The following is a 57,671-nucleotide window of genomic DNA, read 5'->3' as shown; positions in this document are numbered from 1 at the left end:
ATTGTTATAAATATAATAAGTATGTTCTTTGCCGTCTTTGAGCCCTTTAATGCGGCAACCGATCGAAGTCTCGCCATGATAGTTGTGGCCTAAGGATTTCGGATCGGGCAATACGGCTTTCAGGAATTGCAAAGGTACGATCTTCACTCCGTTGAATTCCACCTCGTCGATACGAGCCATACCGATATTCTGAATCACCCGCAAATGGGTCAGGTATTCCTGTCCGAAGGTCATCCAGAAACGAGCCCGTTTGATGGTCGGAAAATTCTTGACCAGAGATTCCAGTTCCTCATGGTACAACAGATAAGACTCTCTTTCCCCGATATTCGGATAAGTCAAGGTCTTATGAATTTCGAGCGGTCCTGTCTTGACCCATTGTCCGTTTTCATAAAAACGTCCGTTTTGGGTGATCTCCCGAATATTGATTTCCGGATTGAAGTTGGTAGCAAAAGCCATTCCGTGATTTCCGGCATTACAATCTACGATATCCAGATATTGAATTTCATCGAAGTGATGTTTGGCAGCATAAGCGGTAAAGATCGCCGATACGCCCGGATCGAATCCACATCCCAAAATAGCGGTCAATCCTTTTTCTTTAAAGCGTTCATGGTATGCCCATTGCCAGCTATATTCGAAATGTGCTTCATCTTTAGGCTCGTAATTAGCCGTATCCAAATAGTTCACTCCGGCTTCCAGACAAGCTTCCATAATCGTCAGGTCCTGATAAGGAAGAGCAACATTAATCACAATATCCGGCTTGAATGAACGCATAAGTCCGGTCAATTCCTCAACATGATCTGCATCCACCTGAGCGGTCTGAATACGATTACCCCCTACGGCTGCAGCAATCTCGTCGCATTTCGATTTGGTGCGGCTGGCCAGCATAATATCGGTAAAAACCTTATTCTTTGCAACTTTATGCGCAACAACGGTACCAACGCCTCCGGCACCGATAATTAAAACTCGACACATGGACAATTTTTTTTTAAGTTATTACTAGTTGAGCAAAGATACAATATTTTTTGATCCAAAAAACATTTTTCATTCCAAGTCATTCAAGTAAAACAGCAATAAAATAGGATGATCTCCCTATATAGGACTGTATACCCTTTATTTTTTTTAATTCGACCCCCTCCTCACTGATAACATCAGGATGAGAAGAATAACCAAACAACCGGACAAATAGGCCAAACTAACACTCCTCATACCAACATTCTTTTTCCGGGCCCTGGACCCGACAACATTTTATCTTGACTATCTCCGAACTCGACTCCTCCGTGTATGAACTAGGCTGTCCTTTAGAGACTTTCCCATGAAACAACCCAACCTGAAGTCCAACATCCCAGGTCCATCCCGGTTCTGTCGTAGAATATTTCCGGCCAGTGGCAATTTGTTTTTCTCCTATTTGAAAATTGTGTATACCATCTGTCTCTATAGTAGCTAATGCTTCAATATTTTTAAAAATCAGACCATTCGACTTTTTAGTTGAAAAGTCGATATGTAAACACCTACCTATCCCCAATACAGGAATAATTTGTTTTTCATTTTTTTAATTATTGATTGATTTGAGCACAAATAAAAAATGAAAACAAATTTATATTCTATACCATGACGGAATCACTTCAATATTTTTCCGCTAATGAGCAATAAGGTCAGTTCGGAGATTTTTGCCTGATAGAGGGCAGAAACTTTACGGTCGACGGCATCGATATAACTGCGCTGAAATTCCCTGAATTCGATTCCCGGCAAGGTTCCCAATTTATACTTTTCGAGTGCCGCATCGAGGTTATCGAAAGCAACCCGTTCGCTTTCTTCCTCAAAGCTTACGATCTGCAGGTTATTCTCGTAGGTATTGTAGAGCTGTGCCAAATCGGCTTTTACCTGCTGTTCCGCTTCCTGATAAGAAAGGGCGGCATTTTCCATATCCAATTTCGCATTTCTGATCTTCCTCCGGTTTTCCAATCGGTTAAAAATATCCACACTCAAGGAAAAACCCCAATACGGACCGTTCGAACGGTTGAGGGAAGTGACCGAGGCCGGAGATTTGGTGCGGTTGTAGTTATATCCGGCATCGAAATCCAATTTAGGGAACAAAGCGGCCCGGGCGATCTTCATGTCCAATTCAGAGACTTTCCGGTCCCGGCGTCCGATTTGCAGGGTCGTATTGTATTGCAACAGATCGGTCAACAAATCCTGATATTGCAAAGGCATATGCAGCCGGATAGAATCATCTACGTACATATGTTTTTGCAGATCGGTATTCATGATAGTATTCAGTGAAATATAAGCACTTTTCAACAATTCTTTTTCTTTCATATAATTCGAACTGTCGGCATTTAAATCGAGCTTTGCCTGTTGGGCCTCCAAACCCGACAATACTCCGATCACATATTTATCACGGGCCTCGGCGTAACGGGCACTCGACAACTCCAAAGAATGCCGTGCAGCTTCGAGCTTACTGTGCTGACGTACAACATCGTAATAATAAGAACTTACTTCGACGATCAGGTTCTCGACAGCTGCCTTGGTATTCAGTTCGCCGATCGCCAGCATTTCGGCATAACGATTGTGAGTCATAAACATTTCCATACCGTCGAACAAACGCCAGTTGAGAGAAACTCCGGCACTCAAAGCATCCGAACGGGAATTATCGGCCCTTCTGTCTTCTCCGTCGGAGACCACTTTACTATCGGTAATCGATTGTTTCTGGGCAGCATCGATACCGATAGTCGGAAGAAAAGGCCCGTAATTCAGGTTATTTTCAGCCTGCCGTTGTTGATTGCGGATAATTTTGATCGAATAATTCGATTCCAACGCCCGGGCGATACAACTATCCAATGTAATTTTAACCTGGGCAGAAGAAAACCCTGGAATAAAAAATAAAAAACAAACGATGAAGAATAGTAAACTATATTTTCCCATAATCATAATCAAAAAATTCTTTACTCTTTATGCTCTTCCCCGATCACGTTCACCTTTTCTGTCGACAGATAAGAATAAATCGCCGGAATCACGAACAAGGACAAGAAAGTAGCACATACCATCCCACCGACAACGGCGATCCCCATAGCCACCCGGCTTTCAGCACCGGCACCGGTAGCAATAGCCATCGGGAGAATACCCAAAACCGTCGACAAACTCGTCATCAGAATCGGCCGGAAACGAGCGACTGCAGCATTTTTCACAGCTATCAGCATCGGTTCACCCATCGCTTTCCGCTGGTTGGCAAACTCTACAATCAGAATACCGTTCTTCGACACCAGCCCGATCAACATGATTACACCGATCTGGCTGAAAATATTCATAGTCTGATCGAAATACCACAAGGACACCATCGCCCCGATCAACGCCAAAGGCACAGTAAACATGATGATCAGGGGATCCCGGAAACTCTCGAACTGAGCCGATAAAACCAGGTAAATGAATATCAATGCCAATACAAAAGCAAACATCAGACTGGACGAACTTTCCACAAAATCCTTCGAACTACCGGAAAGTGTCGTCTTAAAATTATCGTCTAACACATCGGCAGCAATCCGGTCCATTTCAGCCAATCCCTCTGATATCGTTTTTCGTTTAGCCAATCCAGCCGAAACCGTAGCGGCCACAAAACGGTCGTAGCGATACAATTGCGGAGGCATAGAACTCTCGGAAGTCGTCACCAGATTGTCCAATGCAATCAATTCACCATTATTATTCCGTACATAGATATTCTGTAAATCAGAGGGTTTATTCCGGTTTTCGCGGTCGATCTGACTCAATATCTGATATTGCTTCCCGTTCAGGATGAAATAACCGACCCGCTGTTCACTCATGGTCAGCTGCAAAGTCTGTGCGATATTCTGCATAGAAACGCCCAATACGGCAGCTTTATCCCGGTCGATATTGATGGTCAATTCGGGTTTGGTAAATTTAAGGTTCAAATCGGCCACCGAGAATACCGGACTTTTATTCACTTCGTCCATAAAGCGGGGCAATACCCGTTTCAGGTCGTCGAGGTTCTTGGCCTGAATAACGTATTCTACCGGCAAGCCTCCGCGACGTCCGCCAAAAGTCTGCTGTTGTGAAACCATCGTCCGGGCTCCGGTGAAATTACGTACCTGTACTCCCAATTCATCGGCAATCTCCTGTTGGGTACGTCCCCGTTCTTCGGGATCTACCAACCAAAGGTTCAAGTTGGAACGATTGGTATTTCCCCCACCGATCATTTCGATTATCTTTTCCTGTTCAGGGACCTCTTGTTCGATATAACTACTCAACTCATCGGCATATCGGCTCATATACTCGAACGTAGCGCCTTCCGGAGCCGTAGAGGTGATCCGGATATTCGAACGGTCTTCGAGGGGAGCCATTTCCGAAGGAATAGCCTGCCACAACAACCAGATCACCACGCCCGAACCGATCAGTATCAAAGGAGCGATCCACCGGTATTTCATAAAACCTTCCAATGCCCGGCGATAGTAGTTGACCATACCGTCGAAGAAAGGTTCTGTCGTACGGTAAAACCAGTTATCGGTGACATTGCGGGTAAGCAACTTGGTGGAAATCATCGGGGTAAAAGTCAGTGCGACAAATGAAGAAATAATGACCGCCCCGGTAATCACGATACTGAATTCCCGGAACAACCGCCCGGTCGTCCCCTGCAAAAAGACAATCGGGAAAAACACAGCCACCAAGGCTATAGTGGTAGCGATAACTGCAAAGAAGATCTCATTCGACCCCTTGAAACCGGCTTCGAGCGGAGACATTCCCTGTTCGATCTTCGTATAGATATTCTCCATCACCACAATCGCATCGTCGACAACCAGACCGATCGCCAGCACAATCGCCAGCAAGGTCAGAATATTTATGGTAAATCCGGCCAGATACATCACAAAAAAAGCACCGACCAAAGAGATGGGGATAGCCAATACGGGAATCAATGTCGTCCGCCAATTCCGTAAAAACAGGAAGATAATCAACACGACCAGAATAAAAGCCTCCACGATCGTGTCTTTCACTTCATTGATCGAATTGCGGATAAAGACCGTATTATCGAAAGCAATTCCGGCTTCGACGTCATCAGGCAAGTCTTTTTGCAAATCGGCCATCACTTCATACGCCCGGTCGACAATATCAATATAATTGGCTCCCGGCTGAGGAATGATGGCACAAGCCACCATCGGCACCCCATTCCGCTTCATAATCGAACGGGTATCTTCTGCATCTACTTCTGCAATACCGATATCCCGGAAACGAATGACTTTATCGCCCTCCTCTTTAATGACCAGATTATTAAAATCCTCAATCGTCATCAGTCGTCCCAGGGTACGGATAGTCAGTTCGGTATTTTCTCCCTCGATCCGTCCGGAAGGTAATTCCACATTTTCCTGAGTCACAGCGTCCCTCACATCCATAGGAGTGATTCCATAAGCAGCCAGCAAAGACGGATCCATCCGCATCCGTACGGAATATCTTTTTTCTCCCCAGATGGAGACACTACTCACTCCTGAGATCGTCTGCAAGCGTTCCTTATAGTACTGATCGGCATACATACTCAGGTCGATCAATGACCGCTGGTCACTCCGCAACGAAACCGCAAAGATCGGCTGAGCATCGGCATCCGCCTTACTCACGGTCGGAGGATCCACGTCTTTCGGCAAACGGCGCATCGCTCCGGAAACTTTATCCCGGACATCGTTAGCAGCCGTCTCCAAGTCGACCTCCAACTCGAACTCTACCGTTATATTACTCCGTCCGTCCCTACTCTGGCTGGTCAACGAACGAATCCCCGGGATTCCGTTGATAGCCGACTCCAAAGGCTCGGTAATCTGCGTCTCGATTACATCGGCATTAGCACCTGGAAAACTGGTCGATACCGAAATAATAGGCGGATCGACACTGGGATAGTCACGTACCCCCAAAAATACCAGACCGATACAACCAACCAACATCATAATGATGTTCATCACCGTTGCAAATACCGGTCGCTTTATACATGTTGACGATAAGCTCATTTGTTATAGAGTTGCTGAGTTACTGAGTTTATAGAGTTACTGAGTTGCTGAGTTTATAGAGTTACTAAGTTACTAAGTTAATAGAGTTACTAAGTTGCTGAGTTTGTGAGTTTATTAAGTTATTCATTATTACATCATCGAATCACTAAATTGTCAAATCTCAGCATCCCTCCTCCTTTTTAACTTTAAACCTTCTCCCCTACCTCTAACCTTTTACCTTTTTATCTTCACCTCCACCGCCATCCCATCTCTGAGTTGCATCAACCCACCGGTGAGTACGGTATCTCCGACGCTGATACCGGAAGTCACCTCTACATTTTTCTCATCGCGGCTTTCTGTTTCGACAGGTACACTTAAGGCTTTTCCATTTTTCACGATCCACATTCTTTTTCCGTCCATTTCGGGCACGACGGCTTCTGTCGGTACGGCAATGAATTCAGATTTTCCACCCACCACCAGGTTTCCTTTTGCAAACATACCGGGCATCAACTCCCCGTTTGTATTCCGGAAACGAGCCCGTAGAAGAATCATACGGGTTTTCACGTCGATAAAAGGATCTACAGCATAAACCTTGGCCGAATAGAGTTTATCATTTCCGGTCACTTTAAAAAATACTTCCTGCCCTTTCAAATTATTATCGGCATATTTCTCCGGAATATTGAACTCATATTTCAGGGTAGAGTTGTCTACGATCCGGGCAATTTGTGAGCTGGGCTGCACATAACTACCTTCACTGACATACCGGAACCCCATTACCCCGTCGAACGGAGCCCGGATTTCAGTACGGCTGATTTTCACTTTCAGCAGTTCGATATCCGCTTCGAGCATATTATAATCGGTTTGTAACTGATCGAAGGCTTCACGGCTGATCGATTCGCGCTTCAAAAGAATCCGTTGCCGTTCGAGCTTCTCGGCCAGTAATTTTTTCTGAAACTCCGCCCGGGTCAACTGAGCCTGCAAATCGGCATCGTCTACTTTTAATAGCAGCTGTCCCTTTTTAACGGCCACCCCTTCCTGAAAGTAAATCTTTCTGACTTTTCCCACGATCTCTGCTACCAAATCGACCTCTTCGTTTGCCAACAAAGAACCATTCACCGGAAATCCGGCAGCCACAACGGAATTCTTAGCAATAATCCCCGTTACCGGAAGTCTACCTTTCCCCTTGTTACCTGGTGCATTTTGTTGTGATTGCACCCCATTTCCACCGATCCGGGGGATTATAATCCAAGCTGCCAAAGCCAGCGGAATCCCGATCTGTAATGATCTTTTTACGTATTTATTCATATTTCATCCAATAAACCAACCCTTTTTAGTTTATAAAGTTCATAAAGTTGCTCCTTCATCGCTAAAAGTCCATAAAGTCTATGTGCACCTTTTTAACGAAACCGGAGATTCCGGTCGACCTCACACAGCCGTAAAAAAATACCCGCAGGATTCAGAACTTTTACAAACCTGACAGACTTTACGAACTTGCTAAACGATCTAAAAATTGTAAGCCACCTTTTTCAGTTCTTTTTTCAATAAAAATAACTGTTTTGAGGTTTAGACAAACAAAACCTCCGGGAGTTTATCCCTAAAAATGTTAACACTTTGTTAAAGCCAACTCTTTCTCCTGAACATCCAATAACTCAATATAGAAAAAGCAACCGATATAATAGCGATGACAAACAATCCATAATGGCTGTCTTCCAATCCATTGTGTACATTCATACCATATAAGCTGGCAATCAATGTCGGGATCATCAAAAGCAGGGAAATAGCGGTCATACGCTTCATGATTACGTTCAGATTGTTGGAAATAACCGAAGCAAAGGCATCCATCGTACCGCTCAGGATATCACTATAGATTCGGGCGGTGTCCTGAGCCTGCCGCAGTTCGATCTCCACATCTTCTACCAGATCGGGATCGAAAAACTCCCGTTGGCTTTTTAAATTCTTTAATTTCACCAGCAGGTTGTCATTTCCTCTCAAAGAGGTAATAAAAAACACCAATGATTTTTCGATTTTCAGCAACCGTTGCAATTCGGCATTCTGAATCGATCTTTCCAGTTCTTTTTCAACGGCCCGGCTTTGGTTATTGATCTGTTTCAAATATTTGAGATACCACACGGAGGAAGACAAAAACAATCTGAACAACAGATCCCAACTCCCATCGATCGGCAATTTCTTACGCTGCATATACCGGATAAAATCGGGCAGCATATCCGTTGCGTGGTGACAGATCGTCACGAAATAATCGGCTTTCATGATAATTCCCAAAGGAACGGTGATATAGGGTATATCGTTTCCCTCATCCCGGTAGGGAATGCGCAGAATCATCAAGGTCCAGCCATCTTCCGTTTCGATACGGGGACGTTCGTCGACATCCCGGATATCGGATAAAAATGCAGAAGGAATCTTCAAATCACGAGTAAGGTAGAGCGTATCTTCCTCGGTCGGCATTTCGATATTCACCCAACAGTATTTTTGCCAGGCCTGCTTTTCGGCAAAATTATCCCTGCAACATAAAAATTTTCTCATATAAAACCCTCCATTCGTTACGAACAAAGGCCTGAGAAAACCTTTGTTCAGATTAATACTTTTGATGATAATCGTCCATATCTATTGTTATGAATTTTGCGCGGCAAAAATAGAAAAAGAAATCATTTTTTCAAATCGATATATATCGGTAAATGATCGCTATATCCACCGACATAACGCGGTCCCCGGTAAGTAGGACAAGGTTTGTATCCGAAATAAGTTTTATCTTCTTCCAGTAGAAAAGAAGCTGAAAAAACAGTAAGCCGCCGATCGGCTTTCCAGACAGAGTGCCCATCCAGTAAAGCTCCCGAAAGAATCAGGTGGTCGATGGTCTGCCAGTTGCCTTTGTAACGGTAGCTACCGTAATTCTTTTTCAATAAATAATAGCCTGTATTATATAAATCTTTGCACCTCGGTTTTTTATCGGAACTTTTGGTACCCAACACCTTTTGTGCGGGGGTATTTGCTTTCCCGTTCAGATCGCCCATGATTACAATACCGGCGCGGGACTGAACAGCCAATAATGAATCGACTTTATGCCGTACCGTCGAAGCTGCCCTTTCTCGGCGCCACTCGCTTTGCTTCTCTCCACCGATCATCGAAGGGAAATGACAGACAAAAAAATGAAGGGTATCCGAATCCAACACCCCGGAAGCATACAAAATATCCCGGGTACGGATGGTGGTATCCTCGGGAAATGACAAGCGCAAGAAATCGGTTTCTAAAAGTTCGAAACAGTCTTTCCGGTAAAGCAAAGCGACATCGATACCCCGGCAGTCGGGAGAATCCTGATGAACAATTCCATAATTCCCGTCGGCCAAAGCCGTTTTCTGCGTTAAATCTTCCAATACCCAGCGATTTTCCACTTCCGCCAAACCGATGATACAAGGCAGTTCTTTATCTCCCACGCTATCGATCACTTCTGCGATTTTCAATAATTTATCCGTATATTTAGCCTTCGTCCAATGTTTCTTTCCCCGGGGAGTGAACTCGTCGTCGGCAGTCGAGGGATCATCGGCGGTATCGAATAAATTCTCTACATTATAAAACATAATCCGGCAATGATCCTGTGCCAAAACAGGCATCGTCAGCACACAAAGCAAGAATAATATACCCAATAATTTCATCTTTGTCTGAATTTTGAAATGAGCTTTATCAACCACCCCGATCACAGGCATTCTTTCGACCTCATCCTGACATAATCACTCCACACCATATCTTTATACAAATCCGAACCGATATAATCCAGAATCATACTTCCCCGCCGGCAGTCCAGATAATAATACAGACGTTCTATCAGCTTTCCGTTCTCATCGAAAAGGAAGAACCGTTATACCTCATGCTTTATTTTTCGTTTTCGACCTCCGGGCCGGTTTGAGCCTGCAACAGCTCCCAATATTCGACAGCTCTTCTCAAATGAGGGATAACGATAGTCCCCCCCACCACGTCGGCCACAGCAAAAACTTCGAACAATTCGGGAGTAGTCACCCCTTGTTCATAACATTTTTCCAAATGATACTTGATGCAATCGTCACATCTCAAAACCATGGAAGTGGCCAGTCCCAACATCTCCTTTACCTTGGAGGAGAGTGCCCCTTCCATATAAGTATTGGTATCGATATTGTAGATTCTTTTGATCACTTTATTATCGGCTGCCAGAATCCTCTCGTTCATTTTAGCCCGGTAAGCTCTGAATTCTTCAATCTGATCTTTCATTACCCGAAAAATTTAATTATATCATTTACATTAGCCAGAATAAATAAGCCGAAGATAAAAATCATGCCTGTAATCTGAGCATACTCCATAAATTTCTCTCCCGGTTTACGACGGGTAACCACTTCATACAACAGGAACAAGACATGTCCTCCGTCCAAAGCCGGTATAGGCAGAATATTCACGACGGCCAGCATGATCGAGATCAAAGCAGTCAGTTCCCAGAAAGAATGCCAATTCCAATACCCCGGGAAAATGTTGGCGATCGAAGCCATCCCACCGACCGACTTATAAGCGGTATCTCCCTGAGAAAAGAGTAATTTCAGCTGTTTCACATAAGAGCCGAGTTGTCCGATCCCCATCTCGATTCCGGCAGGAATCGCTTCTGCCAGTGTATATTTCTGAGTCGCCAATTCATAGGCATTGGCAGTCAGCAAAGGATAAAAACCGAATTTTCCGTCTTCCCCCAAAGCAAAAGCATAAGATAATGTATCCGCTCCCCGCAATACGGTCGTTTCCACCCGCTTTCCTTTATTGGCGGCGAGCAAATCCGAAAATTCATCGTAGAAACGAAAAGTATGTCCGTTGACAGACAGAATCTTATCCCCTTTTCGCATACCTGCATCATAAGCCACAGAATAATCCCCGAAGTCCTGTATCTCGATTCCATCGACCGGGATACGGGGAGTAAGCAGCGGATTCAGCTTGAAACTCTTGGACGATAATTCCAACAGCGTAGCAATAAAGTCATCCGGAATATCCAAAGAAACTTGCTCTCCATTGCGCAATACCTGAATGGTCTTGGAACGATTGAACAATATTTCGGGAAGCACATCGTCAAAACGGACCACTTCTTTATTGTCGAGAGCAACGATAATATCACCGTTTCGCATTCCGATATTTTTGAAGACGCTGTCGCATACCACTCCGTAAGTGACGTTTTTTGCAGGAAGATAGGTCTCCCCCCAGGTGAATAGAATACCGATATAAATGACAAAAGCCAGTAAGACGTTCACCAATACCCCGCCCAACATAATCAGCAAGCGTTGCCAGGCCGGTTTAGCCCGGAATTCCCAAGGCTGAGCCGGTTGTTTCATCTGCTCGGTATCCATCGATTCATCGATCATTCCGGCGATCTTCACATATCCACCCAACGGCAACCAACCGACTCCATACTCGGTCTCTCCCTTTTTAAATTTAAATAAAGAGAACCAGGGATTAAAAAACATATAAAACTTTTCTACCCGGGTCTTAAACAACTTCGCAAACAAAAAGTGTCCGAATTCGTGGAACAAAACCAGGATAGAAAGACTCAAGACAAATTGTACTATTTTTATAAAAATATCCATGATATGAGGTAAAAAGTAAAAGATTAAAGTTAAAAGACTATAAGCTAGAAAGCTATAGAGGAGGTATTTTGGGGGATACATTTTTCCTGGCGATTTCACGGGTCAGGCGATCGGTTTCCATATAATCCTCCAAAGTCGGTTTCTTCAGGAAATCTACTTGTTGCATTGTTTTTTCGATCAGATCGGACATACCGGTGAAAGACAGGCGCCCTTGCAGGAAGGCAGACACAGCGACTTCATTGGCCGCATTCAGGATACAGGGCATGTTTCCGCCTTGCCGCATAGCCTCGTAAGCCAATCCAAGGTTACGAAAGGTTTTCTCGTCAGGCTGTTCGAAAGTCAGGGAATGACATACCTTGAAATCCAAACGTCCGAAATCAGCTGTAGTCCGTTCGGGGAAAGTCAGGGCATACTGAATCGGCAGCCGCATATCCGGCACTCCGAGCTGGGCTTTCACGCAGCCATCCGTAAACTGCACCATCGAATGAACGATAGATTGGGGATGCACCACCACTTCGATTTGTTCGGGTTTCATGCCGAACAACCATTTGGCTTCGATCACTTCAAACCCTTTGTTCATCATAGAAGCCGAATCGATCGTCACCTTAGCACCCATATGCCAGTTAGGGTGTTTCAAAGCATCGGCAGGAGTCACCTTTTCCAAAAAAGCCCGGTCTTTTCCCCGGAAAGGACCTCCGGAAGCGGTCAAAATCAGTTTTTCGGCTTTACTCCGGCTCTCTCCGGCCAAACACTGGAAGATGGCAGAATGTTCCGAATCGACAGGCAGAATAGCTACCCGATGTTCTGCGACCGATTCGTTGACCAATTCTCCGGCTACGACCAGAGTCTCTTTGTTAGCCAAAGCAATATTTTTTCCGGCTTTAATGGCATTTACCGTCGGGATTAAACCGCTGTATCCGACTAAAGCTGTCACCACCAGATCGACGTCTGCAAAAGTCACGATCTGGGCAAGCGCATCGGCTCCGGCAAATACTTTTATATCTTCATGTTGTAAGGCATCGCGCAGAAGCGGATATTTCTCCTCATTGGCAATCACCACACTATCCGGGTGGAATTTCAATGCCTGTTCGATCAATAAATCAACATGATTATTGGCTGTCAGCACTTCAACACTGAACCGTTCGGGATTGGCTTCCACCACTTCCAGCGTCTGTGTTCCGATCGATCCTGTCGAACCTAATATCGCAATCTTTCTCATATATTCATTCTTCCAAACCGAAATTGCCGAAACAACTTCCGGTTATTGATTCTTTATTTAAACTTAATAAAATTCTCCGGGTTGAGCGGATTACCTGCCCGCCACAATTCAAAATGCAAATGGGGGCCGCTGGACTCCTCTCCGGTATTTCCCACTACCCCCAGGACCTCTCCGGCCCTGACATAATCTCCCTGTTTTTTCAATAGGATAGAATTGTGTTTGTATACAGAAATCAGGTCGTTGGTATGTTGCACCTGGATCACATATCCGGTCTTCACCGTCCAATCGGTAAAAATCACGACCCCATCCAATACCGCAGCCACCTTAGCATTGGCTTTCGCCACAATATCAGTGCCGTAATGCCGTTTCTTCTCATCGAAGCTTTGGGTTACAATTCCTTCCACAGGCGGAAAAAAATGATAATAATCGTGGTTTTGTTCTTTCATTCCCAGCGATAGATTAAAGCGTTCACGCTCTTCGATAGCAGCCCGGAATTCATTTTCCTGTTCGCTGATCTGAAATCGGATGGTATCGTTCCGGTAGCGCGCCGTATCCTCCCGCGAACGTTCGAGGGAAGTGGTATCTCCCCCATTCAAAACCAACCGGATGGATTTGAAAAAGCGGTCTCTCTTCAGCAATTCATTCTCCAGCGAATCTACCCGGAGCGCATTTTGGGCGATCATCTGCCGCATATTTCCATCCGGATAGCCAGGAATAAATTCCCGCAAGTCGGTGAAAGCTATCAATAAAATGGTCAGAACGACCAAAATTACCGCCAGCACACTCAATGCAGTCAATACATGCAACTGGGACAATCTGAAATTGAACACCTCCTCATAAGAAGTCTCGTTAATGACAGAAAGTTTATATTTATATTTCAGACGATCCCAAAGTCTTACTTTTTCTTTAGCCATGCCCCGATTTTTTAGTTTCCAAAATTACAACAAAAAAATCAATGTCGCAATGACCGATCGTTTATAACTCATCAAAAGCAATGTATCGTTAAGCCACACTTCAGGATAACCTTCTACTCTGACAGGGAGAGGTTGTTCTATATTCACTCCATTATCGGGAGAGTAATTTAAATATTTGGCTCCATTGAGATCGATAATATCAAAAGAAGAATTTTTTTTATTTGAACAGAAGATTGCAAGTTGACATATTCCCCCGGCCCTTTTCCATTCTTTCCAATTTGATAAAGAAAATTACCCGAAGAATGGTATTATTATATTAAAGAAAGAAAAAAGTACCAATTAATACTGATGATTTTGGCTTCTTTCTTTTATATTTTTACATTAATAATTGATTATAGTATTGAAGAATATGGCTATGCAACTATTCTTCGATACACTATTTCTAATTAGGTATATTGAATAAAACGGTGTATTTTATAATTATTCTCTTTATTGGACATGTTTTTTTCAGTTAAAAGAGCCGTGACCGAAACCGCCTTTTTAGTCGTCACAACAGATAACCCGAACTGCCGTATACGCAGTTAATCACGATTGGTTTTCCCCACCCACATACATGGATTTATATTCGAACACTTTCAGTCCGAATTCGGGTAATACCGCCATGATATGGTCGAAAATATCGGCCTGGACTTTTTCATAGGTCACCCACTCCTGAATAGCCGAGAAGCAATAAATCTGGATGGGCATACCGGTCGGGCCGGGTTGTAATTGGCGGACCATATGTGTCATATTCGTATTGATATCGGGATTAGCTTCGATCCATGCATCCATATAATAACGGAATATACCGATATTGGTCAGCTTACGCTCATCCAGAATCGTAATTTTATCTTTATTGATATCTCCCAGTTTAGCAACCATCTGATCGATATAATCTTTCAGGAAGGCCGAAGAAGCAAATTTTACGACTTCGTCATGACTCAAAAAATGAACCGAATCGATATCGATATTGATACTCCGCATAATTCTCCGTCCCGGCGATTCCTGCATTCCCCGCCAGTTGGTGAAAGATTCCGACACCAACTGATAAGTGGGTACCATCGAAATAGTCATATCCCAATTCTGCACTTTGACGGTGTACAGATTCACTTCCAACACAACTCCATTGGCATTATTCTTATCCATCTGAATCCAGTCGCCGATGCGGATCATATTATTGGAAGTCAGCTGGATTCCGGCAACGAATCCCAGGATCGAATCCTTGAAGATCAAAAGCAGCACCGCGGCAAAAGCACTCAAACCGACAATCAGGTGTTCCGGCGATTTATTCACCAGCACACTGACGACGGTAATCACCACAACCGTATACAAAAACACCTTGATCAACTGGATAAAAAAAGTAATCGGACGATTTTTCGAAACCGGATAGCTCTCATAAATCTTGTTGATCGCATTCAATAAAGAAGTAATGATAAACAGGGTAACGATAATCAACCAGATATCTACCAGGCGCCGAAGGACATATTTATATTCCCAGGTAATAAAAGTGAGAACGATATAAGCTGTAAAAGGAGGGATCAGGGAAGCCAATTTTCGGAAAAAACCCTGATCGTAGAGGATATCGTCCCAAGTACTTTTGGTCTTTCCTACAACTTTTTTCAAGAGTTTGGAGAGCCATTTCCTGGAAATAATATAAATCAGAATGGCAACGGTAATCGTTATCGCAATTTTTATTAGAGTGCTTTCGGCATCTGTCATTCCGACTTTTTCAGTCCAGGCGGATACCCGATGCAAAAAAGAAACAGAGTCTCTCATAAGTATGATATGTTAAAATATTGTTTATGCTCAATCTGAGCTTTTTACAGGAATAGCGGTCCCTTATTAAATTTAAGTTAAACCCCTTATTGTATTTATATTTGATCGTAAATAAAGCTACTTTTGTTTCAAAACATAAAAATTTAACTATGAAAAGACTATTTATTTTAATTACATTTTCCTGTTTATTATTCCTGCAAGGAAGTTTTGCACAGGTCGATCTTCAGGCCCCGCTTCCTCAAGATCCGAACATTGTAACGGGAAAGCTCCCCAACGGTATAGTGTATTACCTGCGTCACAATGAAGAACCCAAAGGCAGAGCGAGTTTCTACATCATACGCAATGCCGGAGCCCTGCTCGAAAACGATGAACAAGACGGTCTGGCCCACTTCCTGGAACACATGGCCTTTCAGGGAACCAAGAATTTCCCTGGGAAAGGTATCATCACCTCTCTGGAAAAGCACGGAGTTTCTTTCGGCCGTAACATCAATGCTTACACTGCACAAAATGAAACGGTCTACAATCTGAGCGATGTACCGACAAACAGCGAATCTCTGTTAGATACCTGCCTGTTGATTCTGCACGACTGGTCTTACTATCTTACCCTGGAAGACGACGAAATCGATGCTGAGCGCGGAGTGATCACCGAAGAATGGAGAACCCGCCGGACACCGCAATTCCGGATTCAAAAACAGATGTTCCCGGTACTTTTCAAAGATTCAAAATACGCCATTCGGGACGTTATCGGTAATTTAGATGTAATCAAAAATTTCAAATACCAGACTATCCGTGATTTTTATCATGAATGGTACCGGACAGACCTGGAAGCCATAGCAATCGTCGGCGATTTCGATGTAGCTAAAATGGAACAAAAAGTAAAAGAATTGTTCAGTAAAATCCCTGCTGTAGAAAATCCGACTCCCCGTCCTTTCTACGAAATTCCCGAACACGACGAGATGTATTATTGCCTGGCAACCGACAAAGAAGTACAGCAATCTTCTATTCAGATCGTGACCCTGTTACCCGGTACTCCGGCAACAGAAAAGAATAAATTGGCTTATTTTAAAGATAACATAATCAACTCTTTCTACAATCAGATGGCCGGAGCACGGATCAGCGAAATGATGCAGAAAGGTAATCCTCCCTTTATCAACGGAGGTTTCGGATTCGGTGGTTTTGTGAGAGGTTATAATGCTTATAACATCAACACAACGGCCAAACCCAACAAAGAAGACGTTGCCCTGGAAGCCATCTTAACCGAAAATGAAAGAATCCGGCGGTTCGGTTTCACCCCGAGTGAACTGGAACGGGTAAAAACCAATATGCTGGTCGGCCTGGAATCGGCTTATAAAGAAAAAGACAAAACCGGTAACGAAAGTTATATCGAGGAAATGCAAGCGAATTTCCTGGAACAGGAACCGATCGTAGATTTCGATTTCTATTACAATGCTGTCAAACAAATTATTCCGACCATTACCGTAGAAGAGGTATCTGCACGGGCTAAAGAGTGGAATACCGATAAAAACCGTACAGTAGTCGTTTCCGGTCCGTCAGAGAATGCCAAGCACCTGACCCGGGAAGAAGTAACCGCTATTATGGATAAGGTTGCTAAAAAAGAGATCGAACCCTATCGCGACGAAGTAACCGATGCAACATTGATCAGCGAAGAATTACCGGGTTCAAAAATCGTTTCTACCAAGAAACTTCCCTTATTCGATGCAGAAGAATGGACACTGGCCAATGGAGCGAAAGTAGTCTTCCGTAAAGCAGATTACGAAAAAGATGCCGTATCACTGACTTCTTACAGCAAAGGAGGAACTTCACTTTACGATATAGACATGCTTCCTTCCGCCAATAACGCTGCTGCATTTGTAGGAGCTTACGGTTTAGGAGATTTCGATGCAACCACTTTAAGAAAAATCCTGACCGGGAAGATGGCTTCCTGCGGAGTTTCTATCAACGGTTTGTCGGAATCTGTCAGCGGTAGCTCTACACCTCAGGATTTCGAAACCATGCTTCAATTGTTGTATCTGCGTTTCGAAAAACCCCGTTTCGACAAGGAAGCCCATGAAGCTATGATGAGCCGCAACAGGGCCTCTATCGCCAATATGGAGAAGAATCCGCAGAAAATCATGAAAGATTCGATTAGTCTGATCATGAGTAACTACAATCCGCGTACTCTGCTCTTCAACGAAAAATACCTGGATCAGATCAGTATCGAAAAGATCGAACAGGTTTATCGCGACCGGATTAAAGATGCCAGCGATTTCACCTTCTTCATCGTAGGTAATATCGATGCAGAAACGGTAAAACCATTGGTAGAAAAATACATCGGTTCATTAAAATCTGAAAACCGGAAAGAAACCTGGCGCGACAACCATGTAAGAGGTCCGAAAGGCAAAACGGTAAAAGAAATCGAATTGGAACTGACTACCCCTAAATCGACCGTGATCACAAATTTCTCTAAAGATATGAAATACAGTGTTTACAACAATATCTGTAATAATATTCTGGAAGGAATCCTGGATTTAAGATATACCGAAAATATCCGGGAAAAAGAAGGAGGAACTTACGGTGTAGGTGTTCAGGCCGGTTCTGTACGCGAGCCTTACTCCAACTATAGCATGACGATGAGCTTCGATTGTGATCCGGACAAGGCACAACATCTGAAATCGTTGATTTATGCCGAATTGGATAAAATCATGAAAGAAGCTCCGACTCCGGAAGAAATGAATAAAGTGATCGCCAATATGAAGAAAAACCACGAACAATCCAAAAACCACAACAGCTATTGGATGAATTGTATTACTTCTTATTATATCAGTGGTGTGAATCCGAACGATCCGAAAAACTTCGATCACATTGTCGATAAACTGCAACCCAAAGACATTCAGAAATTTGCTCAGTCTCTTTTCAAGGGTGCCGATGTTGTCGATCTGATTTTCAAACCGAAACAATAATCTTCGGGCGAAGCATTTTAAATAGGGTGTCAAAAGTGGCACCCTATTTCATTTTTTTATTACATTTACCTTTTGAAACAGCGTGCTGAATTATTATCTACAAACCCAAATATTATGTCACAAAACAAAACAAATTTTGCTGTGCCTTTGGCATTCGTCGGTATGATGTTTTTTGCGATCGGATTCGCATTGGGCATCAACTCATTTTTGATTCCGGTATTAAAAGGTGCTTTGTCTCTGCCTTCAGGGGTAGCCTACCTGCTGCTAGCAGCTACTTTCGTTCCTTTCCTGATTTTCGGCTACCCGGCTTCTGCCACGATTGCCAAAATCGGTTACAAAAGAACAATGGCACTCTCGTTTTTGATTTTTGCCGTTGCTTTTATTTTATTTGTATTATCAGCTAAATTGGAAAATTTCATTCTTTTCCTCATCGCTTCTTTCGTCAGCGGTGCCGCCAACGCTTATTTACAAGCATCGGTAAACCCGTACATTACCATTCTGGGACCGATTGAAAGCGCGGCCAAACGAATGAGTATCATGGGTATCTGCAACAAACTGGCATGGCCGGTAGCTCCTTTGTTTTTCGCACTCGTGGTAGCCGACCAAACCAATGTGCAGACTTCCGATCTGTATCTGCCTTTCTACATCATCATCGGCGTATTTCTATTGTTAGGTATCATCTCTTTAATGGCTCCGCTTCCCGAAGTAAAAGCTGCCGGAGAAGACGAATCGGATACCGCCAATTGCCCGTATGCAGCAAATAAAACTTCTATTTGGCAATTTCCCCACTTGGTTCTGGGTGCACTGACCTTGTTCATTTATGTCGGTGTCGAAACTTTGTCTCTAAGTACAGCCGTCGACTACGCCAAAGCGTTGAATTTGGAAAATCCCGATTTATATGCCTGGATTCCGAGTATCGGTATGGTCATCGGTTATATTTGCGGTATTATTCTGATTCCGCAATACCTAACTCAAGACATGGCAATGAGAATCTGTGCCTGCATCGGTGTAGCCGGTTCTCTGGCCATTGTATTGCTGCCTGCCGAAATATCTATCTGGGCAATCTTCCTGATGGCTCTAGGGTGCTCGCTAATGTGGCCGGCATTATGGCCGCTTGCTATGGCAGACCTCGGCAAATTCACCAAATCAGGCAGTGCTCTTCTGACAATGGCTATCGCCGGAGGAGCCGTTATCCCGACTGTTTTCGGATTTTTGCAAGAAGGTTTGGGGGCACAAGGGGCTTATTGGTTAGCCTTGCCTTGTTTTCTGTTTATCCTGTATTATGGTGTAGCCGGTTATAAAATCAGAACGAAATAAAGGTGACACCGAACATTGATCGGTTTGTAAAGTTCCAGACCCCTGCGGGATATTTTCTTAAAGTGACCTCCGGTTCCATGAAGAAAACCCCGCAGGGATCCATAAACTTTAAGAACTTTTACTGACGAATGATTTTCTTTGACAATACCAACATGCAAATTCCCTATCTTCCCTTTTTAGACAGCAACGACCTCCGACAGGCAGGTGAGCAACTGAATAAAATCGATTTTCACCGAATCGGGCAGAATAACTGGCCGGAACAATTCCCTTACACGCCTTATGCAGCTTTTACCATGGCACACAACGGAGAAATGCTCTTTATCCGGTTTAAGGTCGACGAGACCAGTACCATGGCCCTCACCCGGGAAGACAACGAGCAAGTGTGTAACGATTCCTGTGTCGAATTTTTCCTGGCAGTCGACGATAGTGGGTATTACAATTTCGAATTTACCTGTATCGGTAAAACTTTGTTAGGTTTCCGGAAAGAACGCCCAGCGGCGGTTCATGCCCCGGAAGATATCATGGCCTCGATTCTCCGTTATCCTTCATTGGGCGGGGCAAATTTCGAAGAAACCCGGCTAGGCCATCCCTGGGAACTGACTGTGGGAATTCCGGCTTCAGCTCTTTTCCGTCACAACATCGATACCTGGCAGGGTTTGAAAGCCCGCATCAACCTTTATAAATGCGGAGATCGGCTATCCTGCCGGCATTATTTATCCTGGCGTCCGATCGATTCTCCCAAACCGGATTTTCATACGCCCCGTTGTTTTGTTGCGGTACAATTTTAAAGCTCTCCGATGAAAGATCGTCTTCTATACGGATTATTCCCGGGCCTGTCAGCTCCTTTCATCATCATCCTGTTGTTCTGGCTTTTCCGCTTTCACGACCTCCCGCTTTCCCAATTTATCCACCAGGCGATCGCATTGAAAGTACAATTCAAACTCATTTCCGTTGGTGTATTCTTTGCCGACTTAGGCTTATTTTATTTATTTCTGCACTTAAACAAGAATAACGCCTCGAAAGGCGTTATCCTGGCAGTTTTAATCTATTTCTTTCTTTTTCTATTTTCCAGTCTTTAGATCGGAGAAGGCGATTTCCTTCTTATTTGCCTTCTTCCACTTCCTCGAATTCGGCATCCTCGATATCCGAATCTCCTCCCATCTTCACGATTTTTTCTTTTTCTTCACTGGCTTTGCGCATTTTACGGATGGAATATTGGTTGAGCAGATCGGTTACGCCATAAAAAACGGCGGTAATCCCGAACAGGATGAACACGCTTTCGGCCGAACTGAAAGGATCGAATAAAATCACGATACCGACAATCAGGATCAGGACCGGGAATAAAAAACTAACCGGCGCAATACGCCCGAACTGACGGGCTGCGGCAAGGGTCACAAATTGTCCGACAGCAGCGACCACCAAAATAAATCCCAGGAGAAACATAAAAACGGTCGCAAAAGTAGACGGCAGACATACCAGCAGTAATCCCAAAATAACACTTCCGATTCCGCTCAAGGGAGCAAAACTCCGCTGATGTTCCTCGCGGTTTCTGGAAGAGATAATAAACGCAATAATACCGATGGCCAGGAAAACGATACCTATCAGCATAACAACATACTTCAATGCATCGGCCGGCCAGATCAAAAGAGCCAAACCGAGCAAAATCGCTAAAACCGCCCTGTATATGCCTCCTTTAAAATTCGAAGTCGTGTAAACAATTTGCATATAAATTACAATTAAAGATCTTTCTTTTTTTATTTAACGAAGGTAAGCATTTTTTTGTTAGGTTAAAAAGGAAAGCAAAAAAATACTAACTATCTTTGCACACTCAAAAAAATAATTATGGGATTTAAAGAAGAAATTGAAAGACGCCGTACTTTCGGAATCATCAGTCACCCTGATGCCGGAAAAACCACATTAACGGAAAAGTTATTGCTTTTCGGAGGAGCCATTCACGTTGCCGGAGCTGTTAAATCGAATAAGATCAAGAAGACAGCCACGTCCGACTTTATGGAGATCGAACGTCAGCGTGGTATTTCTGTGGCGACTTCTGTCATGGGTTTTGAGTACAACGGAATCAAGATCAATATTCTGGATACCCCGGGTCACCAGGACTTTGCCGAAGACACTTTCCGAACCTTAACGGCTTGCGACAGTGTAATCATCGTGATCGATGCAGCCAAAGGAGTAGAAACGCAAACCCGTAAGCTGATGCAAGTCTGCCGGATGCGCAAAACCCCGGTGATCGTGTTTATCAATAAACTGGACCGTCCGGCCAACGATCCTTTCGATATTCTCGACGATGTAGAGAAAGAACTACAGATCAGGGTAAACCCACTCAGCTGGCCGATCGGAAGCGGAGATACCTTCAAAGGTATCTATAACCTCCACCGGCAAAACCTTTGCCTGTATAGTCCTAGCATTCAGAACATCCCCGAAGGCATTGAGATCACCGATACCCGATCGGACGAACTCGACCATCATATCGGCGAAAGGGCTGCCGGTAAACTACGGGAAGACCTGGAGCTGATTCAGGGGGTTTATCCCAGTCTCGACCGGCAGGAATACCTGGACGCACATGTAGCTCCCGTATTTTTCGGTTCGGCGTTGAATAATTTCGGTATCCGGGAACTTCTGGATTGCTTCATCGAAATAGCTCCGGCACCTCTTGCCCGGGAAACCGAAGAACGCCCCGTCCGGCCGGAAGAAGAGAAATTCACCGGTTTTGTATTTAAGATTCATGCCAACATGGACCCTAACCACCGGGACAGAATTGCTTTTGTGAAAATTTGTTCGGGAATTTTCAAACGGAATACCAATTATTTACATGTCAGAAACGGTAAAATGTTGAAATTTTCCACTCCCACCGCTTTTATGGCCTCCAAGAAATCGGTGATCGATGAGGCTTACCCTGGTGATATCATCGGTTTGCACGATACCGGTACCTTTAAAATCGGAGATACCCTGACAGAAGGAGAAAAACTGCATTTCAAAGGTATCCCCAGTTTCTCTCCGGAATTATTCAAGTATATCGAAAATGCCGATCCGATGAAATCCAAACAGTTGGCCAAAGGGATCGATCAATTGATGGACGAAGGGGTAGCCCAATTATTCGTCAGCCAATTCAATAACCGGAAAATCATCGGCACGGTAGGAGCACTGCAGTTCGAGGTGATCGAATACCGGCTTTTACACGAATATGCCGCCGCCTGCCGCTGGGAACCGATCAATCTTTACAAAGCTTGTTGGATCGAAGCCCAGGATCAGGCAGAATTGGAAGATTTCAAAAAACATAAAGCTCAATATATGGCAAAAGACAAAGAAGGCAGAGATGTATTTCTGGCCGACTCACAATATATGTTGCATATGGCTCAGGAAAATTACAAAAAACTGATTTTTCACTTTACCTCAGAATTTTAACCATAAACTTTAAATCGAATCCTATGTTGGAAACCGGAAAATCATATACACAAGAAATCATCGTCGGTCCTAAAGACACCGCCTTAGCTCACGGCTCGGGCCATTTGGAAGTCTTTGCGACACCAGCAATGGTGGGACTGATGGAAAATACGGCGATACACTGCCTGGAAGGCATGTTGGAACCGGATACAGATACCGTAGGTATTGAAATTCATGTACAGCATACCAAGGCAACAGCCGTCGGTAAAAAGGTGATGTGCAAAGCGACGATCGTCGAAATCGATGGCCGCCGGATACGTTTTGAGATCGAAGCCACGGATGAAAAAGGAACAATAGGACATGCTATTCACGACCGCTTTATCATCTACCCGGAGAAATTCATGAGTAAATTATAAGTCGTTTGTAGTGGAAACTTACCCAGAGTATCCGGATTGGTCGGACAAAACGTTTCTGATAGCAGAAGATATCGACAGTAATTATACGATCCTTGCGGCTCTGTTAAAAAAAACACATGTCCGTATCTTACGGGCACGTAACGGAAAAGAAGCGATACAAATCGCTTCAGGAACGGCCTCCATCGATCTGATTCTAATGGATATCAGCATGCCGGATTCTGACGGAATAGAGGCTTTACGGTTTATCCGGCAACAATTGCCCGGAAAAATCGTAATAGCACAAACAGCACATGATCTCTCTTCTTCGGAGATTATAAATGAGAAGTTCGATGGTTTTTTATTAAAACCGATCCGTCGGAAAGAATTACTTGAAACATTAAGTAAATATTTATCCTGATATGCAATTTAAACTAACCTCTGAATTCCAACCTACCGGCGATCAACCGGAAGCCATCCGCCAATTGATCCAGGGACTTCAAAGCGGACGGTCATCACAGGTCTTACTGGGAGTCACCGGTTCAGGAAAAACTTTTACTGTAGCTAATGTCATCAACGAAATCCATCGTCCGACTCTGATTTTAAGTCACAATAAAACATTAGCAGCTCAATTATACGGGGAATTCAAATCTTTTTTCCCCGAAAATGCAGTCGAATATTTTGTATCTTATTACGATTATTACCAACCGGAAGCTTATCTGCCGACAACAGATACCTATATCGAAAAAGACCTCGCCATCAATGACGAGATAGACAAACTTCGTTTACGGACCACCGCTTCCCTGCTTTCGGGACGTCGGGATGTCATCGTTGTCTCTTCGGTGTCTTGTCTGTACGGTATGGCCGATCCCCGGGCTTTCGGCTCGAACGTCACCCATTTGAAAAGAGGCATGACTATCAGCCGGAATGTCTTATTACGCCGGCTGGTAGACGCTTTATATGCAAACAACGAAATCGAATTCAAACGGGGTTGTTTCCGGGCCAAAGGGGAAACCGTGGATATTTTTCCTGCCATAGAAACTTACGACGGCGTAGCTTACCGGATCGAATTCTGGGACGACGTAATCGACCGGATCTCTTCTTTTAACCCGGTTACCGGACAGAGCATCGGTAGTCAGGATGAACTCGATATTTATCCGGCCAATCTTTTTGTCACCGACAAAGCCACGATAGCCCACGCCCTGGTTGAAATCGGCCAGGATTTGCAAGATCAACTGGCTTATCTGAAAGAGATCGGGAAATTTATGGAAGCCAAACGCCTGGAAGAACGGGTGAAATACGATATGGAAATGATCCGGGAATTAGGTTATTGCCCGGGCATTGAAAACTATTCGCGCTATTTCGACGGCCGGAAAGCAGGAGTTCGTCCTTTCTGCTTATTGGATTATTTCCCGGAAGATTTTCTGATGGTCATCGACGAATCGCATGTTACCCTGCCCCAGATACGGGCGATGTACGGAGGCGATCACGCACGGAAACTGACGCTGGTGGATTATGGTTTCCGTTTACCGGCAGCTTTCGACAACCGTCCCCTCACGTTCGATGAATTTGAAAGTAAAACCGGCCAGACGATTTACATCAGTGCCACACCTGCCGACTATGAACTGGAAAAAAGTGAAGGCATCATCGTGGAACAAATTATCCGTCCGACAGGTATTCCGGATCCGGTAATCGAAATCGTCCCCAGCAAAAATCAGATCGACCATCTGGTGAACGAGATTCAGCAGCGCATAGACCTTCGGGAACGTACATTAGTGACAACCCTGACGAAGAGAATGGCGGAAGAGCTCAGTAAATACCTGGACCGGATCGGTATTAAATGCCAATATATTCACTCGGATGTCGATACTATCGAACGGGTAAAAATCCTGGAGAATCTTCGTAAAGGAATCATCGACGTATTGATCGGTGTCAATCTATTGAGGGAAGGGCTGGACTTGCCGGAAGTATCTCTGGTAGCAATTCTGGATGCAGACAAAGAAGGCTTTCTGCGTTCTACACGTTCACTGACTCAAACTGCCGGACGAGCTGCCCGTAATGTAGACGGGAAAGTCATTATGTATGCCGACCAAGTAACCCGTTCTATGCAGGAAACGATAGACGAGACGAATTACCGCCGTGAAAAGCAGCTGAAATACAACGAAGAACATCACATCGTTCCCCGGCAGATCTACAAATCGACAGATGCAGCGCTGACTCAGGATACCTCCAAAGCGTATGTGGAGGAAGAACACCTCCATCTGGTTGCCGACCCCGTCGTAGCTTACATGAGTAAACCCGAGATTGAAAAAATGATCCAAAAAACCAAGGCTGCCATGCAAAAAGCAGCCAAAGAACTCGACTTCATCGAAGCAGCCCGCCTGCGGGATGAAATGTTTCAACTGGAAAAGAAACGGGACGAGATGAAATAAAATCTTTCGGGGTTACGACAGCCAAACAAAATACCTGCCGATTCTACCGGTCACCGTTTCATCAATGCCTCGATCTGCCTCGGAATATCCGTATTATCCAACTTACCGTTAAAGTTTTCTGCTCCGACACCCAGGACAAACAAGGGCACATACCCGGCAGAATGTCCGCCACTTCCCCAGCTGATGCGGGCTATCCGGTTCAGTATCTGAACCGCCGTATTGGCCAAGGGTTCATCTTCGGCATAAAGACTTTTCACCATCTCCTGTTCCCCATTCGAAAAGGCTTTATCATAACGGTGTCTCAAATCTTTCTCATACGACTCCTTGAGTTCTTCCTTCGTCCACAGCCCCAGATTATCACTCAACAATTTCTTTACATCTTCCCAGGTCACTGCATAATGGTGGGTTGTCCGCAAAGCAGAAATCTTTTTCGAAAGCTGCCCCTTGGAGACCATTTGATGTTGCAACGCTTTCAGATTCAGTTCATATTTACCTGTTCCCAAAGCAAAGTTCCCTGTCTCATGATCTGCCGTAACGACAATCAGGGTTTCATCCGGATGCTGCTTATAAAAATCGATCGCCTTCTGTATCGATTTCTGAAAATCGATTACCTCGTTAAACATAGCCGCCGCATCGTTACTATGACAGGCCCAATCGATCAATCCGCATTCGATCATCACGAAAAAACCGTTCTTTTTATCCTTACTCAAAAAATCGATTGCTCCCTGTGTAATCTCTTCAAGTGACAAATCCCCCGGTTTCCGGTCGATGGCATAAGGCAAACTCCCCATGTCACATCCTTGCTCCTGCATAAAAATAATTTTATCTGCTTTCGCTGCTTTTTTCTGGAAATCGTCATTTCCCCGGGCTATCGTATACCCCGCCCGATCGAAAAGAGTATAAATATTTACGGAATCTTTTTTCTCCGGCTTTACAAAACCGGCTCCGGCATAAAAATCGAAACCCGCTTTCGGCAAATCGGTTGCGATCTCATAGGTCATATTCCGGTCCGGCTGATGAGCATAGAAACAAGCGGGAGTAGCATGATCGATACTATTGTTGGTAGCGATCCCTACTTTCATTCCCAGTTCTTTGGCTTTGGTAGCGATACTGTATACCGGTACTTTATGTTCTTTATCCATCGCTATCGTCCCGTTCTTTGTCTTTTCGCCGGTAGCTAAAGCCGTACCGGCAGCAGCCGAACAAGTCACCGAATTATAGGCCGAATAAGTAGTCACAAAATTTCTGACCGGGAAGGTGGTGAAATTTAAAGGCTCGACACCGATTTTTCCTGCTCTCTCAGCCAGATACATCTCTGTGCCGTTCACCTGATTTATTCCCATTCCATCTCCGATGAAATAAAAAACATACTTCGCTCTTTTTTCTTTCTTTGCCGCATCAACAGGCTGTGTAAAACAGATAACGGCAACCAATACCACTGATAATAAGCCAAATAACTTCTTCATCGTTCTTTTCATTATTATTCGTTTTGCTCCTATTGTATATTCTATCCCCTCCTAATTCAAGAACAAACTTATTCCTGAACTATTAACAGAATTATTAATAATTTCTTAACCAACACCAATTCCCATCAAAAATACAAAAAAAATTAGAGAAAGAAACCTATTTTCCCCTGAATCCAAATATAATTCCACACTAAAATTCAGGTCTCCATTTTATATTAGGTAGTTATATACATGTTACACTTATAAACCTACAGCTAGGGTAAACATGTATATAAACACGTTGGATTACAATACATAATCTGTGAAAAAGCGGACAGCTAAAGAAAATAAATAGATTCAGTCAGTTTCGGTTTAACTCTCGGTTTAAACAAGCACTCAAAACACCACTAAAAACCACCTAAAACAAAAATCAGCCACCTTTATAAGTGGCTGATTATAAAGAGCGATAAACGGGACTCGAACCCGCGACCTTCGGCTTGGGAAGCCAACGCTCTACCAACTGAGCTATTATCGCCTGTTTTGCGTTAAACAACGGTGCAAATATAGCAAACAAATCTGAATGAAACAAGATTTAAAAATAAAAAAAAGATTACTTTTAAAGGTTCAAACGATCAGCCTATGGACAGGAATAAATTTTACCGGATCAGGGAAGAACTTCACCGGCATCCCGAATTATCCGGACAGGAAAAACATACGATACAATATATCCGGCAAGTACTTCAGGAATTTCAGCCCTCCCGAATCCATCCCCTGGAAAAGGGCCATGGACTGGTGGCAGAATACAGTTTCCCGGGCGAAGGTCCGACCCTATTATTCAGAGCCGATATCGATGCTGTGGCCATTGCAGAAAAATCACCTCTTCCCTATTGTTCGGAAAATCCGGGGATAGCCCATAAATGCGGACACGACGGACACACAACCATGTTACTCATGCTGGCCGGATTCCTATATGATCATCCCCTGGAACGAGGACGCATTTTATTACTCTTTCAACCTGCCGAAGAAAATGGACAGGGCGCACAACTAGTACTTCAGGACCCCTGGTTCCGGCAACAGAAAATCGACCGGGCTTTCGCTCTGCATAATCTTCCCGGCTATCCGTTTTCTACGATTATCTGCCGGACAGGCAGTTTTACCTGCTCGGTCATCAGCTGTACCATCACCTTCACCGGAAAAACAGCACATGCTGCAGAACCTGAAAAAGCGGTTTCCCCGACCGCACCTTTACTGCATATCCTGCATCTAAGCGAAAGCTGGAATCGAGGGACCTTGAAAGATCCGGATTATTTCCGTACGACACTTATCGAACTTCATATCGGCGAAGAAGCCTATGGCGTTGCTGCAGGAAGCGGACTTATCCGGTTGACTCTCCGCGCCGCATCCGAAAAAATACTGCAAAAACACCGGCAACAGTTGGAACAATTCGTTCAGCAAACCATTGATTCTCATCCGGCCTTACTATGCTCCATCGAATGGACAGAACCTTTTGCGGCCAATGAAAATGATCCTGAATCCGTAACCTGGATTCAGGAAGCAGCCAAAAGCAACGGATTGGTTTACGAGGAAACCGATCATCCTTTTGCCTGGGGAGAAGATTTCGGATTATTCACTCAACATATTCCAGGTGCTATGTTCGGTCTGGGAGCAGGCATCTCTACTCCGGCCCTCCATACTCCGGATTACGATTTTCCTAACAACATTTTGCAAAATGGAGCCCGGATGTTTTACGAATTAGCCCTTATCACTCAACTGTCAGAATAAGTATTGATTATTCTGACAGTCGATTCCCAGTCATACAAATTCGTCTTGATCCAAACCAGATTAAATCCTGGCTAATCCCCCTGAACGTATTTTCCAATAATCATACAAATCCTCCCAATAAGTCCATAATAAAAGTTTCGCCATCCCCTCTCCACAATCTACCGTATCCTTGTATTTTTTCAATTCTTCACAAAAAGCCATAACACAAGTTTGCCGTACCAACCTCTCTTGTACTGATAAACGGCCTACCCGTTTTCCCGTAATCAGCCTCTTCAATTCTTTTACCAACTGACCGACCTGCTGTTCTCCATTCTCCTTTTCTGCTAACTGTAGCCAACGCTCGGTCCGAAAAAATTCTCCCCATACTCTTTGTAATCGCCCAAGCATATCATCACGTTCCATTCCCATTTTATTTTTTTGTAAAAAGGAAGGAGCATAAAATCCCATAATATCTTCTTTCAATAATTGCATCAACTGTTCCGCCATTCCCTCTTGAAAAAAAGTCTCATCTAACCAACGGATATAATCCTTTTCACTCAATTTCAATACTTCCCGGTAATAATGCTTTACCTTTTCATTTTCCACCTCCTTCAACACCTGTTGCCAAGCCACACGCCTTTCCTCATACCTCTTCCATCCCCACTGTCCGGCAGCCTCTTTCTCTGTTTTTATATCTTCTCTTTCCGCATAACAATACCACAAAGCCTCCAATCGTTTTGCAGCTGTGATATTTCTATTCTCCAGTTGTTCCGGATCCAATCCCAACAATATGGCCAAAGCTCTATCGATTTCCTGTTCACGACACCCCTGTAAAGCCTCCGTTTCCGAACACATCTTCCATATCCCGTCCTCTTCCCGGACCGGATTTTCCAATCGGTAGCGGATCACCGATTCCATAGAAACATCAGCACCGATACGTAAACGTGCAGCTAAAATCCTTCCATCTCCGGGATGTTCCTGGAAATCCACTTTTATCCCTCCACCTCCGACATCAAAAACAACTGCGCAGGGGACATCAGCTTTCACCCTTCCTTTTTTCCGTTCCAATTCAAGCAATACTCTTCCCGTCCGGGCAGTCCACACTGCATTCAGCTTTTCCACTGCTGTATACAATAGTTCCACATATTCTTCCGGAATATCCTCAGCAACACATATATTCAGAGGCATTCCGGCATATGTATCCCAGCACACACAACGGGTACACTCTACACAACGGAAAGGATTCACTCCATAATCGACATAAACCTGCGTCCGGAATAACCCATCCGGGTCTTCCCCTCTGTTCCTCAAACCCCTATCCGGTAAGAGACACAAAGCCACAGATACTTCTACCGGTACCGAACCGCTTTCGGGCAACATTTCCACGACCTGCTGTTCAGGAGAACACTCCAAATAATGCCGGATAGTAAAACATGCTCCGTTCCTACAGGTATCGACAGTTATAATCTCCGAACGGCCATACTGTATCCGTCCCCATTTCCCGTCCCCCACATACCACTTTTCCTTTATACCATCGGTCACATCAATCAAATAACCTGTTTCTTTTTTCTCCGCTACCGGCCAGGTTTCCACCGGTGTCTGTAAACCGGACATCTTCAGCAATCCGTTACTCATCCATGTTGTATCTGAAACTCTCTCCGGACAGAAAACCGCAAAAACATCCAGGGTCATAGAATCCCTGCCTTGTTCCAATCTAAAAATTCCTTTACTCTCCAATAACTTCCCCCGAATTCCCAATCCTCTGTCTATCTGGGCCAATACCATCCATTCCCGCCCCAAATATGTCTGCTCAATTTCTACATACATTCTGCCATTCCGTTCATATATCGGTAACACCACAGCATTCTCATCCTTATCTTTACCACAGGCATTTCCACTTTTTATCCCAACCATCCCTACCCAACAAAACAACAATACCAATAACTTTGTCCTCATGTTATTTCCATATTGAATTCACATTTTTTCTCCACGCTTTCCAAAAAACATCCTTTTCCTTGTCTGTTTTCCGATACATCACTTTCAATTGTTCCTCCATCAAAGCCACCACTTCCGGATACCTATTCCTTTCTGTTTGTATATATTCCATCAAACAATCCGTATAACACCATATCAAGAATCTTCCCCAACACTCCTCACCAGATACATTCCGGAATATTTTTCCCAAATCTCTGATATATTCAGTGACCGAATATTCCCGATCGTAACCTACAAAACAATCCGCTTTTTCTACCAACCGTCTGACAGTCTCCCTTCCCCAGTCTTCCCACCACTCCCGAGGCAGGTCCTTTCCCGATTCCAACACATAGGTTTGTAAAAAACGCAGGGCATCCTGCTGTTCTTCCCTCCCCACAGCAACAACTATAACCGAATCATTCCCCCAACATTTCCTTATCCCTCCGAGATAGGTAAAAGCCTGATTTATGTACTCCGAATATTGTTTTCGGATAGCAAGATTCCAACTTTCAACACTCAGACGCCCGTTATTTCTCAGAGTATCTCGCAACAAACGCTTCAAGTGACACATGCCCAATTCTGCCGTTTCCAACGAATAACGCCCTAAATCTTCGGCTTGTGCTTCAGGTAAGTTTCCACCGCTATCCTGAAAACGATATTTACGCTCCAATTGTTTTTTTTCTATCCAAACAGACAATTTTTCCTGAATTTCTTCAGACGCCAATCCGGGAAAATAACGGTATCCCCACTCAATAGCCAATGAATCATAAGCGCCAATCCGGGGTATCCGGTCGGACATATCGACTCCATCTTCGGGTTGTACAGCATAGTTCATACGCATATAATCCATTATAGAACTACCATAACCATGACGGTGTAAAAAAACGGCATCTCTTAACTGCTCTGTTTCACACAAAGAACTCCCATAAAAATTATGGGTCAATCCCAGTACATGCCCGACTTCGTGTGACACCACCATCTCCAGCAATCTACCAGCCAGTTCGTCCGGGAACTCCTCCTCGCTTTCTCCTGTCTGTGCAATATACCACTGGCATAACATATCAAAAACCGAATGAAAAACCGCAATATGACAACTCAGGATCTCACCGGTACGGAAATCTACAAAAGGACGTCCATAAGCATTCTCCATCGGAGAAGCCTTATAGACGATCCATGACAAAGCAGAATTATCTAAAGTAAATCCGGCCGAATCCGGAGCCATAAGTCCTGCTATGGCATTTTTAAAACCGCTACGTTCAAAAAGAGCATTCCAATTGTTCACGGCACGTAAAACATAAGGACGCCACTTTTCAGGAAAACTACGGTCGATATATATCCTAATCTTTTGCCGGGGTTCAACCAGTTCTCCCCGCCTATACCGGGCCGTATCACGATCCGCCACTTCCAGCCGCCAACGTTTCACTACGCGATCCGAGATGACCTGACAACTTCCCGGTTCCATATGTGCATAAGGTACAGTAAAATATCCAACCCCTGAAGAGGCATAACGTACCTGCATCAGATGCCGGGGCAACAACCTTAAACAACAACCTAATTTCCATCGAGTCACTTCTCCATTTGCTGAAGTTGCAGGCGTCCTCTCTACAGCTTCATAAATCCGTTCAGACCTGACAATCACACTTTCCGGCGTTCCAAGAATTGCCGTTACCCTTCCTTCACGCTCACTCCCTATCCCGATCAAAAAAGAAAAGGGTTGTAATCCCCACAACTTTCCATCACGAAGCCATTCGGTCACATCAATGATCTTCCCGGTCTTTTCACACCCCAAGATTTCAAATTCCTGTAAGGTAAGGGGCATTTCCCGTTCAGCCAATAAACTTCCGAGTGAATATGACCCGGAAGTATCCACATAACTTCTTATCTCCTTCAATATTATCTGTTCCTTCTCTTCCTCCCACCGTAAAATCCTCGGACCGAACCGATCGCCCTGATATCCGAATTTAGCATCAGCAGATTTTTTTTTTCGTCCGGCACCCTCCAATATTGTAGTCGTCAGGCTCATATCACGTCCTAGCAGACTATCCGGGATCACCCATAAAATACGTCCATTCTGTTGATAAGTTGTAAACAAACCAGGTATAACTTCCGACTGTGCATAAAGCTTTATCATACACAGCAAGAAAAAAAGAATCCAACAGATTTTTTTCAACCAGGATAACATTTTCCGGGACCTGAACAGGTCCCGGAAAAACAACTGCTTCTTATTTAAAAGCATAGACAAAATCCACTACATTTTTAAATCCTTTAAACTCATAAACCATCAAGTCTTTCGTTCCCTCTTCCTTATCTATCTCTCCGGCTGCAGTCAGCTTCATTTCAAGCATACTGCAATTTCCATCCGGATATTCGGCCACTCCCCCCAGGTAACTTACAAAATCATAAGGAATCGCTTCTACCTCATCTCCTCCCGAAATATCCCAACGGTCCTCCCGTTGGCTGCGGAATTTCAACCGGGTAATCCGTACAGAAGGATCCGGATGGGCATAAATTTCATATGAACGAGGAGTTGAACGAGTCAAGTCTGCCCGATAAATCTTATTACCGACAGCATAGTAAAACATACGGTCAAAATAAGCTGAAGTGGCCACCGGTAATTTTCCTTCGACAAGCCCTGTTTCCGGGGTCAATTCCCAATAACCGCTACAGATTGTCCCTTTCTTCCCTTGTATCATCTCCGGAGAAATTTCGTAAATATACAAGCTACTTCCCTGACTGGCTATCGCCATAATCTTCGGAACATCGCGGGAAGTCGTCGCTCCGATATAAATTACATCTTTATCTCCAATATTGTTCGGATCGAATTTATTCGGATAACCAGCCTGCTCGCCTATGGTCTCCAGTTTCTGTTCATTCAGACTTCCGTCAATATCGTAAAGATCTTCCATGCCGCTAGCAATGTAGCGGTTCGTATTATAATTATTACCGCCAATATCCGCATTATAGTAAGAAAGGAAGCGTTTGTTCTTGGAATCATAAATAATATTTATTCCTTCCGGTGACACATCATAAGCCAGGGAAGCCCTCTCTGCATAATAATCCCCATCTGCAGCTTTCACCGGATAATAAACAGAAAATCCATCCGGCTTGGCAAACCAGAATACCCCATCGTCAATGATACATTCCCCCCGTTTATCTCCTTCCGCATACATCGGTGCATAATGGGCGTCATTAGTCAGCTTTTTGTATAACAACATTCGGTTATATGCATAACGTTCTTCCAAAGTAGCACCATCCAGCATATAGTTTTTCCCTCCTTCAGTGAAAATACCCAACAATGTCTCCTCAGATCCTTGCTGCATGGCATTTTTCAGATGCAAATTATTAATCGACAAGAACAAAGGTTTACCCTGCAACCTGCCTCCCGTTTCCTGTGCATAGATATCTTGTACGGCAACCCGGCTGCTACCGTCCCCATCGATACATCCCAATACGGCATTCTCACCGATATTCTGCAGCACAAACCAACAACGGTTAAATGCAGCCACCAAATTAACCACCGTCTCACCGAAGGTTACGATATTCTGTACCGTATCCGTTACAGCCAACCGTAATGTAATCTGTCCGCTATTTTTCGGATAAACCCATATCCGGCATACCGAATCCGTACCACATTCCGTCCACGTCACCCCACTTAGATTCTTTTTCCACAAATAAGTCAAATTGGCATTATCTTTCCGGTCCAACTGGGTAACAGCCGCTTTCACTTCAACCAAAACCGAATCTTTCTTCGGTATCGTAACGCTGACGCTCCGCGGCATTTCTAACACCATATCGTTGATGTCATTATAATCATAATTTCCCAAATCATCATAACAGGCCATTCCCAATACAGCCAATAATCCCCATACCAATATCTTTTTCATACTATCATTTTTTCTGTTCACATTCATCATCAATCCTTAGGAAACACAATCTCATTCTGAGGATTCTCGTCATCCATCAAAGGCGGATTACCAGCCTTCTTATAAGCCTCATACTTAGCGCTGATATCATTCCTGACTTCTTTCGTCTGCTCTGTCTCAGCATAAATTTTCCCCAAGTTGTCCATCATAAACATATATTTATTATTACTGTATATCCCCCACAACCCCTCATCCCAATCTGAAGGACGTATCGTATAAGCGATAGTAACTTCACAATCCGAATTCTCCACACGCCCCTCTCCAAACTCATGCTCAGCATTCTCTATATCGAAAGTCAGTTTTGTATTCAACTGTGCACCGACCCTAGGGGGACGGGGTACAACCAACTGGGCCGTAAAAGTCTCAGCCCCAGCAGGAAATTCATAAGAAGGTATAAACACAACCCCTTCCATCTGCTCGACCGTTTTCAGGCAAAAATTCAAAGGCTTTTCCAAAGCATATCCCAAACAACGCACCTTTACCTCTAAAGCACGTTCTGTAACTTCATTCATATAGTCCCGGTCGTCGAAAACACAGCTGGCTTTTGTATTGAAAAATTCCAGACGGGGTGCTTCGTTATATCCCTTTATATCATTTTTCTCACAAGAAATGGCGGTAATCAATACAACCATCATTCCATATATCAATCTTTTCATCACTTACTATTTTCCGGTTATACCAAACATATCTTCATTTTCAGGCAAAGGAAACTGATACTTTGTCCGTACATCGACCAAACTGCAATTTGCAAAAGTGACGTAGTTGTGCCGTTTATAAAAATAAAACAGCTGTCCCTCTCCGTAATACTCTTTCAGGTATTCACGCATCACTTCGTTGATCCGGCGCGTATGCCCACTGTCAAATCCTTCACGGGTATCCGGTTCGTCATATCCTTTTCCCCCATCTGTCGCATCACTGGAGGCGATTCCCCGTTTAAAACGAACCATATCCAAAATTTCAGCGCTGCTCTGCGGATCCGGATCACATTCAGCCATAATATAATACATTTCCGGAATCCTGATCAAGGGCATGACATCTGCACCGGAATAAGCTCCTGTATAATTCGGTAAATGATCTGAGGCATATCCGGTCTGATCGTATTTCGACAAGATTTTCTTTGTATCATCAGTAATCAACATCTCATGAAAAGCGGCATTTCCTGAACGGAAATCAGTAGAACCACCGGCAGATAAATCATAAAACTGCCCGAACAGTTCTTTGCCGACTCCCAAACCGGAAACATTCTGATTGATGAAATCAGGGTCCACCACTTTCTCCATCTCATAAATATGTAAACTAAAAATATGTTCATCGAATAAGATCCTGTTTTCTGTCGTCAAAGCTTCAGTCAACGGGAACAATTTACTTTCCACCACCTCACTGGCAACAGCATAAGCCTTAGCTTTACTTTCTTCATCCCCCTTGTAACAATATACCCTTGCCAACATAGCCTTTACAGCCCAACGATTCATACGAAACTGACGCAGCTCCAGAAACGGGTCTGCATTGACGTCATGAACAAAGATATCATGATCAGCCTCCCACAATAGAGAATCTGCCTGGTGTAAATCCGCCAGACAAGCGTCTACCACCTCCGTAGCAGGTAATACAGGAGTCGGTTCATTACTGAATACTGTCCGATAAGGAATAGCTTTCCCCTGAGGTTCCATAGCAAATACCGGCCCGAACATCCGTAACAGATCAAAATGCAGAAAGGCACGCAAACCCAAAGCTTCCCCTTTCATAATCTCATAATAACCCGGCGTTGTAATTACCTCACGGTTCACCTCCAGATAATGCAGGAAATTATTAATGTTCGCAATAATATTATAAGCACCTGAAAAAACATTATCTTTAATACTTTTATAAGTTCCGTCATAATTATAAATCGATGTCCAGTTCGTTATGTCAGGAGCGTACTCATACCGTCCGGCAAGCATCTCCATATAATTATAGGTTAGCTCACGTCCGTAAAGGGAAGACTCTCCCATTTTAAGATAAAAGCCCGTTAAAGCATCCTGGAAACCAAACTCATCTGCAAACAAATCCTCTTCCGGCACGGAAGTTTTAGGCTGTACATCCAGCCAGTCCGAACATCCGCTACTCCCCAATACGATCACCAACAGGAAACCATATACAAATTTATACATATTCATATTATTTAAATACTACATTTAACGAAATTGCAAACTGACGGGCAAAAGGATAATCCAATCCCCTCTCCTGTTTTACAGATGAGAGATAAAAAATATCCTCCATAGTAAATCCCCACTTCAACGAACTGATAAAACTCTTTTTCAGGAAACGTGTATTTTGCTGATCCATCCGGTAAGTCAGAGACAACGAACCGAAAGTCAATGTATTCTCATCCATCACAAAACGGGATGTCGGACGTGTTTCCGATCCGTTGACAGAGTTTGTCAGGCGTTTGTATTTAGCCACATCCCCCGGTTTCTGCCAGCGTTCCTGCAAGACACGTTTATCTACATTATACCGTAAATCGGCATTCTCGATTTTATCCACCAACGTCTGGTTATATACCTGTCCTCCGAATTTATAGTTAAAAGAAAGATTGGCTCCAAATCCTTTATAATTAAATGCAGTATTGATATTTCCCTGCCATTTCGGCTCTGTGTCCCCGTAAGGGATTTTATCAATAGCATTATACTCACTGGTCACTTTACCATTGCGGGTCAGTAATAACTCATCTCCTGTCATCGGATCGATTCCCAGCGAACGGACAACCCAAATACGCGTCTGTGACTCTCCTTCTTCATACATCGGCAGAGGTTTGTCTTTTTCATTGCTGGTATTAAGCTCATTCATATGGCGCAAAGCATCCGATATTTTTTTCAGTTTTTCTTCATTATGTGAACCATTTACCGTGATCACCCAATAAGCATCTTTATCCAGATTACGATAAGGAATAAATGAAAAATTCAGCTCCACCCCTTTCGTCTCCAGATTTCCCATATTTTCCGGATAAGAAGCAAAACCGACAGAAGGAGCCAGCGTGATCTGTGCTAAAGAATTTTTCGTATTCTTGATATAATATTCGGCCCGGGTAGTAAAACGCCCTTTGAGTAAGGAAAGTTCCAAGCCAACATTCCAGGTTCCGGTCTGTTGCCATTTCAGATTCGAATTACCCAAAGCGACCAGTTCCGTCCCCGTTGCATTAGAAGAAAAATAAGGTTTCATTAAATTGGTATAAGTATAAACTGAGCGGGACTGATAAGGAGAAAAACCTTGTGTACCTGTCACCCCATATGAAGCCCGCAATACCACATCATCCACCCATTTAACATTTCTCAGCCAACTTTCTTTCTTCATATTCCAGCGTAAACCTGCAGACCAGAAAGGAGCAAAACGATTGTCTTTACCAAACTGTGAAGAACCGTCGATACGGATATTAAAATCGGCAGAATAACGATAATCATAAGAATATCCCAAAGTAGCCACAGCTCCCAAAGCCCGGGTAGTTCCTTCACTTCCGGTCATGTTTTCATTGTATTTCTTACCAAACAAAATATGATCCATATTGCCGTTCGGAAAACCCGTCACCGTTGCTCCATAGACTTCGCTATGAGTTTGCTCTACTGAATAACGCAGATTTCCCGTCAGATAATGCACATCATTGACCACATTGTTATAACTGGCTGTAAAAGCAAACATATAATTGAAATCCTCCGACTGGTTACGTTTAAAATCACCCTTCAGGGTAGGATCCACCACTTCAGCAAAAGCGGTGTGCTGTGCAGGACGGAAAACCTCGTCCTTACCCGTCGATTTCTGTATAGAAATATCGGCCTGCAAACGCCAGGCATCCGTCGGAGTATACTCTAATTTAAAAAGGTTACGGATACTAAAAGAGGTGGTCCGGTCTTTACTATGAAAGGTCGTATTATACATCGGATTAGCTACCTGATAAGGTTGTGAATTACCCAGATAGATCATATCCCAGGTCTGCATAATTTTATTGATTTCTCCATTTTCTCCGTAAGGCCGTAAATAAGGATTCAAACGGGTATATTCACTGAAAGATCCGTAAGGACTGTCATCTCCTGTTGAATTATCCACGGTCAGGCTGTTCTTCATCAGTAATTTACGGTAACGGTAAGAAAGATCCAACGCTGCCGTCTGGGTACTACGCCGTGACTCTTTCATTACTCCCGGCGTTTGATTGAGTCCCAGATACAATTTATACCGCAGGGCCTCACTTCCTCCTTCCAGCGTCAGGGCATGCCGGTGTTGTACAGCTGTCCGCAAAGGTTGGGACAACCAATACGTATCAACTCCTCTTTTCACCTCACGCAAACGGTTCTGATAGTCCCGTTGGGAATCCAGGTCATTGGGAGAATATAAACCAGCCAAAGCTTCAACCTGGATTTTTTCCTCTGCATCCATCAAATTATAAGCCGAAAGGTCCGGCATTTGCAAACGCAGGTTACCGCCGTAACTCACATTGATTTCTCCTGGTTTCGGAGTGTAAGTTTCTATTACAATCACACCGTTAGATGCTTTCGAACCGTAAATCGCCGTTGCAGAAGCATCTTTCAGCATTGTGATCGACTGTACACGATCCGGGTCCAAATCGACCATCGTCTGCACGTCAATCTCGAAACCATCCAGTATCAATAAGGGCTGATTCGGATAAGTATCGTATTCTCCCTGCAAAGACACCAAGCTATTGTCTCCGGCCCCTCCGGCAGGCAGCGTGGAAGAACCACGCATACGCATGTCCGGTAAACGGTTCGGATCCGAACCCGCACTGATATTTTCCATGATCCGGAAACTGGGTTCAATGGTAGACAAAGCCTTAGCAATACTTGTAGTACTGATCTTTTTTAATTCATCCCCTTTTACCGTCACCGCAGAACCGGTAAATCCTTCCTTTTTACGGGAAAACATACCGGTAACCACAACTTCATCCAATTCAGTCTCTGCTTCTTCCAGAACAACCCGCAAAGGTTGTACTTTTCCATTCTCTATTTTAACAGGAATCTCTTTGGAATTCATTCCCACAAAAGAAAATTCCAGAGAGATACCCGGAGTTTCTGTTATTTCAAGACTGAATTTACCGTCAATATCCGTTGCCACCCCTATCGTGGTACCTTTCACCACAACCGTAACTCCTGGTAGTACCCCTCCTTTAGAATCGACTACGACACCTTCCAGCTTAATTAATTTCTGGGGAGCAGCCATATCGGCCCCGGCTTGTTTCTTATAAATAACAATAATCTGATTTTCAATCTCATAACTAAAATCAGAACCACGCAGACATTGTTCCATCACTTCATTTATATTTCCCGATACAACGTCTACGGAAACGTTTCCAATAGTATTTATAACTTGCTCATTATAAGCCAATCTGTAACCCAACTGTCTCTTTATTTCTTTAAAAGCTTCTTTCAATGAAACATTTTCCAGACGGAATGCCACACTCTGTCCGGCAGCTTCAACCACTAAAGGTTCGGTTAATATTAACAAAGTAATTAAGGATAACCGGATCCATATTCCTGCCCAACGGCAGACCTTTCCCCACCGTATTCGATTCTCTCTATTATTTTTCATATTCTCATTAAATTACCTATTCCTCTCTTTCAACGGATAATGACCGTCCGGCCTTTCAATTCGATATCCAGCGTACGGGTCTTCTCCAGTATATTCATCACATGTTTTAACGAACTACTCCGTTCAATTTCAAAAGAATAATATTCGTTCTGTTTATCACTATCTACAAAAAACACTTCAATATCATACCAACGTGCCAATTCTCTCATGATATATTCCAGAGAACGGTTATCAAACAAAAAATACCCGTCGATCCAGCTTGTTGCCGAAGCTCCGGCTTTTCCAACCACCCAGCGTTCTTCCATCAACTGTGCTTGTTCTCCCGGTTTCAGTAAAACCTCATGCTTTCCCCGGCTTAACCGGATACTTCCCGACAACAACACAGCCGAATAAGGTTCATCTTCGTAATGACGGATATCGAAACGGGTTCCTAAAACCTTCACGACATTTCCTGCCGTTTCCACCCGGAAAGGCCTCAAGGAATCACGTGCCACGTCAAAAAATACCTCTCCGTCACAAGCTACCCGACGCTCTCCTGTCGGAAAAACTACAGGAAAACGTACTACAGATTCCGCATTCATCCATACTTTCGTCCCATCCGGTAAGATCATCTTATAATCCGTTCCTCTGGGTGTCCGTATCTCATTATATTGGGAAGAGTCTGCCCGGTTTACGTTTGCAGTCGGTTCATAACGGGCATACCCATCCTCAGCTAACAAGAAGCCTCCCTCCCAGTTGTAAGCAGAATCCCTGTTCAACATAATCTCTTTACCTGAAGCCAGCCGAATGACCGGCAGAGAAGAGGCTGTCACTCTCTCTGCCAGGTCCTGATCCGTTTGCTTCACTTCATTTTGCCAATAAAACCAGACGCCTTCCCCCATACACAACAGCAGAACAATCCCTGCTACCCTCCCCCACCATTTCCGCCGTCTGTATCTCTCGATCCGACGCGCAATATTCATTTTCAAACGTTCACGGGCTTTTTCCTTATCGGACAACTCCAACCCTGCCATCTTACATCTGACATATTCCCGGTTACTGATTTTTTTATAAAAGTCCTGATGCTCCGGTGTTTTCAGCCAGTTTTCCAATGTCCGACTTTCCTGCTCGTCTAAATCTCCCAACAGAGAATGAATAATCGAACGCCTAATCGCCTCTTCACTGTCCGTTCTCATAGCTAATCAAAAGAGTCATTCAGTATCTTCTTTATCACGGGAAAGGAAATCGTCCAGCGACGCAGCTGGAAAATCCATCCCTTCACCCCGTAAATTTTTCATTCGTAAATAAATCAAATAACGGCTCAAAATATTGAATCCTTCATCCATCCCTTTCATCAGACTGTTTTCAGAAGAACGCCATACCCCGCCACTACATGAGAAACCACCGACATATACATCGGAAATCTTACCTCTGTCTTTCAATTCTTGCCAAGGTTTCGGAAATTCGGTCGACGACATCGATACATTCAGATACATTCCTGCCTCCTGCCATGACTTCAGGTAACTAGCCGTACTCGCATCGATAGGCCCACCGAAAGAATACTCATCGGCCAATTTTCCGAAAGCATGTCCTCCGGCTTCATGGCGCAAAATCTGGACAAAATTATTCGGGAAAGGCTCCTCAGATACCGGGCAAATAGCGACACCTTCTCCAGATTTGGTCAGGTTGGCTACCCCTCCGTAACGTTTACCGTTAGCCATCACAATCACAACATCCTGCGTCGGAATATAGTCCAAACCTGCACCCTCAATACTAGTCTTGACAAACTCCTGAATAGCCGTATAATCACAGTTCATACCGGTTCCGAACTCATCATAAGAACATTTAAAACGGGTATCTACCACCTTAGGTCCTCCATAAGTCGCATTATAGTCCGTACATCCAGATTCGGCAGATTCAGCATGCAGCAGGATAAATCCGAAACGTTCCGAATAAGTTTTGAAAGGCTCCAGCGATTCCATACCCTCCATCGCTTCCTGACAATACAAATCATAAACCCCTGATTCGATTTCTTCTTTCGTGAAACCGTCTCCAATCAGAATAAAATTAAAAGTAATACGCGGGAAATTAGGTACTGATGCAAAAGGATCATTATAAGTCGGTTTTTTCCAGATCACAGTATGTCCGTCGTAAGTTTTATACATCTGACTCAAGGATAGCGGGAAACTCAATCCCAGTACTTCATTTTCCAGACGTAATTTCGTACGGTTGAAAAACTCACCGGTATTGGGCTGTAACTCAAAAACCATCTTGAATTGTCCGTCTTCGCTTTTTGTCTCCTTTAATTTCACCCATTCTACCTCTTCGTCAAACACCACATCGAAAGGTATATTACATTCAAACGAATGTGTCAATTCTGTCATATCATATTTGGCAAACAGCTTATCGTTATTCAATTTCCATTTGGGTTCCGGATATTGGGTCACTTTCAGCGTATCGCTCAGATTACTCTGAGTGTCCTTCAGATAAACTATAGCCTCCCGGATAACATTGGAATTGTTCACAGTCAAAGTTAAAGCCAGATTCCGGTCGGTCACCGCCTTGGTGACAGGAGCTGTTATCCAATCCACGCCTTCGCTGAAAGTTACATTCAAGGTGCCGTTTGACCGGTAAGGAACTTTCAGGGAAGTATGGTTATACAAAGCGATGAACTCTTTTTCGTTGATCTCCAATACTCCTTTTTCCAGCTGATATACCGGCAAATTCCAGTTTTCTGTTCCTGCCTGAACCACCAGGCGTACTTTTCGTTCTACTTCAGTCGTATTTTCAATTACCGCAACCTTTACCTCATATTCTCCGGCTTGTCCACTTACCGGCTCCACCGATAACCAGTCGGGAATATTTGCAATTTTCCAAGCCTCACTAGAAGTTACCTGAATAACCTGCTCTGTTGCCAGAGAACCGAAACGCAGGGAACTCTCCGAGACTTCCAGCCGGGGCGTATCTACAGGATCGTCGTCGTCTGAGCAACCTCCTAAAAAGAAGGCTGCTCCCAAAAGAAACAATAAATTAATTAAATATTTCATATCACATATTTTTACTTGTTAAAATGCAAGGAACGGACGAACTTCTCCATAACTTCCGGCCAGATCTCCATAGACATGCATCGTTTCCCACCAACCATTTCGCAAATAAAATTTAAATACCATCGGATGTACCTGATAATCGGTTTCTGTCGAGGTATAAATCCGGTTGAAATAATCTGCCTCCCATGCATTGGTCTGATCAATGATAAAACTGACATCATATCCATAGAAATAGAACTCATTGCCTCCATTATCAACGATCAACTGGTTAATAGCTTTACGTTTTTCTTTCATGGCTTCAGAAGGCTCCTGCCCAGCTTCACCATCAGGAGATAAAACCTCCCCGTCAATCCAGCCTACCATTGCCTGTACTTCTTTAATAGCCGGCAGATACCATCCGGGATTTCCATTCTCGTCATTCAAATCACTGACATAAGCAGCTACAGGATAATGAGTTTTCCAATCGGGGATCTGTTTGTAAGCTTTCATATTCTCCTGTCCGTCTGTCTCACTACGGGCAATTACTCCCACATTATTAGGATCCTCCGGATGGATTTCATCATAAGGTAATCCTGTACGATACCACAGATTCAGATCCCTGTGAGCTTTCAAAGCTACCACTTTACCATGGGCACCTCCGTCGCTGATTTCATATACCAGACCTAAGGGTTCACCATTGACTACATACAAATCACCTACTTTATAATATTTACTTTGTATAATAGTCAATTTCACTTTCACATCCGTCTGAGGAATCTCAACGATTAATTCGACAGAACGGGAACCGGCTTCTGCAGGTGTAGCACTGATCTTTATCTGATTATTAATATCATCCTGTATCACAGTACACCATTTATCTTCGCTTTCAGGCAGGGTCATTCCCCATAGTTTTGCATTCGTAGAGACTTTTACAATCACTTCATCTCCAGCCTCATTCAAGGTAACCCGGTCTGTCGAAAGTACCAGTGACGGTTTGGTTCCGAGCTGAGTTACAACCACCTCACATGAAGCCGTATTAGAAGCCGCACCGGTACTCAGGGTGATGGTAGCCGTACGATCTGTTTCCAGCTCGGAAACAGTCGCATTCACCTTCAGCACATCTCCCTCTGTACTGATAGAACACCACTCCTGCGCCTCTTCATTAACTTCTGCTTTCCAGTTTTCCCAGGAAGAGTTTACCTTCACCGTTATCTCACCGCCTTCTGTTTTAAAATTAACTTTTTCCTGGTCGGTAGAAATTTTCGCCAAAACACTTCCTTCCTGGATAACTGTCAATCTTCCGTTCACAAAAGGAGTAGCACCATAAGGTGTGCTAAGTAAAATTCCAATAGAACGTTCATTCAAAGTCGGATTAGCCTCCACTGATAACAGGTATTTATCCGTTTCCCCTTCTTTCAGTTCCATTTTTACCCATCCCGAAGCCTCTACATTATATTTCTCGACTGTCGACAAAACTTCAATATCAACACTACCTCCGGCAGCATCTATACGGACAGTATCCGGATTCGCCACGATCATCGGCTCATTTCCCATTTGTTCGATAGCCAAAGTATCGGTGAAACGGTTACCTCCGACACCACCGGATACTTCCAACGTTGCACGACGGGCTGTCAACAATTCATTAAATTCGGAAGTCAGTAATAATTTTGAATTTTCTGCATCGAGTTGTACGGTAATCCAATCGACCAAGGTATCGCCACGCCACTTGTACTCGATTTCCGGACTGAAAGTCATATACATCACTTCCCTGGTTTCTTCTTTCGGAGAAAAAACGACTTTTTCCGGAGAAAACATAATAGACATTTTATCTCCGGCCTTTTGGACCACATCCAGGTACAAAGTTTTCATATTTTCCCCTTCCCCTGAAAAAATTTTCACCCGGGAAGAGCGCACTAATGTATCCAGATTCTGTAAAGGACTGATCACCAATTCTTTTTCAGAAACTTTCAATTTACACCATACACTGTCTTCCAATGGAGACATTTCCGCACCCCAGGGATAATTGGATTTCATTGCCAGTTTTTGTTCTCCACCCATTGCCGGAAACTCAAAAGTTGTTTGATTTCCGCCAATTGTCAACTCAACAGGCATATCGAGCCCATCATCATCTTTACAGGCAACGATACCCCATACGATGAACACGAATAAAACACTAAAAAATAAATATTTTGTCTTCATAAATTTATATTTAATGGTTAACCATTTTTAAATAGCAACGGATAACATGACAGTAACTCCTGTATGTTCCGGAAAATAGCGACATACTCCCCCGGCACATTGTATTCCCTCCCGATTCCGGCCATAATCGACAGATGCCCGCAAGCTACGCCAGCTGTAACTCCCTCCGACACGATAATAATGAAGGCTGTCACCATAACTTTCATAATTACACATATCGCTTACATATACCATCCATGCCGGAGCCAATCCCAGCTCTAACAATCCCATGGCCCAACGCTGATTATCTTTTGAGTCGCTCCACACATGCTGCAACTCCATCCGTAAAGAAGTTTTCGGGGTAACTTTGTAAAGCAGATCAGCAACCAATACCTCTGAGTCCATCCTCATATTCCCAAAACCATATTTACTGAATTCCAGTTTCCTCTGGTGGAAAAACAACAATGTACTTTTGAAACTCTTCGACCATTTTCTCTCCAATTCCAAGCCGATCTCTCCATAAAGTAATTTTCCTTTCTGCCTGAAAAGATACGTACTCTCATCGTCCTTTTTCACAGTAAGACTCCGATACATAGATCCGTTCACTGCAAAAGACAGGGGATTTCCTGTTTTCCCCCCCATAGGCAGCTCCCCAAACAAACTGAATTGTCCTCCTGTCTCTCCTGCCATTTTTATCTCATGCGGAAATAAAGTCAACAATGCATATTTATGTTGCATGGTCAATGCCGGCACATAATTCAAACTGACACTTTCATCGTTTAAGCAATCGTCGACCCGCAAATCTCCGTTTTCAAAAGCACGAAATGTTGCGGAAAAACCTATTCCCGGAGCATCGATCCCTGCATACAACAGTACATTACGACCTTTTCCATAGCGGATGTTATATGCGTCGTCCCAATACACAGAGCGACTTTTTGCAACATATTCCCCTCCCAGGGAAAATATCCCTTTGGACAAATCCAGCCTGCCGGCATAATTCCGTACTACCCGGTCGGCCTTCACATTATGTTCATCACTTCTGTCATCACGCAATACCCAGGAACCACCCACCGAAAGCAGCATTCCGTTTTCCGGGAACAACAAACTTCCCAAATCTATTTCTCCATCTGTACCATAGATCCGTACCGGAGCATATTCCTGAAATTTCTGCGGTACTCCGGCCACGACTTTCAAAGTCACCCCATCCCACGGACGCCACCTGATATTCCCCCCCATCAAGGCATTATTAATCCCCAAGGCCCTTTCCTCATAAGTACGAAAAATCAAACCACTTCCAAACTGTTCATATACCGTCCCTGCACGTAATTCCAAAGACTTACCGGTCCATTCAGCAAATCCTCTCATCAACTTACATCCCTCCCATTCCGGAGAAAAACCGATCATCGGAGGTTCATAGATATCATACTCCAAACCAAAACGGAAAGCTTTAAATGAATATCCTAAAGTCAGATAAGTATTGGTAGCCACTTTATCTTCCACCTTCTTCACCCCCAACTTATCATCCTTCATGTAGAATCCCCAGTTCGTCTCCAGACTTCCGCTAAAATGTCCCTTGGAGCGCTGTATTTCCTGGGCTTGTACAAACCCGGAAAATACAGCAAATACAACCAATAAAACAGGAATTTTACAATTACACATTCCTACCTATATTCAAAGATTCAATACCCGACATTCGTCCCAATAGCAACCTGTTGCACATTCTCAACCACCCCCTGTTCGTTCGTTACAAAAACCACAAGCGTACTCTTTACCGGATCTGCTTTTCCCATATTGATCTGGAATTTAATTTCTTTCGGGGCACCCGGTTCAAAAGCCACCGCTTCCTCTCCTTCAAATGAAGGCATATAATCACGCATGGTATGAAACCACTCTATCATCCCTAAAGAAACATGATTCAAATACATGCCATCTTCAACCAAAGCAGCGATCACTTTACCGTTGAAAGATTTTTTACTACCGATCACAGCAGTCAATTCAACTTGTTTTTTATCTTCCGATAAAGAATTTTTAATGGCGATAGCAACCTCAGCCTTGGATTTAATAGCCGACAGTAATCCATCACGTCCCATAGCATCGACTGAAAATTTATCTTTATTACGATCTAAATAAACCGAAGGAGTACCCGTAGAGCCGAAATATGCAATAAAAGCTTTCTCCATCTCCCGGCTGCGTTCATCGTATTTCTGCCACATTTCAGGAGATTGTCCCTCGTAATGCGTCTCGATCAAAACGATTCTGGGATCTTTCCGGGCCAATGCATCTTCTTCAGTCAGTAATTGGATTGTACTGGTACAGTATCCGCAATTCGTTCCAGTCAGGCTTTCTACTAACATACGCGCTGTAAACTCACCTTCTTTAAATGCACCCAAATTCAATGCCTCTTCAGCTTCTTTCCCCTGCCACATTGCAGTAATTCGATGCATCCCGGCCTCTGTCGTTCCGAAATAGGGGCTATCTAACTTTTCCCCGTCAATATAAAACTCTCCCCCAGAAATACGGCTCCCCTGCTCATCAACTAAATAAAGACAGGCAAAATCTCCGCCATCTGCCACGATACTCTTTTTATCAGAAGTCACCTTTAACTTTACATTCTCATTCATAGCAATCACATCTAAGGTATTAGATACAATTCCCTTGTAAGTTGCAACAACTTTATAAGTACCCGGAGTGTCAGAAGACAAGGTGTTATCGACTAATTCCTGGTCATTGGCTTTATACACACACTGTGTACTTACATCTTTCCCGGTATTGTCCTTCACGGTAAAAACTACAGCATCCACACCATCTGCTGAAAAATAAGAACGGTCTGAAGTCAAGGTAAGACCGCTTAAAATGCCGTCACCCGTATCATCTCCATCGTCCGAATCAGAACAAGAAAACGCTATCACACAGATAACAGACAAAAACAATAAAAACGATTTTCTCATAATTTATAAGTTTAAAAGTTATTTTTCAAATAAGAAACGTATACCCCACCTGACAGGGTGACTGAAAAGAAAACACATTTCAGGAAAAATATTTTTCCGGCGGCAAAGGGTAAGATCCATTTCATTGGTTCTCCCGGAAATATCCCTGGGATTTTATATATAAAATCAAAAGAATTGTCACCCGAATAACAGGGCTACACGTTTCTTAAAAAGAAGTAACTTATTCATCCTAATAAAAAGAAAAAAATGAAAACAGGAATTCTAATTTTACTCACTTTATTGATCTGGAACCTACAAGTTTGCGGACAAATGATTCCGGAAAATGTAACCTTAAAACAATTGGACGGGAAAAAAATTACTTTTAAAGACGCAGTACAACAAGGCCCGGTAATCATATCATTTTGGGCAACCTGGTGTAAGCCTTGCCAAAGTGAACTGGAAGCATTAAAAGATTTAGAAGACTCCTGGAAAAATAAAGTCCGGATTATAGCAGTATCAATTGATGATGCCAGAGCAATGGCTAAAGTAAAATCCCTTGTAAAAGGGAAAAAATGGCCATTCGAAGTACTGCTCGACCCGAATAAAGAGCTATATAAAGCATTCAATATTTCAGCAATTCCCTATGTTTTAGTTATAAACGATAAGAAAGTGGTATGGACCCATTCCGGATACATGCCAGGTAATGAAGTTTTAGTTGTAGACAAAGCATTAGAAACAATCGGAAAAAAATGATATAGTAGAGAAAATAAAACAGTTTTAATGGCTGAAAAGTTATAGGATTACTAATAAATTATAGAGGAAAATAAGTAATTTCATATATTTGCCATTATTTTTGTTCGTTATTATTATACTATGCTGAAAAAAGCCTCAGACAACCATGCTAAAACTGATTTACAGGAATTCTCATATGACCAGCCAGATGTATTCGACCGGTTATTCGACCGCCATTACACTTCACTTTGGTCATTCGCATTTCACTATGTTAAAGACAAAGACATAGCGGAAGATTTGGTACAAGAGGCTTTTATCCAGTTGTGGGATCATTTAAAAGGATTTGACAGCTTTACAGCTATCCGTGTATATCTTTTCCGGAATGTCCGGAATGCAGCACTTGATTATCTCCGGCATGACAAAGTACGAAACAGGAATAGTACAGAACTCAATGTATGGCTACAAAATGAATTGAGGGAGCCATTGGAGCGTAAAATCATTGAAGAGGAGGTATTCGGATCTATGTACGATGCAATTTATAAATTACCGGAACAGACACGAAAAATTGTACTACTGACGCTGGAAGGAGTATCTAATCCCAAAATCGCCGAACAATTGAAAATTTCGGTTAATACACTGAAAACTTTAAAAAAAAGAGCTTATCAATACCTCCGTAATGAACTTGGACCATACAGGTTTACTCTTCTGAATTGGATATTTTTGTTGCGGAAATTAATAAAAAGAAATAATAATTAAAAATAAAATCCAGGGGCATTTTTTCTTCTATTCCGATTCCGGTTTTTATACCGTCAGACCGGTGATGTCTGACGGAAACGTAACGTAAAGTTTTTTGCGAAGTGAGGAGTTCCGCCGGTCAGTGATAGAAAAAGGTAGACGACCGACAGAGGTGACCGGGTCGACAATTCCGATCACCGGAGACGAATTGGTAACGAAATAAACCTACATTTTAGCCGGAGATTATTTTTTGCGGCGCAATTCAAAATTTTTCCCCAAATATACTCTCCGTACCTCCGGGTCGGCAGCCAGATGCTCTGCTGTTCCGGCTTGCAGGATACGGCCGTCGTAAAGCAGATAGGCCCGGTCGGTGATCGAAAGTGTTTCCTGTACATTGTGGTCGGTAATCAAAATACCGATGTTCTTATCCTTCAATTTCTGTACGATATTTTGAATATCTTCGACTGCGATAGGGTCTACACCGGCAAAAGGCTCGTCCAACAGAATAAATTTAGGCCGGATCGAAAGTGCCCGGGCAATTTCCGTACGGCGTCGTTCTCCTCCCGACAACTGGATTCCCAGGCTTTTACGGATATGCTGCAACCCGAATTCGTCGAGCATTTCTTCGAGCCGGTCTTTCTGCTCTTCTTTGGTCATTTTGGTCATTTCCAATACAGCGCGGATATTGTCTTCGACACTCAGCCGCCGGAACACCGAAGCCTCCTGTGCCAAATAACCTACCCCCAACTGTGCACGCTTATAAACCGGTTCTTTGGTTATTTCCTGATCATCCAGAAAGATCCGACCACCATTCGGAGTGATCAGTCCGACAATCATATAAAAAGAAGTCGTTTTCCCAGCACCATTAGGCCCCAACAAACCCACAATCTCTCCTTGCTCCACTTGCACCGATACATCTTTGACAACGGTACGACTTTTATATTTCTTTATCAAATGTTCTGCTCTTAGTATCATCATGTGCTGTTTTAGATCACAAAGATAAGAAAAAGACAGAGAGGAAGAAAAAAAATACAAGGACTACAGGAAAATGATTTAAAAATTCAAATGAACAGAAAAATTAATAGCAAAATTCTGGACATGCTGTCCTGGCCGGTCTTCGCGGTGGGTCAGTCTCCATATCGCATCGATCCGGAACAGCCGGAAAATATTTTCTATGCCGACCCCTGTTTCAAAATAGGGCTTGGACACCGAAGACATTCCCTCGGGGAACAACAGTATGGCCCGGGTATCGGGCAGGCTTCCGTTATTCTTATCGGAAAGTGTTCCGATCAATCCTTTGAAAATAAATACTTCCCGCCATTTCAATTTTTTCATCAAAGGAATCTTCCCCAAAAAGAAACCTTTAAAATGATGTTCGTAGAAAAATGCCAGCCAGGTATCCGAAGCAAACTCATAGTAATTCATACATGAGAAAGCGTAAGGATCATAAAAATAGGTAGCGTTTCCTTCGTGAAGTTTCAGTAAAGGATAAGGCACTTTCCCGAAAATTTTTCCTCCGGTCAGTACCACATGAGACTTACCGATCGGCGAAATCGGAAAATCATAATTGATAGAAGCTACAGCCCGGTAAAATTCATAGTCATTTTTAAACAGCCCCTTCACCCCCATGGCCAGATCGACGCCGATAATCGGATAATCGGATCCTAAACTGTATTTATCGAATGCTTTACGAACGACTATTTCATCTTTAGACAAACGGGTATTCAAGCGTACTATCGTCGACTGTACAGAGGGCATCAATTCTCCGTCAGGTTTCACAAAAGGCACATAAGGATTAGAAAACAGGTCCCTGACCTGTACCCCAAAAGTATTGGAAACCCCTTGCCGCCATTCTTTCTCAAAGTTCACATCCAACTGGTTGACCATACTCAACCGATCGTTATCCCCTCTCGAAAAGATTGAACTCAGGATATTTCCTTCGGTAAACGCATTGATTCCCGCTCCCAATTGCACGACATCGTGTTTGAAAGCAGCCGATAACTTCGAAGTCGGTAAATCGTTGAAGGAATAATCGAATCCACCGGCTCCTTTCCAGCGACGATCCTTCGTTCCATAGGCTCCGTAACCGAAAAGACGGATTTTCTTGCTGAAATCGGTTGTAGTCCGGGCGCCCAACTGAAAACGGCATCCTTCCTGTTTGTTGAAGCTAAGCAACTTATAATAAGGTCCCCACTCTACATATTCGGTATCGTAATACCCACCCAGGACCATAGAGACAATCGTGTATATATTTTGATACAGGGGTACGTTTTTAATCGAATCGACCATTCCATAGATCTGTTTTTCCTTACCACTCAATGCATAGGGCCGGATCGTATCCCAAAAACGATCGTCATTTTTCAGGACATTATTATCGATAATCACATTATTATCCATTTTGAGCACCCTGTCGGGAATGACCGGATTCAGCTGTATATGCGAATAATCTACTTGCCGGTGCCCCAAAAAGGACACCATCTTCGAAGAATCGGACATGACGATGGAAAAATCGGCAAAGATTTTATCCTGCTTCGGAAACCAGACCGAATCGTCCAGGAACTGATTTTCATTATCCAACACCAGGTGTCTGATCCAGTTCACATTCAACCCCTTCATCATTTTGACGTGAGCCGATTGCAATGCCCAGGTCATCGAATCGATATTTACTTCCCCATCCAATACAGGTGTAGAGAAAGATTTGGGATGGAATCTGATTTTATAGGTCTTCCGGCCATCGATCTGCAAACTATCGACCAGGAAATATTTATAAAATAAAAGCCCGTGATCCGAAAGCGGACTGGCGAAACGTACTTCGAAAATATCGATATAGTTGTCGTAAAAATTGACGTTGGCATGTAAATGGCCGGTAAACTGCGCCAAGGTATAGTCTTCCTCAATACCGGAAATCCGGCTGGCATTCACAATCTCCCGGGATAAGGACGGTGACTTCCGGTAATAATAATCGGCAGAAGCTTCGGAAATCATCACAGGCAGATAAGCCTTTCCCGTAATGACCGAAGTATCCATGTGCTCGAAGATAAATCCGAAATTCTTTTGTAACTTCTTATTTTTAAACCCTGGCTTGATATTCGTCAGGTCGAGCTCCATCTTGGTATAAGTCTTACAATAATATTGTTCGAACCGGGCAGGATTATTTCTGTATTTGTTTTTACTGACATTCCGGAGGATCACATGTGCCGGATTTTCTCCGGGAGTAACTTTTACCTCGTCCAGATCGAAAGTCTGAGGTTCCAGCTGAAAATCGACAGCATTGTACGCCCCCTTGTTTATCTTTACTGTTTTCGGGAGATAACCGACAAAAGACGCCTGGAGCTCAGTCACTTCTTCGCGGGTTTCGAGGTAATATTCTCCATCGAAGTCGGTGGTCATTCCAATAGTCGTCCCGGTAAAAAAAACATTGACCAGAGGTAAAACTTCTCCCGTCTTGGCATCCGTCACTTTCCCCTTCACCCGGGTACTCTGAGCCCACATGCATTGTCCAAGTAACAGTAATACAACTAATAATACGATTCTTTTATTCATGATCATTATACTACCCCTTCTCTCAATATATCGTGGATATGAACCATTCCCTTGTATTTTTTATCTTCGTCCACGACCACCAATTGAGTGATACTATTCTGTTCCATTTTCTGGAAAGCGTTGTAAGCGAGTTCTTCTTCCTGAATAGTTTTCGGAGAAACCGACATAATATCCCGGGCTTTCAAGCCATCCACATCTTCATATTTCTCGAGCATACGTCTCAAATCCCCGTCGGTAATAATGCCTAACAATCCTCCTTCGGCATCGGTCACCGCCACTGCGCCCAATCTTCCGCCCGACATCTCCAATATCACTTTACGGATTCCGTCTTCCAAAGATACATAAGGCCGGTTATCCTGATCGAATACATCGGATACCCGGGTATATAAACGTTTCCCCAAGGATCCTCCGGGATGATATTTAGCAAAATCACGGCTTGAAAAACTCCTGCATTGGATCAGACAAATAGCAAGGGCATCTCCCATCACAAGTTGTGCTGTCGTCGAGTTGGTCGGCGCCAGATTATTCGGGCAAGCTTCACGGTCGACCTGTGCTTTCAATACATAAGCCGCATTCTTTGCCAGGAAAGAATCGGTATTCGATACCATAGCCACGATCTGTTCGTTACCGACATTCCGGATCAACGGGACCAGCACCTTGATTTCGGGGGTGTTCCCGCTTTTGGAAATACAAATGACGACATCGTCGTGGCAAATCATCCCCAGATCACCGTGGATAGCGTCGGCCGCATGCATAAAAACAGCAGGAGTACCGGTCGAATTGAGAGTAGCCACTATTTTTTGGGCAATAATGGCACTTTTACCTATACCTGTAACGATCACCCGTCCTTTCGTATTATAGATCAATCGGACCACTTTTTCGAAATCGTCGTCGATAAATCGAGCCAGATTCTGTATAGCTAAAGCTTCATCAGCAATTACTTTTTTTGCAACCTCCTTAATATCAACCATCTTAGATTATTCTTTAAAATATTTCTTAAACAATAGACAATATTTATGCCAAAAAAATCAGAAAAAATTATGGTAACCCGATTTTTTTCCTATAACTTTACTAAACGACAAAAATACCAATTTTTGTCATTCATTTGCTTAGGTGATCATAACATTTATTGTGCCATTTTGTTTGTCCAAACAAATTAAGTTATAAATTTGCATTTCCTTGAGAAAAAGGGTGTGCAAAATATATGAATAATACAATGGGATTGCAGATTAATTTACACGCAAAATTAAAAGAGTATTTTGGCTTCGATCATTTCAAAGGAAATCAGGAAGCCATCATTAAGAACGTGCTGGCAGGAAATAACACTTTTGTATTGATGCCTACAGGAGGTGGTAAATCGTTGTGTTATCAATTACCGGCATTGCTTCTCGAGGGCACCGCGATTATTATTTCTCCGCTGATTGCTCTGATGAAAAATCAGGTGGATGCCATGCGTTCATTTTCAGCCGCTGAAGGAGTTGCGCATTTTCTCAACTCTTCGTTGACCAAAAATGAGATTTTAAATGTGAAAGAAGACATTTTGAGCGGTAAAACGAAAATGCTCTATGTTGCTCCCGAATCCTTGACCAAGGAAAGTAATGTTGAATTTCTAAAGAAGATCAAGATTTCTTTCTTTGCTGTGGATGAGGCACATTGTATCTCGGAATGGGGCCACGATTTCCGGACAGAATACCGGAAAATCCGTCCGATCGTCGAAGAAATCGGTAAAGCGCCGATCATTGCATTGACTGCGACAGCGACACCCAAAGTGCAGAACGACATCCAGAAGAACCTGGATATGATGGATGCCCAGGTTTTTAAATCTTCTTTCAACCGACCGAACCTATACTACGAAGTACGTCCTAAACAAGGAGATGTCACGAAAGACATTATTAAGTTTATTAAAAACCATGAAGGGAAATCCGGTATCATCTACTGTCTGAGCCGGAAGAAAGTGGAAGAACTGGCGGAAGTGCTTAGTATCAACGGTATCAAAGCAGCTCCTTATCATGCGGGAATGGATGCCAGTACCCGAAGTACCAACCAGGACCGCTTCCTGATGGAAGAGGTGGACGTTATTGTAGCGACCATTGCTTTCGGTATGGGGATCGACAAACCAGACGTACGCTTTGTCATCCATTACGACATTCCTAAAAGTCTCGAAGGGTATTATCAGGAGACAGGACGGGCAGGACGGGATGGTGGCGAAGGAATCTGTCTGACTTATTATAGTTTTAAAGACATCCAAAAGCTCGAAAAGTTTATGCAGGGGAAACCCATTGCCGAACAGGAAATCGGTAAACAATTGCTGATGGAAACAGTCGCTTATGCCGAGACTTCTTTATGCCGGCGTAAAGTACTGCTCCATTATTTCGGAGAAACCTATGAAGAAGACAACTGCGGCTGTTGTGACAACTGCCTCTATCCGAAGAAAGAGTTCGAAGGCGAAGATTATATGGTCGATGCCCTGCAACTGGTCAGCGATGTTAAAGAAAAATTCAAAATCGAACATTTGGTTAATATCCTCATCGGTGAAGCCGATTCTGCCATCAAATCGTATAAGCATGATAAACTGGAATTATTCGGTGCCGGTTCGGAAAAAAGCCGGCAATTCTGGACGATGGTATACCGGAGGGCTTTAGTCAGTTCATTTATCGAAAAAGATATAGAACAATACGGAGTAATCAAACTAACGGATGAAGGCCAAAAATTTTTGGATAACCCTAAAAGTTTTATGCTGATGGAAGATCACAATTTCGACGAGAACGAAGAAGAAGAAAAGATACAGGAGAAAGGTGGTGTATCTGCGTTGGACAGCACTTTATTCGCTATCCTGAAAGATTTACGGAAGAAAATAGCCAAGACCAATAACTTGCCTCCTTACGTCATTTTCCAGGACCCGTCACTGGAAGATATGTGTACCAATTATCCGATCACACTCGAAGAATTGGCCAACATCCAGGGCGTAGGTGCCGGGAAAGCACAGAAATACGGCAAAGAATTCGTCGAAGTCATCAAACAATACGTTGAAGACAACGAGATCGAACGGGCACAGGATATGGTCGTGAAAACAGTAGCCAATAAATCCAAATTCAAAGTATACATCATCCAGAATATCGACCGCCAGATCGATCTGGAAGATATCGCTTCGGCTTTGGGGCTCAACTTCGACGAACTGATCAAGGAGATGGAAGCGATCGTCTTTTCCGGAACGAAATTAAACATCGATTATTATATCAATAAGATCCTCGACGAAGAGCAACAGCAGGAAATCATGGATTATTTTATGGAGGCGAGTTCCGACAATATTTCCGAAGCTTTCGACGAATTCGAAGGGGATTATGCAGAAGAAGATCTTCGGCTGATGCGGCTGAAGTTACATTCCAAACACGGAAACTGACAATGGAAAAAGTTGCGGGAAATATTGGGGGTAAGTCGAAATGATCGATACCCCCTCTTTTTTCGTCAACTATAAGGGGTATGTCACTGTGTCACAACCACTCTCCAACTGCCATCCTTTTCACCTCGCTCAACGTATTTCTTCTGATCATTATATATTTCAATGGCTTTGAATATCGATCTGTTCAAATATTATTCGGAAGCCTTAGAAAAAAACAATGAGATGATCCGGCTTCATAAAGCCAAAGATGAGCAGAAAATAGTAAGAAAAAGAAAAATTTTTTTAGAAGTAGAAGTCAGCGAAGATGAGTATCAGGCTTTTATGAAGCAAACGAAATAATCCGTCTTATTCCTGACTTCGTCACTCAAAAAATATTCATTTTATAATTGATTGATAAACAATATTTTGTATCTTTTCATGCCCTTATTTTGGGGTACGCAAAAGTTTTTTT

The 57,671-nt window shown here is 43.5% G+C and carries 39 protein-coding genes, 1 tRNA gene and 1 pseudogene (1 of these 41 running past the window's edge); 12 read left to right on the top strand and 29 right to left on the bottom strand.

Annotated elements, in window-relative coordinates:
• From WS42_RS04455 to WS42_RS04400, 12 genes and pseudogenes are all read right to left on the bottom strand, one after another.
• Positions 1-972, bottom strand: the 5' portion of a protein-coding gene (locus tag WS42_RS04455) for a saccharopine dehydrogenase family protein (RefSeq protein ID WP_013611866.1). 219 nt of this gene lie to the left of the window's left edge; 972 of the gene's 1,191 nt are visible here — the first part of the coding sequence; it begins with the start codon at positions 970-972; its stop codon lies beyond the left edge, outside the window.
• A 645-nt stretch (positions 973-1,617) separates the two neighbouring features.
• Positions 1,618-2,922 (bottom strand): TolC family protein, encoded by a 1,305-nt coding sequence (locus WS42_RS04445; RefSeq protein ID WP_229032325.1) that lies wholly within the window; start codon positions 2,920-2,922, stop codon positions 1,618-1,620.
• A 20-nt stretch (positions 2,923-2,942) separates the two neighbouring features.
• Complete coding sequence (locus tag WS42_RS04440) at positions 2,943-5,996, bottom strand: efflux RND transporter permease subunit (protein ID WP_022159476.1); 3,054 nt, start codon at positions 5,994-5,996, stop codon at positions 2,943-2,945.
• Between the two features lie 213 nt (positions 5,997-6,209).
• Complete coding sequence (locus WS42_RS04435) at positions 6,210-7,280, bottom strand: efflux RND transporter periplasmic adaptor subunit (RefSeq protein WP_022159477.1); 1,071 nt, start codon at positions 7,278-7,280, stop codon at positions 6,210-6,212.
• A gap of 309 nt (positions 7,281-7,589) precedes the next feature.
• Complete coding sequence (locus WS42_RS04430; protein ID WP_022159478.1) at positions 7,590-8,516, bottom strand: magnesium transporter CorA family protein; 927 nt, start codon at positions 8,514-8,516, stop codon at positions 7,590-7,592.
• A 122-nt stretch (positions 8,517-8,638) separates the two neighbouring features.
• Positions 8,639-9,643, bottom strand: coding sequence for an endonuclease/exonuclease/phosphatase family protein (locus WS42_RS04425; protein ID WP_229032326.1), 1,005 nt, complete (start codon positions 9,641-9,643; stop codon positions 8,639-8,641).
• A gap of 217 nt (positions 9,644-9,860) precedes the next feature.
• Positions 9,861-10,232 (bottom strand): carboxymuconolactone decarboxylase family protein, encoded by a 372-nt coding sequence (locus WS42_RS04420; protein WP_013611872.1) that lies wholly within the window; start codon positions 10,230-10,232, stop codon positions 9,861-9,863.
• Complete coding sequence (rseP, locus tag WS42_RS04415; RefSeq protein WP_022159480.1) at positions 10,232-11,578, bottom strand: RIP metalloprotease RseP; 1,347 nt, start codon at positions 11,576-11,578, stop codon at positions 10,232-10,234. The genes WS42_RS04420 and rseP overlap by 1 nt, the downstream gene beginning before the upstream one ends.
• Positions 11,579-11,630: 52 nt before the next feature.
• Entirely contained in the window at positions 11,631-12,797 is a 1,167-nt protein-coding gene (locus WS42_RS04410) for a 1-deoxy-D-xylulose-5-phosphate reductoisomerase (RefSeq protein ID WP_046450782.1), read from the bottom strand.
• A 53-nt stretch (positions 12,798-12,850) separates the two neighbouring features.
• A complete protein-coding gene (locus tag WS42_RS04405; protein ID WP_013611875.1) occupies positions 12,851-13,711 on the bottom strand; it encodes a peptidoglycan DD-metalloendopeptidase family protein in 861 nt (286 codons plus the stop codon).
• Between the two features lie 167 nt (positions 13,712-13,878).
• Positions 13,879-14,001 (bottom strand): annotated as a pseudogene (locus WS42_RS15755) (hypothetical protein); the annotation flags it as partial.
• Positions 14,002-14,296: 295 nt separating this feature from the next.
• A complete protein-coding gene (locus WS42_RS04400; RefSeq protein WP_087395298.1) occupies positions 14,297-15,526 on the bottom strand; it encodes a mechanosensitive ion channel family protein in 1,230 nt (409 codons plus the stop codon).
• A gap of 149 nt (positions 15,527-15,675) precedes the next feature.
• Here WS42_RS04400 and WS42_RS04395 point away from each other — a divergent pair, with 149 nt between their 5' ends.
• From WS42_RS04395 to WS42_RS04385, 3 genes are all read left to right on the top strand, one after another.
• A complete protein-coding gene (locus WS42_RS04395; RefSeq protein WP_046450783.1) occupies positions 15,676-18,486 on the top strand; it encodes a M16 family metallopeptidase in 2,811 nt (936 codons plus the stop codon).
• A 114-nt stretch (positions 18,487-18,600) separates the two neighbouring features.
• Positions 18,601-19,803 carry a glucose/galactose MFS transporter gene (gluP, locus tag WS42_RS04390; protein ID WP_013611878.1) on the top strand — a complete coding sequence of 401 codons (1,203 nt, stop codon included), beginning with the start codon at positions 18,601-18,603 and terminating at the stop codon, positions 19,801-19,803.
• A gap of 128 nt (positions 19,804-19,931) precedes the next feature.
• Positions 19,932-20,591: a carbohydrate-binding family 9-like protein gene (locus WS42_RS04385; RefSeq protein WP_229032327.1), complete on the top strand. Its 660-nt coding sequence runs from the start codon at positions 19,932-19,934 to the stop codon at positions 20,589-20,591.
• 313 nt (positions 20,592-20,904) lie between these two features.
• On the opposite strand, the gene WS42_RS04375 is transcribed toward WS42_RS04385, so the two are convergent.
• Entirely contained in the window at positions 20,905-21,528 is a 624-nt protein-coding gene (locus WS42_RS04375) for an HdeD family acid-resistance protein (RefSeq protein ID WP_013611881.1), read from the bottom strand.
• 117 nt (positions 21,529-21,645) lie between these two features.
• Here WS42_RS04375 and WS42_RS04370 point away from each other — a divergent pair, with 117 nt between their 5' ends.
• Genes WS42_RS04370 through uvrB form a run of 4 tightly spaced genes read left to right on the top strand, consistent with a single transcriptional unit; the run spans position 21,646 to position 26,026 of the window.
• Positions 21,646-23,223, top strand: a complete 1,578-nt coding sequence (locus WS42_RS04370; protein WP_013611882.1) for a peptide chain release factor 3 — start codon at positions 21,646-21,648, stop codon at positions 23,221-23,223.
• A gap of 23 nt (positions 23,224-23,246) precedes the next feature.
• A complete protein-coding gene (locus tag WS42_RS04365) occupies positions 23,247-23,618 on the top strand; it encodes a thioesterase family protein (RefSeq protein WP_022159483.1) in 372 nt (123 codons plus the stop codon).
• A gap of 10 nt (positions 23,619-23,628) precedes the next feature.
• On the top strand, positions 23,629-24,015 hold the full coding sequence (locus tag WS42_RS04360) for a response regulator (RefSeq protein WP_022159484.1): 387 nt from the start codon (positions 23,629-23,631) through the stop codon (positions 24,013-24,015).
• Between the two features lies 1 nt (position 24,016).
• Entirely contained in the window at positions 24,017-26,026 is a 2,010-nt protein-coding gene (uvrB, locus tag WS42_RS04355; protein WP_046402634.1) for an excinuclease ABC subunit UvrB, read from the top strand.
• Positions 26,027-26,076: 50 nt separating this feature from the next.
• On the opposite strand, the gene WS42_RS04350 is transcribed toward uvrB, so the two are convergent.
• Both WS42_RS04350 and WS42_RS04345 read right to left on the bottom strand, forming a co-directional pair.
• Positions 26,077-27,492, bottom strand: coding sequence for an alkaline phosphatase (locus tag WS42_RS04350; protein WP_046402633.1), 1,416 nt, complete (start codon positions 27,490-27,492; stop codon positions 26,077-26,079).
• Between the two features lie 441 nt (positions 27,493-27,933).
• Positions 27,934-28,006: transfer RNA gene (locus WS42_RS04345), tRNA-Gly, on the bottom strand.
• A gap of 104 nt (positions 28,007-28,110) precedes the next feature.
• Here WS42_RS04345 and WS42_RS04340 point away from each other — a divergent pair.
• On the top strand, positions 28,111-29,253 hold the full coding sequence (locus WS42_RS04340) for a M20 metallopeptidase family protein (protein ID WP_046402632.1): 1,143 nt from the start codon (positions 28,111-28,113) through the stop codon (positions 29,251-29,253).
• A 60-nt stretch (positions 29,254-29,313) separates the two neighbouring features.
• Here the strand turns inward: WS42_RS04340 and WS42_RS04335 are convergent, their stop codons facing one another.
• From WS42_RS04335 to WS42_RS04285, 11 genes are all read right to left on the bottom strand, one after another.
• Complete coding sequence (locus WS42_RS04335) at positions 29,314-31,188, bottom strand: hypothetical protein (protein ID WP_046450781.1); 1,875 nt, start codon at positions 31,186-31,188, stop codon at positions 29,314-29,316.
• Position 31,189: 1 nt separating this feature from the next.
• On the bottom strand, positions 31,190-33,337 hold the full coding sequence (locus WS42_RS04330) for a zinc-dependent metalloprotease (protein WP_162610072.1): 2,148 nt from the start codon (positions 33,335-33,337) through the stop codon (positions 31,190-31,192).
• 91 nt (positions 33,338-33,428) lie between these two features.
• Positions 33,429-35,090: a PKD-like family lipoprotein gene (locus WS42_RS04325; protein WP_046403724.1), complete on the bottom strand. Its 1,662-nt coding sequence runs from the start codon at positions 35,088-35,090 to the stop codon at positions 33,429-33,431.
• 29 nt (positions 35,091-35,119) lie between these two features.
• Positions 35,120-35,785, bottom strand: a complete 666-nt coding sequence (locus WS42_RS04320) for a DUF4843 domain-containing protein (protein WP_022160180.1) — start codon at positions 35,783-35,785, stop codon at positions 35,120-35,122.
• 6 nt (positions 35,786-35,791) lie between these two features.
• The gene (locus tag WS42_RS04315; RefSeq protein ID WP_013611892.1) at positions 35,792-37,279 is read right to left on the bottom strand and encodes a RagB/SusD family nutrient uptake outer membrane protein; all 1,488 of its coding nucleotides are present in this window, start codon (positions 37,277-37,279) and stop codon (positions 35,792-35,794) included.
• Between the two features lie 7 nt (positions 37,280-37,286).
• A complete protein-coding gene (locus WS42_RS04310; RefSeq protein WP_022160181.1) occupies positions 37,287-40,700 on the bottom strand; it encodes a SusC/RagA family TonB-linked outer membrane protein in 3,414 nt (1,137 codons plus the stop codon).
• A 29-nt stretch (positions 40,701-40,729) separates the two neighbouring features.
• On the bottom strand, positions 40,730-41,875 hold the full coding sequence (locus WS42_RS04305; protein WP_022160182.1) for a FecR family protein: 1,146 nt from the start codon (positions 41,873-41,875) through the stop codon (positions 40,730-40,732).
• Between the two features lie 15 nt (positions 41,876-41,890).
• Positions 41,891-43,726 (bottom strand): BACON domain-containing protein, encoded by a 1,836-nt coding sequence (locus WS42_RS04300; protein WP_022160183.1) that lies wholly within the window; start codon positions 43,724-43,726, stop codon positions 41,891-41,893.
• 18 nt (positions 43,727-43,744) lie between these two features.
• Positions 43,745-45,904, bottom strand: coding sequence for a BACON domain-containing protein (locus WS42_RS04295; protein ID WP_046450779.1), 2,160 nt, complete (start codon positions 45,902-45,904; stop codon positions 43,745-43,747).
• Positions 45,905-45,931: 27 nt separating this feature from the next.
• Entirely contained in the window at positions 45,932-47,542 is a 1,611-nt protein-coding gene (locus tag WS42_RS04290; protein WP_022160185.1) for a DUF6029 family protein, read from the bottom strand.
• Positions 47,543-47,562: 20 nt separating this feature from the next.
• Positions 47,563-48,831 carry an Omp28-related outer membrane protein gene (locus WS42_RS04285; protein WP_022160186.1) on the bottom strand — a complete coding sequence of 423 codons (1,269 nt, stop codon included), beginning with the start codon at positions 48,829-48,831 and terminating at the stop codon, positions 47,563-47,565.
• Positions 48,832-49,077: 246 nt separating this feature from the next.
• Between WS42_RS04285 and WS42_RS04280 the strand changes: the two genes are divergently transcribed.
• Positions 49,078-49,563, top strand: a complete 486-nt coding sequence (locus tag WS42_RS04280) for a TlpA family protein disulfide reductase (RefSeq protein WP_022160187.1) — start codon at positions 49,078-49,080, stop codon at positions 49,561-49,563.
• Positions 49,564-49,683: 120 nt separating this feature from the next.
• Positions 49,684-50,298: an RNA polymerase sigma-70 factor gene (locus tag WS42_RS04275; protein WP_087394931.1), complete on the top strand. Its 615-nt coding sequence runs from the start codon at positions 49,684-49,686 to the stop codon at positions 50,296-50,298.
• Between the two features lie 222 nt (positions 50,299-50,520).
• Here WS42_RS04275 and lptB read toward each other — a convergent pair whose 3' ends face one another.
• From lptB to WS42_RS04260, 3 genes are all read right to left on the bottom strand, one after another.
• The gene (gene lptB, locus WS42_RS04270; protein WP_022160188.1) at positions 50,521-51,252 is read right to left on the bottom strand and encodes an LPS export ABC transporter ATP-binding protein; all 732 of its coding nucleotides are present in this window, start codon (positions 51,250-51,252) and stop codon (positions 50,521-50,523) included.
• A gap of 78 nt (positions 51,253-51,330) precedes the next feature.
• Complete coding sequence (locus tag WS42_RS04265; RefSeq protein ID WP_022160189.1) at positions 51,331-53,820, bottom strand: DUF5686 and carboxypeptidase-like regulatory domain-containing protein; 2,490 nt, start codon at positions 53,818-53,820, stop codon at positions 51,331-51,333.
• A gap of 5 nt (positions 53,821-53,825) precedes the next feature.
• A complete protein-coding gene (locus WS42_RS04260; protein ID WP_013611903.1) occupies positions 53,826-54,791 on the bottom strand; it encodes a KpsF/GutQ family sugar-phosphate isomerase in 966 nt (321 codons plus the stop codon).
• A 245-nt stretch (positions 54,792-55,036) separates the two neighbouring features.
• On the opposite strand from WS42_RS04260, the gene recQ reads away from it, so the two are divergent.
• Both recQ and WS42_RS15315 read left to right on the top strand, forming a co-directional pair.
• On the top strand, positions 55,037-57,220 hold the full coding sequence (gene recQ / locus WS42_RS04255; RefSeq protein WP_013611904.1) for a DNA helicase RecQ: 2,184 nt from the start codon (positions 55,037-55,039) through the stop codon (positions 57,218-57,220).
• Positions 57,221-57,382: 162 nt separating this feature from the next.
• Complete coding sequence (locus WS42_RS15315; RefSeq protein ID WP_013611905.1) at positions 57,383-57,559, top strand: hypothetical protein; 177 nt, start codon at positions 57,383-57,385, stop codon at positions 57,557-57,559.
• The last annotated feature ends 112 nt before the right edge of the window (positions 57,560-57,671 follow it).

It is taken from the genome of Odoribacter sp. N54.MGS-14 (assembly GCF_000980295.1).
GTDB lineage: Bacteria > Bacteroidota > Bacteroidia > Bacteroidales > Marinifilaceae > Odoribacter > Odoribacter splanchnicus.
The sequence above is the reverse complement of the archived record's forward strand: the minus strand, read 5'-3'. Positions and strand labels throughout refer to the sequence as shown.

Bases quoted from the DNA above. Each gene is read 5' to 3' on its own strand.
- WS42_RS04445 (WP_229032325.1), bottom strand. From the start codon at position 2,922: ATGGGAAAATATAGTTTACTATTCTTCATCGTTTGTTTTTTATTTTTT.
- WS42_RS04440 (WP_022159476.1), bottom strand. From the start codon at position 5,996: ATGAGCTTATCGTCAACATGTATAAAGCGACCGGTATTTGCAACGGTG.
- WS42_RS04435 (WP_022159477.1), bottom strand. From the start codon at position 7,280: ATGAATAAATACGTAAAAAGATCATTACAGATCGGGATTCCGCTGGCT.
- WS42_RS04430 (WP_022159478.1), bottom strand. From the start codon at position 8,516: ATGAGAAAATTTTTATGTTGCAGGGATAATTTTGCCGAAAAGCAGGCC.
- WS42_RS04425 (WP_229032326.1), bottom strand. From the start codon at position 9,643: ATGAAATTATTGGGTATATTATTCTTGCTTTGTGTGCTGACGATGCCT.
- WS42_RS04420 (WP_013611872.1), bottom strand. From the start codon at position 10,232: ATGAAAGATCAGATTGAAGAATTCAGAGCTTACCGGGCTAAAATGAAC.
- rseP (WP_022159480.1), bottom strand. From the start codon at position 11,578: ATGGATATTTTTATAAAAATAGTACAATTTGTCTTGAGTCTTTCTATC.
- WS42_RS04410 (WP_046450782.1), bottom strand. From the start codon at position 12,797: ATGAGAAAGATTGCGATATTAGGTTCGACAGGATCGATCGGAACACAG.
- WS42_RS04405 (WP_013611875.1), bottom strand. From the start codon at position 13,711: ATGGCTAAAGAAAAAGTAAGACTTTGGGATCGTCTGAAATATAAATAT.
- WS42_RS04400 (WP_087395298.1), bottom strand. From the start codon at position 15,526: ATGAGAGACTCTGTTTCTTTTTTGCATCGGGTATCCGCCTGGACTGAA.
- WS42_RS04395 (WP_046450783.1), top strand. From the start codon at position 15,676: ATGAAAAGACTATTTATTTTAATTACATTTTCCTGTTTATTATTCCTG.
- gluP (WP_013611878.1), top strand. From the start codon at position 18,601: ATGTCACAAAACAAAACAAATTTTGCTGTGCCTTTGGCATTCGTCGGT.
- WS42_RS04385 (WP_229032327.1), top strand. From the start codon at position 19,932: ATGATTTTCTTTGACAATACCAACATGCAAATTCCCTATCTTCCCTTT.
- WS42_RS04375 (WP_013611881.1), bottom strand. From the start codon at position 21,528: ATGCAAATTGTTTACACGACTTCGAATTTTAAAGGAGGCATATACAGG.
- WS42_RS04370 (WP_013611882.1), top strand. From the start codon at position 21,646: ATGGGATTTAAAGAAGAAATTGAAAGACGCCGTACTTTCGGAATCATC.
- WS42_RS04365 (WP_022159483.1), top strand. From the start codon at position 23,247: ATGTTGGAAACCGGAAAATCATATACACAAGAAATCATCGTCGGTCCT.
- uvrB (WP_046402634.1), top strand. From the start codon at position 24,017: ATGCAATTTAAACTAACCTCTGAATTCCAACCTACCGGCGATCAACCG.
- WS42_RS04350 (WP_046402633.1), bottom strand. From the start codon at position 27,492: ATGAAGAAGTTATTTGGCTTATTATCAGTGGTATTGGTTGCCGTTATC.
- WS42_RS04340 (WP_046402632.1), top strand. From the start codon at position 28,111: ATGGACAGGAATAAATTTTACCGGATCAGGGAAGAACTTCACCGGCAT.
- WS42_RS04335 (WP_046450781.1), bottom strand. From the start codon at position 31,188: ATGAGGACAAAGTTATTGGTATTGTTGTTTTGTTGGGTAGGGATGGTT.
- WS42_RS04330 (WP_162610072.1), bottom strand. From the start codon at position 33,337: ATGATAAAGCTTTATGCACAGTCGGAAGTTATACCTGGTTTGTTTACA.
- WS42_RS04325 (WP_046403724.1), bottom strand. From the start codon at position 35,090: ATGAAAAAGATATTGGTATGGGGATTATTGGCTGTATTGGGAATGGCC.
- WS42_RS04320 (WP_022160180.1), bottom strand. From the start codon at position 35,785: ATGAAAAGATTGATATATGGAATGATGGTTGTATTGATTACCGCCATT.
- WS42_RS04315 (WP_013611892.1), bottom strand. From the start codon at position 37,279: ATGTATAAATTTGTATATGGTTTCCTGTTGGTGATCGTATTGGGGAGT.
- WS42_RS04310 (WP_022160181.1), bottom strand. From the start codon at position 40,700: ATGAAAAATAATAGAGAGAATCGAATACGGTGGGGAAAGGTCTGCCGT.
- WS42_RS04305 (WP_022160182.1), bottom strand. From the start codon at position 41,875: ATGAGAACGGACAGTGAAGAGGCGATTAGGCGTTCGATTATTCATTCT.
- WS42_RS04300 (WP_022160183.1), bottom strand. From the start codon at position 43,726: ATGAAATATTTAATTAATTTATTGTTTCTTTTGGGAGCAGCCTTCTTT.
- WS42_RS04295 (WP_046450779.1), bottom strand. From the start codon at position 45,904: ATGAAGACAAAATATTTATTTTTTAGTGTTTTATTCGTGTTCATCGTA.
- WS42_RS04290 (WP_022160185.1), bottom strand. From the start codon at position 47,542: ATGTGTAATTGTAAAATTCCTGTTTTATTGGTTGTATTTGCTGTATTT.
- WS42_RS04285 (WP_022160186.1), bottom strand. From the start codon at position 48,831: ATGAGAAAATCGTTTTTATTGTTTTTGTCTGTTATCTGTGTGATAGCG.
- WS42_RS04280 (WP_022160187.1), top strand. From the start codon at position 49,078: ATGAAAACAGGAATTCTAATTTTACTCACTTTATTGATCTGGAACCTA.
- WS42_RS04275 (WP_087394931.1), top strand. From the start codon at position 49,684: ATGCTGAAAAAAGCCTCAGACAACCATGCTAAAACTGATTTACAGGAA.
- lptB (WP_022160188.1), bottom strand. From the start codon at position 51,252: ATGATACTAAGAGCAGAACATTTGATAAAGAAATATAAAAGTCGTACC.
- WS42_RS04265 (WP_022160189.1), bottom strand. From the start codon at position 53,820: ATGAATAAAAGAATCGTATTATTAGTTGTATTACTGTTACTTGGACAA.
- WS42_RS04260 (WP_013611903.1), bottom strand. From the start codon at position 54,791: ATGGTTGATATTAAGGAGGTTGCAAAAAAAGTAATTGCTGATGAAGCT.
- recQ (WP_013611904.1), top strand. From the start codon at position 55,037: ATGGGATTGCAGATTAATTTACACGCAAAATTAAAAGAGTATTTTGGC.
- WS42_RS15315 (WP_013611905.1), top strand. From the start codon at position 57,383: ATGGCTTTGAATATCGATCTGTTCAAATATTATTCGGAAGCCTTAGAA.